The organism is Aliidiomarina celeris (assembly GCF_003316875.1).
In the GTDB taxonomy this organism is placed as follows: Bacteria; Pseudomonadota; Gammaproteobacteria; order Enterobacterales; family Alteromonadaceae; genus Aliidiomarina; species Aliidiomarina celeris.
On sequence record NZ_QMIL01000008.1, the window covers coordinates 1 to 55723 of the forward strand.

The 55723-nt window shown below is 51.1% G+C and carries 60 protein-coding genes (1 of these 60 cut by a window edge); 13 read left to right on the plus strand and 47 right to left on the minus strand.

Features of this window, described 5'->3' with window-relative positions; genetic code table 11:
* Positions 1-186 precede the first annotated feature (186 nt).
* The 16 genes from DQW12_RS12340 to rfaH form a co-directional block, all read right to left on the minus strand.
* A complete protein-coding gene (locus DQW12_RS12340) occupies positions 187-1263 on the minus strand; it encodes an acyltransferase family protein (RefSeq protein WP_113908179.1) in 1077 nt (358 codons plus the stop codon).
* A 500-nt stretch (positions 1264-1763) separates the two neighbouring features.
* Positions 1764-2102, minus strand: a complete 339-nt coding sequence (locus tag DQW12_RS12350; protein WP_157957925.1) for a hypothetical protein — start codon at positions 2100-2102, stop codon at positions 1764-1766.
* A 475-nt stretch (positions 2103-2577) separates the two neighbouring features.
* Positions 2578-3615 carry an IS110 family RNA-guided transposase gene (locus DQW12_RS12355; RefSeq protein ID WP_113908182.1) on the minus strand — a complete coding sequence of 346 codons (1038 nt, stop codon included), beginning with the start codon at positions 3613-3615 and terminating at the stop codon, positions 2578-2580.
* Positions 3616-3738: 123 nt separating this feature from the next.
* Positions 3739-4587: a hypothetical protein gene (locus DQW12_RS12360; RefSeq protein WP_113908183.1), complete on the minus strand. Its 849-nt coding sequence runs from the start codon at positions 4585-4587 to the stop codon at positions 3739-3741.
* Between the two features lie 3 nt (positions 4588-4590).
* On the minus strand, positions 4591-6000 hold the full coding sequence (locus tag DQW12_RS12365) for an oligosaccharide flippase family protein (protein WP_113908184.1): 1410 nt from the start codon (positions 5998-6000) through the stop codon (positions 4591-4593).
* Positions 5997-7127 (minus strand): dTDP-4-amino-4,6-dideoxygalactose transaminase, encoded by a 1131-nt coding sequence (gene rffA / locus DQW12_RS12370; RefSeq protein WP_113908185.1) that lies wholly within the window; start codon positions 7125-7127, stop codon positions 5997-5999. The genes DQW12_RS12365 and rffA overlap by 4 nt, the downstream gene beginning before the upstream one ends.
* Complete coding sequence (locus DQW12_RS12375; protein WP_113908186.1) at positions 7120-7818, minus strand: WbqC family protein; 699 nt, start codon at positions 7816-7818, stop codon at positions 7120-7122. Before DQW12_RS12375 ends, rffA begins: the two co-directional genes overlap by 8 nt.
* On the minus strand, positions 7815-8480 hold the full coding sequence (locus tag DQW12_RS12380) for an acetyltransferase (RefSeq protein WP_113908187.1): 666 nt from the start codon (positions 8478-8480) through the stop codon (positions 7815-7817). The genes DQW12_RS12375 and DQW12_RS12380 overlap by 4 nt, the downstream gene beginning before the upstream one ends.
* The gene (locus tag DQW12_RS12385; RefSeq protein WP_113908188.1) at positions 8477-9526 is read right to left on the minus strand and encodes a TDP-N-acetylfucosamine:lipid II N-acetylfucosaminyltransferase family protein; all 1050 of its coding nucleotides are present in this window, start codon (positions 9524-9526) and stop codon (positions 8477-8479) included. The genes DQW12_RS12380 and DQW12_RS12385 overlap by 4 nt, the downstream gene beginning before the upstream one ends.
* Positions 9527-9537: 11 nt before the next feature.
* The gene (rfbA, locus tag DQW12_RS12390; RefSeq protein WP_113908189.1) at positions 9538-10419 is read right to left on the minus strand and encodes a glucose-1-phosphate thymidylyltransferase RfbA; all 882 of its coding nucleotides are present in this window, start codon (positions 10417-10419) and stop codon (positions 9538-9540) included.
* A complete protein-coding gene (rffG, locus tag DQW12_RS12395; RefSeq protein ID WP_113908190.1) occupies positions 10416-11492 on the minus strand; it encodes a dTDP-glucose 4,6-dehydratase in 1077 nt (358 codons plus the stop codon). Before rffG ends, rfbA begins: the two co-directional genes overlap by 4 nt.
* 3 nt (positions 11493-11495) lie before the next feature.
* Positions 11496-13760, minus strand: coding sequence for a polysaccharide biosynthesis tyrosine autokinase (locus tag DQW12_RS12400; protein WP_113908191.1), 2265 nt, complete (start codon positions 13758-13760; stop codon positions 11496-11498).
* A 101-nt stretch (positions 13761-13861) separates the two neighbouring features.
* A complete protein-coding gene (locus DQW12_RS12405) occupies positions 13862-14293 on the minus strand; it encodes a low molecular weight protein-tyrosine-phosphatase (RefSeq protein ID WP_113908192.1) in 432 nt (143 codons plus the stop codon).
* Positions 14294-14328: 35 nt separating this feature from the next.
* The gene (locus DQW12_RS12410) at positions 14329-15447 is read right to left on the minus strand and encodes a polysaccharide export protein (RefSeq protein ID WP_232819989.1); all 1119 of its coding nucleotides are present in this window, start codon (positions 15445-15447) and stop codon (positions 14329-14331) included.
* Positions 15448-15469: 22 nt separating this feature from the next.
* Entirely contained in the window at positions 15470-15751 is a 282-nt protein-coding gene (locus DQW12_RS12415) for a hypothetical protein (protein WP_113908193.1), read from the minus strand.
* Between the two features lie 309 nt (positions 15752-16060).
* The gene (rfaH, locus tag DQW12_RS12425; RefSeq protein WP_157957926.1) at positions 16061-16570 is read right to left on the minus strand and encodes a transcription/translation regulatory transformer protein RfaH; all 510 of its coding nucleotides are present in this window, start codon (positions 16568-16570) and stop codon (positions 16061-16063) included.
* 373 nt (positions 16571-16943) lie between these two features.
* Here rfaH and DQW12_RS12430 point away from each other — a divergent pair, with 373 nt between their 5' ends.
* Positions 16944-18545, plus strand: coding sequence for an MBL fold metallo-hydrolase RNA specificity domain-containing protein (locus DQW12_RS12430; protein WP_113908196.1), 1602 nt, complete (start codon positions 16944-16946; stop codon positions 18543-18545).
* A 135-nt stretch (positions 18546-18680) separates the two neighbouring features.
* Here DQW12_RS12430 and DQW12_RS13730 read toward each other — a convergent pair whose 3' ends face one another.
* Together DQW12_RS13730 and DQW12_RS13510 are read right to left on the minus strand one after the other, a co-directional pair.
* A complete protein-coding gene (locus DQW12_RS13730; protein ID WP_269800936.1) occupies positions 18681-18806 on the minus strand; it encodes a hypothetical protein in 126 nt (41 codons plus the stop codon).
* Complete coding sequence (locus tag DQW12_RS13510; protein ID WP_157957928.1) at positions 18803-18955, minus strand: hypothetical protein; 153 nt, start codon at positions 18953-18955, stop codon at positions 18803-18805. The genes DQW12_RS13730 and DQW12_RS13510 overlap by 4 nt, the downstream gene beginning before the upstream one ends.
* 161 nt (positions 18956-19116) lie before the next feature.
* On the opposite strand from DQW12_RS13510, the gene DQW12_RS12435 reads away from it, so the two are divergent.
* Together DQW12_RS12435 and DQW12_RS13515 are read left to right on the plus strand one after the other, a co-directional pair.
* Positions 19117-19695, plus strand: a complete 579-nt coding sequence (locus DQW12_RS12435; RefSeq protein WP_113908197.1) for an Rpn family recombination-promoting nuclease/putative transposase — start codon at positions 19117-19119, stop codon at positions 19693-19695.
* 61 nt (positions 19696-19756) lie between these two features.
* Complete coding sequence (locus DQW12_RS13515) at positions 19757-20149, plus strand: RpnC/YadD family protein (RefSeq protein WP_157957929.1); 393 nt, start codon at positions 19757-19759, stop codon at positions 20147-20149.
* 49 nt (positions 20150-20198) lie between these two features.
* Here DQW12_RS13515 and DQW12_RS12445 read toward each other — a convergent pair whose 3' ends face one another.
* Positions 20199-21398, minus strand: a complete 1200-nt coding sequence (locus tag DQW12_RS12445) for a type II toxin-antitoxin system HipA family toxin (RefSeq protein WP_113908199.1) — start codon at positions 21396-21398, stop codon at positions 20199-20201.
* On the minus strand, positions 21388-21690 hold the full coding sequence (locus tag DQW12_RS12450) for a helix-turn-helix domain-containing protein (RefSeq protein WP_113908200.1): 303 nt from the start codon (positions 21688-21690) through the stop codon (positions 21388-21390). Before DQW12_RS12450 ends, DQW12_RS12445 begins: the two co-directional genes overlap by 11 nt.
* A gap of 434 nt (positions 21691-22124) precedes the next feature.
* Between DQW12_RS12450 and DQW12_RS13805 the strand changes: the two genes are divergently transcribed.
* Positions 22125-22652, plus strand: a complete 528-nt coding sequence (locus DQW12_RS13805; RefSeq protein WP_368732020.1) for an REP-associated tyrosine transposase — start codon at positions 22125-22127, stop codon at positions 22650-22652.
* Between the two features lie 189 nt (positions 22653-22841).
* Entirely contained in the window at positions 22842-23897 is a 1056-nt protein-coding gene (locus DQW12_RS12460; RefSeq protein ID WP_113908202.1) for an Rpn family recombination-promoting nuclease/putative transposase, read from the plus strand.
* Between the two features lie 49 nt (positions 23898-23946).
* Here the strand turns inward: DQW12_RS12460 and DQW12_RS13520 are convergent, their stop codons facing one another.
* The 9 genes from DQW12_RS13520 to cmoA all read right to left on the minus strand — a co-directional run bounded on the left by DQW12_RS13520 (position 23947) and on the right by cmoA (position 33232).
* Positions 23947-24093, minus strand: a complete 147-nt coding sequence (locus tag DQW12_RS13520) for a hypothetical protein (RefSeq protein WP_157957930.1) — start codon at positions 24091-24093, stop codon at positions 23947-23949.
* 108 nt (positions 24094-24201) lie between these two features.
* On the minus strand, positions 24202-26307 hold the full coding sequence (locus tag DQW12_RS12465) for a hypothetical protein (protein ID WP_113908203.1): 2106 nt from the start codon (positions 26305-26307) through the stop codon (positions 24202-24204).
* A gap of 25 nt (positions 26308-26332) precedes the next feature.
* Positions 26333-26818, minus strand: coding sequence for an LPP20 family lipoprotein (locus DQW12_RS12470; RefSeq protein WP_113908204.1), 486 nt, complete (start codon positions 26816-26818; stop codon positions 26333-26335).
* A gap of 251 nt (positions 26819-27069) precedes the next feature.
* The gene (gene pgi, locus DQW12_RS12475) at positions 27070-28578 is read right to left on the minus strand and encodes a glucose-6-phosphate isomerase (protein ID WP_113908205.1); all 1509 of its coding nucleotides are present in this window, start codon (positions 28576-28578) and stop codon (positions 27070-27072) included.
* The gene (gene galU, locus DQW12_RS12480; RefSeq protein WP_113908206.1) at positions 28579-29472 is read right to left on the minus strand and encodes a UTP--glucose-1-phosphate uridylyltransferase GalU; all 894 of its coding nucleotides are present in this window, start codon (positions 29470-29472) and stop codon (positions 28579-28581) included.
* 146 nt (positions 29473-29618) lie between these two features.
* Complete coding sequence (ruvB, locus tag DQW12_RS12485) at positions 29619-30617, minus strand: Holliday junction branch migration DNA helicase RuvB (protein WP_113908207.1); 999 nt, start codon at positions 30615-30617, stop codon at positions 29619-29621.
* A 196-nt stretch (positions 30618-30813) separates the two neighbouring features.
* Complete coding sequence (ruvA, locus tag DQW12_RS12490) at positions 30814-31425, minus strand: Holliday junction branch migration protein RuvA (RefSeq protein ID WP_113908208.1); 612 nt, start codon at positions 31423-31425, stop codon at positions 30814-30816.
* Between the two features lie 94 nt (positions 31426-31519).
* Positions 31520-32494, minus strand: a complete 975-nt coding sequence (gene cmoB / locus DQW12_RS12495; RefSeq protein ID WP_113908209.1) for a tRNA 5-methoxyuridine(34)/uridine 5-oxyacetic acid(34) synthase CmoB — start codon at positions 32492-32494, stop codon at positions 31520-31522.
* 6 nt (positions 32495-32500) lie between these two features.
* Positions 32501-33232 carry a carboxy-S-adenosyl-L-methionine synthase CmoA gene (gene cmoA / locus DQW12_RS12500; RefSeq protein WP_113908210.1) on the minus strand — a complete coding sequence of 244 codons (732 nt, stop codon included), beginning with the start codon at positions 33230-33232 and terminating at the stop codon, positions 32501-32503.
* 484 nt (positions 33233-33716) lie between these two features.
* Here cmoA and aspS point away from each other — a divergent pair, with 484 nt between their 5' ends.
* The 6 genes from aspS to DQW12_RS12530 all read left to right on the plus strand — a co-directional run bounded on the left by aspS (position 33717) and on the right by DQW12_RS12530 (position 38545).
* Positions 33717-35477 (plus strand): aspartate--tRNA ligase, encoded by a 1761-nt coding sequence (aspS, locus tag DQW12_RS12505; protein ID WP_113908211.1) that lies wholly within the window; start codon positions 33717-33719, stop codon positions 35475-35477.
* An 86-nt stretch (positions 35478-35563) separates the two neighbouring features.
* Positions 35564-36307, plus strand: a complete 744-nt coding sequence (locus DQW12_RS12510) for a YebC/PmpR family DNA-binding transcriptional regulator (protein WP_113908212.1) — start codon at positions 35564-35566, stop codon at positions 36305-36307.
* A 211-nt stretch (positions 36308-36518) separates the two neighbouring features.
* Positions 36519-36860: an Rpn family recombination-promoting nuclease/putative transposase gene (locus DQW12_RS12515; protein ID WP_113908213.1), complete on the plus strand. Its 342-nt coding sequence runs from the start codon at positions 36519-36521 to the stop codon at positions 36858-36860.
* A gap of 217 nt (positions 36861-37077) precedes the next feature.
* Complete coding sequence (locus DQW12_RS12520; protein ID WP_113908214.1) at positions 37078-37344, plus strand: RpnC/YadD family protein; 267 nt, start codon at positions 37078-37080, stop codon at positions 37342-37344.
* Positions 37345-37431: 87 nt separating this feature from the next.
* Positions 37432-37950: a crossover junction endodeoxyribonuclease RuvC gene (ruvC, locus tag DQW12_RS12525; RefSeq protein WP_113908215.1), complete on the plus strand. Its 519-nt coding sequence runs from the start codon at positions 37432-37434 to the stop codon at positions 37948-37950.
* Positions 37951-38182: 232 nt separating this feature from the next.
* The gene (locus tag DQW12_RS12530) at positions 38183-38545 is read left to right on the plus strand and encodes a DUF6170 family protein (RefSeq protein ID WP_113908216.1); all 363 of its coding nucleotides are present in this window, start codon (positions 38183-38185) and stop codon (positions 38543-38545) included.
* Positions 38546-38560: 15 nt separating this feature from the next.
* Here DQW12_RS12530 and DQW12_RS12535 read toward each other — a convergent pair whose 3' ends face one another.
* From DQW12_RS12535 to ccmA, 11 genes are all read right to left on the minus strand, one after another.
* Positions 38561-39544, minus strand: a complete 984-nt coding sequence (locus tag DQW12_RS12535; RefSeq protein WP_113908217.1) for a response regulator — start codon at positions 39542-39544, stop codon at positions 38561-38563.
* A gap of 63 nt (positions 39545-39607) precedes the next feature.
* Positions 39608-40537 carry an MlaA family lipoprotein gene (locus DQW12_RS12540; RefSeq protein WP_113908218.1) on the minus strand — a complete coding sequence of 310 codons (930 nt, stop codon included), beginning with the start codon at positions 40535-40537 and terminating at the stop codon, positions 39608-39610.
* A gap of 42 nt (positions 40538-40579) precedes the next feature.
* Positions 40580-41779 carry a c-type cytochrome biogenesis protein CcmI gene (gene ccmI / locus DQW12_RS12545; protein ID WP_113908219.1) on the minus strand — a complete coding sequence of 400 codons (1200 nt, stop codon included), beginning with the start codon at positions 41777-41779 and terminating at the stop codon, positions 40580-40582.
* The gene (locus DQW12_RS12550; protein ID WP_113908220.1) at positions 41779-42282 is read right to left on the minus strand and encodes a cytochrome c-type biogenesis protein; all 504 of its coding nucleotides are present in this window, start codon (positions 42280-42282) and stop codon (positions 41779-41781) included. The genes ccmI and DQW12_RS12550 overlap by 1 nt, the downstream gene beginning before the upstream one ends.
* Positions 42279-42857, minus strand: a complete 579-nt coding sequence (locus tag DQW12_RS12555) for a DsbE family thiol:disulfide interchange protein (RefSeq protein WP_113908221.1) — start codon at positions 42855-42857, stop codon at positions 42279-42281. The genes DQW12_RS12550 and DQW12_RS12555 overlap by 4 nt, the downstream gene beginning before the upstream one ends.
* Entirely contained in the window at positions 42854-44818 is a 1965-nt protein-coding gene (locus DQW12_RS12560; RefSeq protein ID WP_113908222.1) for a heme lyase CcmF/NrfE family subunit, read from the minus strand. Before DQW12_RS12560 ends, DQW12_RS12555 begins: the two co-directional genes overlap by 4 nt.
* Complete coding sequence (gene ccmE / locus DQW12_RS12565) at positions 44808-45329, minus strand: cytochrome c maturation protein CcmE (RefSeq protein ID WP_113908223.1); 522 nt, start codon at positions 45327-45329, stop codon at positions 44808-44810. The genes DQW12_RS12560 and ccmE overlap by 11 nt, the downstream gene beginning before the upstream one ends.
* Entirely contained in the window at positions 45313-45621 is a 309-nt protein-coding gene (ccmD, locus tag DQW12_RS12570) for a heme exporter protein CcmD (RefSeq protein WP_113908224.1), read from the minus strand. The genes ccmE and ccmD overlap by 17 nt, the downstream gene beginning before the upstream one ends.
* Positions 45621-46424, minus strand: a complete 804-nt coding sequence (locus DQW12_RS12575) for a heme ABC transporter permease (RefSeq protein ID WP_113908225.1) — start codon at positions 46422-46424, stop codon at positions 45621-45623. Before DQW12_RS12575 ends, ccmD begins: the two co-directional genes overlap by 1 nt.
* A 1-nt stretch (position 46425) precedes the next feature.
* Positions 46426-47094: a heme exporter protein CcmB gene (gene ccmB, locus DQW12_RS12580; RefSeq protein ID WP_502243686.1), complete on the minus strand. Its 669-nt coding sequence runs from the start codon at positions 47092-47094 to the stop codon at positions 46426-46428.
* A 5-nt stretch (positions 47095-47099) separates the two neighbouring features.
* Positions 47100-47753, minus strand: coding sequence for a cytochrome c biogenesis heme-transporting ATPase CcmA (ccmA, locus tag DQW12_RS12585; RefSeq protein WP_113908226.1), 654 nt, complete (start codon positions 47751-47753; stop codon positions 47100-47102).
* Positions 47754-47874: 121 nt separating this feature from the next.
* Here ccmA and DQW12_RS12590 point away from each other — a divergent pair, with 121 nt between their 5' ends.
* Both DQW12_RS12590 and DQW12_RS12595 read left to right on the plus strand, forming a co-directional pair.
* Positions 47875-48903 carry a flagellar hook-length control protein FliK gene (locus DQW12_RS12590; RefSeq protein ID WP_113908227.1) on the plus strand — a complete coding sequence of 343 codons (1029 nt, stop codon included), beginning with the start codon at positions 47875-47877 and terminating at the stop codon, positions 48901-48903.
* Positions 48903-49157 carry an EscU/YscU/HrcU family type III secretion system export apparatus switch protein gene (locus DQW12_RS12595; protein ID WP_113908228.1) on the plus strand — a complete coding sequence of 85 codons (255 nt, stop codon included), beginning with the start codon at positions 48903-48905 and terminating at the stop codon, positions 49155-49157. The genes DQW12_RS12590 and DQW12_RS12595 overlap by 1 nt, the downstream gene beginning before the upstream one ends.
* Before the next feature lie 63 nt (positions 49158-49220).
* On the opposite strand, the gene DQW12_RS12600 is transcribed toward DQW12_RS12595, so the two are convergent.
* From DQW12_RS12600 to DQW12_RS12630, 7 genes are all read right to left on the minus strand, one after another.
* The gene (locus tag DQW12_RS12600) at positions 49221-50441 is read right to left on the minus strand and encodes an RNA-guided endonuclease InsQ/TnpB family protein (protein WP_198683962.1); all 1221 of its coding nucleotides are present in this window, start codon (positions 50439-50441) and stop codon (positions 49221-49223) included.
* A gap of 102 nt (positions 50442-50543) precedes the next feature.
* Positions 50544-51083 (minus strand): DUF2802 domain-containing protein, encoded by a 540-nt coding sequence (locus tag DQW12_RS12605; protein ID WP_232819991.1) that lies wholly within the window; start codon positions 51081-51083, stop codon positions 50544-50546.
* Positions 51083-51586, minus strand: coding sequence for a chemotaxis protein CheW (locus tag DQW12_RS12610; RefSeq protein WP_232819992.1), 504 nt, complete (start codon positions 51584-51586; stop codon positions 51083-51085). The genes DQW12_RS12605 and DQW12_RS12610 overlap by 1 nt, the downstream gene beginning before the upstream one ends.
* Positions 51573-52388, minus strand: coding sequence for a chemotaxis protein CheW (locus DQW12_RS12615; RefSeq protein WP_113908230.1), 816 nt, complete (start codon positions 52386-52388; stop codon positions 51573-51575). Before DQW12_RS12615 ends, DQW12_RS12610 begins: the two co-directional genes overlap by 14 nt.
* Positions 52389-52407: 19 nt before the next feature.
* The gene (locus DQW12_RS12620) at positions 52408-53178 is read right to left on the minus strand and encodes a ParA family protein (protein ID WP_113908231.1); all 771 of its coding nucleotides are present in this window, start codon (positions 53176-53178) and stop codon (positions 52408-52410) included.
* 7 nt (positions 53179-53185) lie between these two features.
* A complete protein-coding gene (locus DQW12_RS12625; RefSeq protein ID WP_113908232.1) occupies positions 53186-54385 on the minus strand; it encodes a protein-glutamate methylesterase/protein-glutamine glutaminase in 1200 nt (399 codons plus the stop codon).
* Positions 54386-54394: 9 nt separating this feature from the next.
* Positions 54395-55723, minus strand: partial view of a chemotaxis protein CheA gene (locus DQW12_RS12630; RefSeq protein WP_113908233.1) — the 3' portion only. Its footprint extends 831 nt past the window's final position; the window shows 1329 of its 2160 coding nt (coding positions 832-2160); the start codon falls outside the window, past its right edge — the gene reads right to left on this strand; it ends in the stop codon at positions 54395-54397.

Consider the following 55723-nt stretch of genomic DNA (forward strand, 5'->3'; position numbering starts at 1 on the left):
CAGTTTGGCAGTGGATAACCACCACACTAAGAGAGCCTCAATAGGTGTTTGCTGTAAGCCACCAACAGCCAACGATGACAGACGAAGCAGGCTCACTGGCTCAGAGATTTGATATTGGCCGCTTACGCGGCGGCCAATAAAAAACTAATGCCTATTGACAGGACGAAGGCTCATAGGTGTTATGTGTTATCTTCCGCCTGATATTACACTCAAGAATTTAGGTGCGATTGATTTTATGGCCATATACGCAAGCATGGAGAGTGCAATCACAAAAAACGGAATAATCAAATACAAAGAAAGTACCAATAGGTCATTGTTTGGCTGAAGCATCTTATAGCTAATTTTCCGCATTACAGTTAGCAGTGGTTCATGAACGGCAAACACAAAGAAGCTGCAACCACTAGCCCACATTAAGGCCTTTTTTAAGTATGCGGTTTTTACTACTGCGTTTGTTACAAATAAGGCCGAACCAATGCCAAGGAGTATCCCAGCATGGTGTATATATTCATTAAACACATAGCCTTTCGTAGACGTGTCAATCAAAAGGGTCACCAAATACAGGAGTAAAATCAAAGGACCTAATCGATCTAGTGCAAATATGTTAGTATTTGAATGCGCAAAGTAAGCTCCAGCATAAAAAAATGCGAATGCGGCAGCAGACGGAATATAAATCGGCCACACATTTAGGAACCATAGAGTAAAAATTGTAAAAAGAACTACCTTTGATGCCTTATTAAGAAAAAGATAGATCGCTGGTGCAATTAAGATCATCACCATTAAATCTCTTATAAACCAAAATTGATATGAAATTGGACTTCTGTCAATCCCAAACAATGCATTAAAATAATCATATATTCCAAATGTAGATATTTGGGCATTTTTGCCAGAAAAGAATGACTGGGTTGCCGGCAGGTATTGCGCCAACGCAATTAGACAAAGGGTGAGTATGTTCCAGAATAAAAATGGGATAAGAAGTGTACTTAATCGAGATTTTACTTTGGTTTTGTAATTATTTACAGAAAAGGAAAATCCTAAAAAAAAGAAGTATCCAGACATTAGAAAGAATAGAGGAACTGCGACTCGAGCTATGCCTTGGGAAATGAGGTCACGACAAAAATCAACCCAATATCCTGTATTCGTCACCCCAACAACGCCATTTGAAAAGCCGACTTCTGTACCATACGCATGAATGAAAACCACTCCAATTATTAGAGGGAAGCGTAGCACGCTAAGTCTTTCTGATGAAACTTTATCGATTTGCATTCAAATATGCCCCTATTTATACACATAACGCCTAAGCACACGGGCGCGAGTTTACGAGCGTCCCGCCGACGCTTGCGGCGGCGTAGTGCTGCGTATGGTTATGTGTTTTCACTTTATTCGCCATGGCCCAGATTCGCATACTCTTTCTATGTGGCCGTCGGATTCCAGTTCGCGGAGAAGAGCGACAAGCCAGTATTGTTGGTTTGATGACGTAGCACTCTGCTTATCGCCCCAATCCAGCCCGCAACTCCGAAAAATTTCGGACTGTTTTATGCCTTTTGCGTTTGCCTGGCAATCTGGGTGATTTGTCATAAAGTCAATAACGAGACTTTTAGCTCTAGCCCTAATTGATGCGCCTTGGAATACGTATTTACTCACTAAATATCTCTCCGAAAACGACAATACACATAACATTTTTATACTGCGCAAGCCTCATATCCCCAATACACCGGCATGCGCACTTTGTCGTTTATTAACCTTGCCTGTTATCTACCCTATACTTACCCTAGAAGGCGCGTAGGTTGGAGGACAAAAGCCGAATAGCAAACACCAGTAAACCCAAGCAGCGCAGCGAAACGAGAATTCAAATAGGCGAAGAAAAACTTATGAGGAGGGCTCTTCCTTACTTGAATCATTGCGGTTGGCACACTTAAAGCATCCGGTTTATCGCGTCGCAGACGACGCTTGGGTTTGATTCGTAAGTTCAGCTCTTGCTCGCGTGAGCTGGCGAAACCTTTGAGCGAATCCGCTTTCCAGGCTTTCACCTGTTCAACGAAAAGCCCTCGCTCACGGCAATACTCACTGAGCTCAGCTTCACTCATGGAGCCGGTTTCAATCACGGTCGCAAGCTTCGCGTCAGCAGATCATTGTTCGGGTGTTGATTTATTTCCTGGCACTGGACGCCCCTGTTCTCTGGCTTTGTTACGACAATTATAAAGGGGTTGTTCGCCAATGCCTTCCGTTCGTGCAATTTCTGCGATGGTCATGTTCAACGGCGGCATCATTTTACTTAAGATCGACTGCTTACGTTCTTCTGAATAGTGTGGACTATTAAGCCTTAACGCCCCAACTGGTTAAATTTTAAAGGGTGACAACTTATGTGGACTCCCCACGTGTCAACAACAAACAACTCAATTGAAGAAATAATTGCGTACTTATGTACGAGCTCTATTGGAGAAGCTATCTCCGGCTCTATGATATTTACGCGAACTAGCTGGCAAATCTATCCTGCGAGTTTTTTCACTCTGTGTTGACGGCGGCCTTAGCTAGCTGATTTTTATCTTCGTTTGTGCAATTTATTGTTAGAACTCTTATTTAAGCTTCAACTAAGTCAGCTTTGTATTCCGTGCCCTGAGTGAGCATTGCAAATGCCGTTCTTACGGTTTTATTGGCCAAAGCAACCGCAGCACATTTTTTACCGCGACGGCCAACCAATGCTGCTATCCAAATATCTTTTTTCGTTTTAGCTTTCCTATTTACCGCATGGTTTACTGCTGACATCGCACCAGTAATAAGCTGACTTCTGAGCATCCCATTTTTGACATATTTACCGATCGAACCGAGTTTGGCTTTCCCTCCTGACGAGTGTTGCATTGGCGTTAATCCAATACACGCAGCAGCATCTTTGCCTTTACTGAAAGTCCCTAGTTCTGCACAACCTAACGCTATATATAGATTAATAGCGTTCAGTACACCCACCCCTTCGATTTTGAGTAGTTTTTTACAATCGGCATGTTTTTCAATTGCTTTTTCAAGACAGCGGTCATAAACAGAAATAGATTCTAATATCGAAAGGTATTGTTGCCAGGCTGCGCTTAGCGCTTCCCTGAACTCAAAAGACAAACCATTTTCAGCGTCTTCCAGTGTCGCTGTAATCACCTTTTTTAAACCACCATTTCGGGTTGAGGCTTTGATGTTAAACTCAGCTAAAAGAGCCGTTAACTGATTTCCAGTAGCTGTTTTCTGCTTAACACAGAGCTCACGCAGTCTAAGAATTGATTGCAGCTGTTGTTGTTCTGGCGATTTTCCCCTAACAAACGAAACATCAGGTAATAGTGCTGCCTGGACTATGGCTAAGGCGTCATTCTTATCTGTTTTCTGATTTTGCCGAACAGCTGAAACTAGTTTGGGCGATATCAATCGAGCATCGTGCCCGAATAAAATTGCTTTTTGCTTCCAATAATTAGATGTGCCGCATGCTTCAAATACTATGGTTACGGAGTTTGTGACTGCAAGCCACTCAGCGAATTCAGCAGGTGTCATATCAATGTTATATTGCACCGTTTTGTTCGAAAATAAGCAAACCTGAATTACGTGCTTAGCAAGATCAACACCTACAATAGTATTTTTCATAACTGACTCCATTAAATAACCGTTTACAGGTTAACCTATCTATTTAGGTGTGGGGAGTCCAATTATCTATCCTGCCAGAGGGGGACCTCATCAATCCCCTTTCAGCAAGCATGGCGATTAGACCTATTCCCTGCCCAAACGCAGACGTTGTTCTTCGGCCGCCATCGTCGACAATTGCACGCGCCCATTTTCATCCTTCCAAGCCACACTACGACCCATCATCTTCGGATAGTAGTTCTTGTTGCTATAAAAGCTCAGCTGCGGCCTTCCTCGGTATGCAGAGATTGAACGACGTACAAAAAGTAAGTAGCTCCCCATTCGAAAAATCTTTACGGGCGCGATAATTTGCCCTCCGACTAAGGGATGCCCCTTTGCTGACGCCAAGTAGTCTTGTGTAAACAAGAAACTGAAGAAGTGAATCGAGCTCATATAGGAATAGATGTTCACTTCGGAACTCGCCAGGTAAAAATCAGCGCGAACACTGCAAGGATTATCGGTACAAACAACGTGGCCTTTTTTAGTTACTGGGTTACCGAGGCGTCTTTCATTGTTATAGCTTGACTCCAGTGCAAACAGCGGCACAGGGATATTCGTAGTTGAAGGCAGATCCAGAGAATCATCAATTAGCGTTCTGTAACCAGACTGTGCCTTCAGATGAACTTTCGGCTTCATCTCACGAACGTGGGCGCCGTGGTAGGTCATTTCTACCTGCTCCGGCAGCTTAACTTTTTTGGGGTCTGTTGGCTTATCTGCCCAAACGTGTGCCCACTTTATCGCAGTGCTAATGATCTTTATCTGGGCATGAGACTGGTCTCTACCGCTACGAGGCTCATCCTTAATAGCGAGTTTCAGAAGCTTGTCGCCGTGAACGTTTGTGAGATACAGGCTTTTTCTGTTGTGCTCATCAGGGCCAGAGAACATATCTATGGTTCCGTCCGGCTTGCGGCTATCGGGTGTAAAGTACTCGAGCATTAATCAGGCTATCCTGCGCCGCACAAACCCCACCACCTCCACGACTTCACCCCGGAAAACCACCGCCCAGGCGGCCAACACAACCAACCAATATCCAACCATCCAGCCCTTCAAAACTTCGCCCCAAAGGGTGAACACCACAGCGCCAGCTACAGAAACCAAGGTGAAAGCGTACAGCGCAAGCCGGGGCATGGGCTTCCACAGATAAATCGCGAATTCGGTTCTAAGAAAGAAGAACACCCAGAACGATACACAGGTGCTCACGGCTGCGCCGGCTGCGCCGAAGTGAGGAATTAGCCACCAGTTTCCCACCAGATTGACCGCGAATGCCGTAATGGCCGCCAGCATGGAGAAAGAGCTGCGCCGGGAGATGCCGATGCCTACCACGGTGGTTTCAGAGAGTGTGTACAGCAAGGGGTAGCCAATGCAGGACACCACAATCCACTGCACAGCCGCGTAGTTGGCGGGCAGAAAAAAGGTAACAACCCAGGACAACAACCCGGCTAAAGCAAATCCGAGGACAACCAATGCTAGTATGTAACGACTCACTTTGTGCACGTTCTCCAGCCCAGTCCCTGCGCTGGCCCATTTGTAGACGGTGGGCGCCCAAACAGTTGAGAAAACGCTTTGCAGTATGCTGGCTGCGGCAGCGAAGCTGACAGCGACCGAATAAACACCCAGCTCTTCAAAGCTGGCGAGCATCCGCAGAAATACCTTATCTATGGCAGTGAGGCCCCAGAACGCCAGACCGCCCATAATCAGTGGCAGCCCAAAACGGAGCATGCTTTTTAGCTGATCAACATCCAGCTTAGTGCGAATCCCGGCTAGCCATTCTGCTCGGGTGCTCCAACCGTATATTACACACACGAAGGCAATGGCAGCAGTATTCGCAAGCACCAGGTTGGTCAAGTCCTTATCGGCACCAACGGCAACGTATCCCCCGATAATGGCCAGCATAAGCAGCTTCGGGAGCAGCTGACTCATCGAGAACGCCAAGCCACGCTCGTTCATGCGCAGCACGAGCGACAAAAACCGGGAAAGATAACTTGCCACCAAAGCCACCGCCACCAATACACTCAAGTGCCATGCGGGCACATCAAACAGCCAACCGGCCAGTTTCCCGCCAAGCGACAGCAGCACCAAAAGGGTAATCAACAACAACACCAGCCCCGGGAGCATTGCCCGCTTGAGCAACGCTGGCTTGTCTTCAGCTTCGTGAAACTCGCGGACATAGGACTGGTCCAGCCCCAGGCTGAACAGCAAGATGCTGAAGCCCAGTGTTACCTGCAGCATCGCCATTCGGCCTACATCTTCCTGAGAGAAGAACCAGGTGATGATTGGCAGGGAGATTAGGCCGAGCACCGCACCGCCGATGGGGCCTATGGCGAAGGCGGCTATTTGCTTAGGTGTCACCGATAGAACTCAATAATCGCATCAACCACTTGCTGTTGCGTCGCCTCATCAATCCCATACCACATTGGCAATCGAATTAGCCTTTCACTCTCTGCTGTCGTAAAACGATCATCACCAGAGAAGCGACCAAAATCACGCCCGGCTTTAGCTGTGTGTAAAGGCACATAATGGAAAACTGCGTGAATATCTTGATGCTTTAAATGTTCAATTAGCGATGTTCTCTCATCAAGGCTTGCCGCTTTAAAGTAGAACATGTGAGCATTATGTATGCAGTCCTTTGGCACTACACCTAGTTCAATGTGCCCCATATCCGCAAGTGGTTGAAGCTTCTCTGCATAGTATTTCCACGCAGCTAAACGTGCGTCGTTAATTAACTTGGCACCCTCTAATTGCGCCCACAAATATGCCGCCTGTAGTTCACTAGGAAGAAAACTACTTCCAATATCAACCCATTGATATTTATCAACCATGCCTCTAAAAAATTGGCTACGGTTCGTACCTTTCTCTCTGATTATCTCTGCGCGTTGCTTAAACTTTTCATCGTTTATGATCAGCAAGCCACCTTCACCACCACTGGTGTAATTCTTAGTTTCATGAAAACTAAATGCGCCCAAATGTCCAATTGTCCCAAGCGCCTTGCCCTTGTAATTACTCATCATGCCTTGCGCAGCATCCTCTATAACATAAAGGTTGTGACGCTCAGCAATGTCCATAATGGTATCCATTTCACAACCGACTCCCGCGTAATGCACAGGTACAATGGCTCGGGTTTTGGGAGTGATTGCTGCCTCGATCAGGCGTTCATCGATATTCATGGTATCGGGCCGGATATCCACGAAGACGACCTTTGCGCCACGGAGTACAAAGGCATTTGCCGTGCTCACGAAGGTGTAGCTCGGCATGATGATTTCGTCGCCGGGCTGTATGTCGACCAAGACGGCAGCCAGCTCGAGTGCAGCGGTGCAGGAAGGGGTCAGCAGTGTTTTCTTGGCTGGCAGATGGGCTTCAAACCAATTCTGGCATTTTTTGCCGAAAGGGCCGTCACCGGAGAGTTTTCCATTTCTTATGGCTTCCTCGACAAAGACGAGCTCGGTGCCGACGAATGGGGCGCGATTAAAATTAATCATTGTAGCCAAAGCTCTTCATGTATTGTGTCGCGTTTGGCCCTTCATTAAATATAAGGTCTAGAATAGTCACACCATGCTCGAAGGGTTCGTGTAACTGGCGATACTCAGGGTACCCGCTGTAATCCATCCATTCGATCTGAATGCCTTTTTCTTCTGCAAGCTCCATGTCGAAATAATCTTTTGCTGATGGGCCACTCAAATAAACATCCGCACCCGCCTGTTCACATATACTAATCAGCTTTTCAGTTTTCCCCCCAACAATCTCATATTCATGTGACCAGGTTAGATTTGTATTTATACCAAGAATTTCGTTTACAATCCTTATTAGACTAAAGTTGATAGTACTCAAATCCAAAAAGCCGCAGTTAAGATAAAAATTTTCAAAAATCGATTTGTACTCACCAAAAAACTTTGACTTTGAATAATTTTGAGATATCGACTGCCAGTGTTTGCGAGCCCATCTTTGGTCAGTTATTCTTGTTTCAAGAATACTTTGCTCTAGACTTTTTTGGGCACAAGGTATTGTGAGCCACTTACTACCTTGCTTAGTCTTAATTACATTTCGATTTCGCCAATCATTCTTTGTATATTGGGCTGTATCAAAGAATACAAACTCATCCACCATATTAATCAGGTCAAAGTATCCCTTCCAAGGAATATAGCTTGACTGGAGAATCGCCAACTTCTTCATGCTAACACTATTCCTTTATCTCTGTGCGATGAAATGAGCTTGGCAGGAACGCCAAGATTCTTCGAAAACGCTTCTGTATTTGATAGAACCAATGACTTTGACCCAATCATAGATTCCGTCCTGATAACAGCACCCTGAACACAGGTCGAATTAAAACCGAAAAAACAATTATCTTCAACTTTACAATTACCACCCAACAACGTTTGGCTAGCAAAAAAACAATGACTACCGATATCAACATCATGTGAAATCATTACAGAGGACCAGATAATATTGTTATCACCCAACCTTGAAAATGGCTCTAAAACGCTTCCAACAAGGACTACATTATTACTCCCAAGAATAACCGTTTCGTCCAGCATGGCGCTGCCATCGATATAATTAACAAATTGATAGCCCTTAAAACAGGCTTTTTCATACATCGACCTTCTATTTCGCATACTGGAATAGCCAACAGCAACAAACATCAGAAATCGGTCTTTGGGATAAAGGCGGTCGATACTCTCAAATGCCACCAAGGGAAGATCGTCAAAGGAGCTCATATCGCCCTTGAATGCTTCATCCACACAAAATGCTACTACCTTTTGACCTGCAACTCGATCTAAATACAAGCGCATCATCTTGGCGAAGCTTCCGGCGCCGTAGATTACAATCTCTTTCATTCCTCTAGAACTCCGTTAAGCTGACGAATCAAATTCTCGCGTGAAAAATATGAACGAATTACACGCGCATTTTCTTCTGCATCCTTAGGTGTGATCCGGCAAAGCTCTAAATTCTCAACGTCGTTCAGCTTAATTCCCAGGCCTTTCAGAAAACGCCAATGGCTCACGTCACTCCGCATAAACACCGTTTTTCCCATACCCAAAAGCGTAATGGTGTTGCCCATGGCTTGCTGTCGCTGATGATTAAAGATCGCGATATCAAGACTTTTCAAAAACTCCAAGTACTGCTCAAACGGCATGAAATCCGTCATGGGTACAAATTTATCTCCGAACCACGCTTTGCCCTGACTGATTACTTTCTTGGCGTAATTCTGGTCGCCATAAGACAAGGGCGCATATATTTTTATGGCCTGATCTTTGAACGGTAGTAGGCGTTCAAGCGCTTCGATGTGGTTATTGCTTGGGTCTGCAGAGTTGCCGAGGAGTGTGTTCAAGCCATCGTGATCAGAGGCAGGGGCTGACTCGGCGCTCACTTTGGGATCGACCACATTGCTCAGATACATGATGCATTCGTGGTAAGTCCCCTTGGCTCCGTACCATTGGCGGGCCAACTCAACGTCCCCTTCAATGTATGTAACCAAATGGCCCACTCTGCGGATGACAAATCGGCGCAACGCCTCCTTTATATGAGACTGCCACGTATTGCCGGCTTTTCTGAACTGGTAAAGGTCGCCCCCCCAGATGATCCAGTAACACTTCGGCAGCACCCATGGGCATAGCGCCAGAACCAGAACAACACGGATATTGAAGAGCCCGTGAAGCATCACTTTTCGGGCACTGTGAAGTTGCGTTACCAGCTTCGCATAGCCTGCCAGCTTGCCCCAAATGCCATCCCCACACACATAAATGGCTTCACTCTGCTCTACCGGGTATTTTTCGACCGAACCCGTCAACCAGAACTGGTGTTCATCTTCCTTAAATTCGTTCTCTACGAGTCTGACGAACGGTGGAATGAATTTATCTAAACCCGCCACATGTAATATCACAACATTACCCTTCAGGACTCATCACGGAGCAAGTCGGCGAGGTATTCACCATAGCTATTCTTCCTTAACTCCTGAGCTTGCTGCTCTAGCATTTGCCTGCTGAGCCAACCTTGGTTGTAGCCAATTTCCTCCAGGCAGGCGATCTTATAGCCTTGGCGCTTCTCAATGGTTTCAACGAACTGTGCAGCTTCAAGAAGACTTTCATGGGTACCTGTGTCTAGCCAGGCAAAACCCCGCCCCAGCAGATTCACATTCAATTGACCCTTATCCAGATATGCACGATTCACATCTGTGATCTCAAGCTCGCCTCGACTGGAGGGTTTAACCGCTTTTGCAATGCCAACGACTTTGCTGTCGTAAAAGTAGAGACCAGTGACGGCAAAATTTGATTTGGGCCTGACCGGCTTTTCCTCGATTGAAATAGCCTTTTGCGCATTATCGAATTCCACTACGCCGAAACGCTCTGGGTCTTTTACCTGGTATCCGAAAACTGTGGCACCGCCTTGGTCTTCAACCTGCCTGACAGCTTCATGAAGCTTTGGAACGAAACCCTGACCAAAAAAGATATTATCACCGAGCACAAGACACACGCTGTCATTACCAATGAAATCTTCGCCAATAATAAAAGCTTGGGCTAAGCCATCAGGGCTAGGTTGTTCCGCGTATGAAAGCTTAATACCAAATTGCGAGCCATCTTTAAGTAGCTTTTTAAAGTTCGGTAAGTCTTCTGGGGTTGAGATGATTAATATTTCATTGATGCCCGCTAGCATAAGAACTGAAAGCGGATAATAAATCATCGGTTTGTCGTAAATTGGCAGCAGCTGTTTAGACACGCCCATCGTAATTGGGTACAACCTTGTACCTGAGCCACCGGCTAATACAATCCCTTTCATGCTAATACTCCTGAGTTTTCTCCTAACCGTTCCCGCTGGTAACTACCATCTTGTACATGCTGGCACCATTCTTGGTTATCTAAGTACCACTGCACGGTTTTGCGTAAACCTGTTTCAAAGGTTTCTGCTGGTGTCCAATTAAGTTCTCTGGCTATCTTGCTGGCGTCTATGGCGTAGCGTAGATCATGGCCTGGGCGATCTTTCACATAGGTGATTAAATCTTCGTATTTGCTCACACCAGCTGGTTTACTGGGCGCCAGCTCTTCAAGTAATGCACATATGATTTTTACTACGTCGATGTTTTGTTTCTCGTTATGGCCACCAATGTTATAGGTTTCACCTACTTTGCCTTCGGTCACTACTTTGTATAGCGCTCGGGCGTGGTCTTCAACATACAACCAATCACGGATCTGGTTACCTTTGCCGTACACAGGTAATGGCTTGCCTTCTAGAGCGTTTAAAATCATTAATGGGATTAACTTTTCCGGAAAATGATAAGGCCCGTAATTATTTGAGCAATTGGTAATTAATGTAGGCAAGCCGTAGGTACGCAGCCAGGCCCGCACTAGGTGGTCTGAGCTTGCTTTACTTGCCGAATAAGGCGAGCTTGGCGCATAAGGGGTGGTTTCAGTGAATAAATCGTCTGTGCCTTCTAAATCACCAAATACCTCGTCGGTAGAAATGTGATGAAAGCGGAAGTTCTCTTTTTTCTTTCCTTCAAGCAGTTGCCAGTATTTGCGTGTGACTTCCAATAACGTATAGGTACCAACGATGTTTGTTTCAATGAAGGCCGCAGGTCCATCAATTGAGCGGTCAACATGGCTTTCTGCTGCTAAGTGCATGACTGCATCGGGTTGATGCTGGTTGAATACCCGTTCTAATTCTGCTTGATTGCAGATGTCGACGTGCTCGAAGGCATAACGCTCCCTATTGCTCACCATCGCAAGGCTTTCTAGGTTGCCGGCGTAGGTGAGCTTGTCAACGTTTACAACAGAATCGTTCGTGTTCTGAATAATATGGCGAATAACTGCCGAGCCAATAAAACCAGCACCACCTGTTACTAAAATTTTCATACGCTACTTGCTACTCTCATATCCATACGAATAGTACCCATAGCTACCATAGCCGTAGCTGCTGCGGGCTGTTTTTTCAATACCGTTCAGGATCACGCCTTTAATCTCTATACCGGCTTTCTCGAAGCGTTCTATGGTGTATTCCACTTCTTTCACTTGGTTTTTCATAAAGCGCGCCACAATTAAGTTGGTGCCGGCGTAGCGGCCTACTATGGCAGGGTCTGTTACGGCTAAAATGGGTGGTGTGTCAACGAGTACAATATCGTAGGTTTCGTTGGCCCATTCTAAAAGCTCGCTAAAGCTTTTGTGCATGAGTAGCTCGGATGGGTTTGGCGGTACGGTACCACGGGCAATAAAGTCTAAATTTGGCACACCTGTGCTTTGTAATGACTGTTCACGTGTGCTACGGCCACTGAGTAGGTCGGAAAGGCCGTTTTCGTTACTCAGGTTAAAGGTGGTATGTAAGTAACCGCGGCGTAAGTCTGCGTCTATCATCAGCACCTTCATGCCGGCTTGCGCCAATACCACGGCTAAGTTCGAACTAATAAAGGTTTTGCCTACTTCAGGGCTGGGGCCGGAAATCATTACCACCTTGTTTTTTGCTTCTAACATTGCAAAGTGCAAGCTGGTGCGTAACGCGCGCAAGGCTTCTACGGCGTTGTCTTCTGGGTTGTCGCGTGCGAGCAGCAAGGTGTTAAACTTTTGCTTTTGCGCCTTGTTTTTACTGCGGCGTACCGCTTGTTTAATACGCTCTTCAATTTTAAGCTGCTGCTCTGAAAGCGGCACCGAGGCATATACCGAAATACCTGCGTCTTCCAGCTCTTTCGGGGTTTCAATACCACGGCGAATAAAGCCGAGCACAAAGGCTATACCCACACCCACCATACCGCCGAGCATAACGGCGAGCACCAAAATAAGCGCTTTACGGGGTGCAATCGGCTCTAACCGAACCATGGCTTCGTCAATAATGCGCACATTGCCTACGGTGCCTGCACGCAAAATATTCAGCTCTTGCACTTGGTTTAACAACTGTACGTAAATTTCTTGGTTTACTTGTACGTCGCGTGTTAACCGCAGCACTTCTTGCTGGGTTTCTGGCAGGTTTTGAATTTGTCGGCGCAGTTCGTCTCGGTCGTCGCGTAATTTGTCTTGCTGCTCTATAAGCGCTTTATAGGTAGGGTGGTTACGCGTATACAAGCGGCTGAGTTCTGCTTCCCTAAAGGCCAGCTCGTTAATCTGCTTTTCCAGCTCTACTATTTGCTGCAACAAGCCTTGAGTTTCAAGCTGAATGTCTACAGATTCGCTTTCTAAGCGATACGCATTTAGCAGGTCTTCAGCACGTTGCAAGTCGCCCCGCACCTCGGGTAATTGCTCTTGCAAAAACTCGAGGCTTTTTTCAGCTTCAGCGGCATTGCGGCGGATGTTCTGCAGCAAGTATTCTTGCGTTACCGCATGCAAAATTCGTTGAATACGCTGTGGGTTCTCTCCAGAAAGCGTGGCGCTCAGTATACCACTTTGGCGCCCTCGTTCACTTACGCCAATCTCGCGTTGTAAACCATTAATAACTCGAAGCAATGGTTGCTGTTGAAGGGAGAACTCCGTGCGCGGGCGCGCTTCAAATTCTGCAACGCGAATCAGCACCTCTCCAAACGGCGTATTCTGCTCAATGGTTTGGCCCGACACCCCAGAAAGCACTTCTGTGCCTTCATGCAATAAGGTAAAGCGCTGCTGTTCACCGGTTGGCTCCAGCGCGCGAAGGGTTAATGGCTTACCCATTAACGCGCGAGGTAAACGCAATTCGCTCACTTCTAGGGTTTCGCCGCCCCATGCATAACTCGTAAATACACTTGCTGCATTCGGGCCTTCCTCTGCCGGGTGGCGGCGCGCAACCCAATTACCAATAATAGGAAAACGCTTAGGTGTTACTTGAATGTCTAAACGCAGTTGTTCGGCAACCGTACCCACCACCATGCGCGAACGCATAATTTCAATTTCGGTAACCGCTGAGCTTTCTTGCGAGAACATTTCGCCAATGTCGCCAAGGCCCGCTAACCCGGAGGTTTTTTCTTCTACCTGTAACAAGGCGTCCGCTTGGTAAACTGGGTTGGTTAAAATAGCGTAACTTGCGCCAAACACCCCGGCGGCAAAGGTACAACCGACAATCCACCATTTGAAATCAAACAAGGTTGCAATTAAACGCCCGAGATCGATTTCGTCGTTTGCACTACTTTCTTTTGCGGTACGGGTTGGTTTGTTGAGTTCAGTCATTCTTGGTTCGCTTTGGTTGTTTTAATTCGGGTTTTGCGATGTGGCGTTATACATTGGTTTTAGTAGGCGCTGCAATGCAGCGCTTACATATAGTGCCGCGCCTACGACAATTTGTCTGCCCAGCTTTGGGTGGCTGCTTCGAGCATTTTATAAATTTGCTCGAATACTTCATCGCTTTTTTTGTACGGGTCTGGAACGTCTTTGCCGCGTAACCAGTGGGTAAGCAACATGGTTTTGGCTAAACATTCCGGAAAACGGCTGGCTATTTCGTCGCGGTGCCGTTTTTCCATTACTAAAATTAAGTCGTAGTCGCGGGCTAACTCAGCGCTAAACTGCCGGGCACTGTGCTCACCACAGGGTACCCCATGGGCTTCGGCCACTGCTCGAGCTTGCGGGTCCATGTCTCGCCCTTCAAGTGCATGCAAGCCCGCCGACCCAATGTGCTTGTGCGGCAGCTTTTGCTTGAGCATAAACTCCGCCGTTGGCGACCGGCATATATTGCCCACACACACTACTAAAATTCGTTCAAACATTAATTTGCATTACCAGTTTGCATTAGTGGTTTGCATTAACGGGTTATTTCGTCGTTGGTGCGAGCAACCTGATACAAGCCAGTTACCGTTGGCATAATTAAGCTGATAACACGGTTCCAACGCGCGACCGGTGCTGCGGTTACAAATACGATGTCGCGAGGTTGTAACTCAAATTGGTCGGCAAGTACATACGAGGTAGCCTGCTTTACGTTTAATTGATACACGTCGACCACATAGTCGCTACCTTCTGGGGCTTCACGGAACACGAAAATACCGCTGGCTTCGGCGCGCTGTTCGGCTACACCGCCGGCTTCGGCTAACGCCTCAGCAAGAGTCATACGTGAACGGTTCACCGGCACTGAACTGGCGCGGTTTACTTCACCCAGCACGAACACTTTGTTTACGTCGTTACGTTCAACGTGTACCACGTCGCCGTGCTGCAGTAGGGTATTTTGCGTGGTGTCGCCACGGGTGTATAAGTCTTGCAACGAGAAACGACGCTCTTCGCCATTTCGGGTAAGCACCACATTACGCCAGTCGGCCATTTCAGTAATACCGCCGGAACGGTTTACTGCGTCGAGCAACGTCATGGGCACATTGGTCACCGGCTGAGTGCCCGGCTGTTTTACTTCACCCGTAACGTACACACGCTTGCTGCGAAACGCCGCTACGGTTACGTCAACCTGCGGGCTCTCAATATGCGTAGCAAGGCGGCGGGTGAGCAGCTCTTGAATTTCGGTAACGCGTAAGCCGTCTACTTGTACACGACCAATGTACGGATAGAAAATAGTGCCGTCGTTGTGCACCCAGTTGCCGGCCTCTTCCGCGCTACGCTGAGAGCCCGCTGGAATAGTTAGTTCTGGGTGGTTCCATACGGTAATGGTAAGCACGTCGCCACGGCCTACGCGGTAGTCGTACTGCTCTTGCTGTTGGTCTAGCTCGGCATTGTGCACTGGCGTTGATTTTGGCGTTCTGAGCTCGTTAATAAGCTGCGGGCTAATAGTGTGAAACTGCACTTGGCCTTCTAAATTTTCGCCTGCTTTGTCTGGGTCCATGTGGCTACCTGGTGCATACGCACAGCCCGACAAAATGGCTAAGCTTGCGGCGCCAAGAATGAGATTTTTCATTTGCGAGTTTAAGTTAAATTGCAACATGAACCTGTACCTGAATTTATAATTATTTAAGGCGAAACGCCTGCATTTGAATGGTCGCCCAGCTGTCGGAGGGAAAGATTTCGACAACCGTACCTTCTGCGTCACGAATTGATGCATGTGTAGCCGTAGACACGCGCTTGAGTTCCTTTCGCGCTATTTCAACCACATGAAACCGAGTGCGGGTAAGGGGAATACCGAGTTTTTGAATAACCTCGTCGCCCTTACAAATTTCTATTTTATAGCGTTGGTGCTGTTCGCTGTTCATTGCTTTGCTTCCATTTCGTTGCTGCGGCTGCTGGCTCATTCTGAGTGAACCTATTCAGCCTGTGCGGCGTATTGTTTCCGTACAACATTACCGGGAGAACACTTGCCTGCGGGAGTGGTTTGGTTTTTGCTTTGGTTTTTGTTTTGGTTTTGGTTTTGGTTTTGGTTTTGGTTTTGGTTTCGGCGAAAAATTTGGGTTTGGGGCCGCGCCTACGGTTATTCGGAATATCGAACAAAAGGTACGCTACCGCCCTTAGGTTACGGCCCCCAAATGCCATTTTTGTTTTGTGTGCGTTTTATGTACGGCGGTGCCGTACCTACGTTTTTATGTACGGCGGTGCCGTACCTACTACGCGCGTAACACGCGCTCTTCTAATTCTATGCGCTGTTGTTTGCCGAGCATGTCGAGCAATACCAAGCAGCGGTCTTCGCCTTTGGGCAACTGATAAATAGCTTTGAGGCCTGTAAAGGGGCCTTCGGTAACTTCGACCAAGCTGCCCGGCTGAAACGCACTCACTATTTGTTTAGTTCCGCTTTGTTGCTGCTCTTCATAGGCAGATTCCATGGCGAGCATTTCGCGCATAATACCTTCGGGCACCTCTGCGGGCACGCCACCAAAGCGCACAACACCATTAATGCCACGCGTGCTGCGTAGCGCATTAAAATTAACAGTATTGGGGTTCACTTGTACGAACAGGTAGTTAGGAAACAAGGCTTCATTCACTTGCGTTCTTTTTTTACGCAGTATTTTTTCGCGTGTTAACAGCGGCAGACAGGTAATATAACCCTGATTTTCAATGTTCAACCGAGCACGTTCTTCCTGACGCGCCTTGCAATGCAATAAATACCAGGTTGACATACAACGAAACGTCCTTTCTTCCATGGTTGGTGCTTCTGGTGGCACCTTCCAAAGTGTAACCATCGAAACTCTTCGTGCGCACTACTCTTGCCACACTCAAAACGAAAGAGGATTGTAAGATATCGCCTACACGAATGGAAGCCTCCCACCCCCCAAAGCAACACATTTTTTACATTAACTTTGGGGTCAGACCCCAATATTGGGGGTCTGACAACACCTTTCTTTCAGCCAGCGCTTACATTTTTTCCGCTAACCATTTGTAAAATTTGAAATTTGCGTCTTTACTTATTTTTGCTCTAACAAATGAGGGTCAGAGTAAACCTATTTGCTCTGCTCCATGTTTTACTCTGACGCCACCATTAGGAAGATAAATATGGACATTCACTTTATTCATCATGGTGCCCGCGAGGGCGTAACGGGCTCGTGTCATGAGCTTTTTTTACCCAACGGTAAGTCGCTTTTGGTCGACATAGGCCTGTTCCAAGGCGCGGAAACCTCGGGCGAAGGCGCCGACTCAAACCATCAGGAAATCGAATTTTCCCTTAACGCGGTGCAAGCGCTCATTCTTACCCATTGCCATATCGACCATGTTGGCCGCTTACCATGGCTGCTCATTGCCGGTTTTCGTAAACCTATTTATTGCACCCGAGCTACCGCTCATTTATTGCCCATGGTGATTGAAGACGCACTGAAAATTGGCCTAACGCGGAACCCGCAGCTTATTAATTCGGTTTTGCGTATTGTCGCGGAATTACTAGTTCCCGTTGACTACGACACCTGGCAGCATTTGCCGGAGGTGGGTGCGAATATTCGCTTTCGTCAAGCCGGCCATATTCTCGGCTCGTCGTTTGTTGAAGTGGATATACCGGGGTTAGAGTCTGGTTTTGATTTGGGTGGGAGCGGTAATGCCGCGCATTCGGATCCGGCAGCAGATTCAGGTTTGGATGATGCCACGGTTGGCGATAGGCCCGGCAATGCTGCGCTTGCGGATGCTGATTTGGATGATGCCGCGGTTGGCGGGAGGCCCGGCAATGCCGCGCTGTCGACGGGCTTGGATGCGGGAATGGCCGTGACCGCGGATTTAACGACCGCCCCGCGCCCGTATCGCGTCGTTTTTTCAGGCGATTTAGGCTGCAAAAACACCCCGCTGTTGCCCGACCCGGCCGCCCTCGAATACGCCGACGTACTCATCCTAGAGAGCACCTACGGCAACCGTAACCACGAAAACCGCAGCGAGCGGCAACAGCGACTAAAAACGGTAGTAGAGCATTGTATTCGTGATCGGGGCGCCGTGTTAATCCCCGCTTTTAGTATCGGCCGCACGCAGGAGTTATTGTATGAATTAGAAGACATTATTTACCAATGCCAGCAAAGCGGCATTCCCGACTGTGAATGGCAAGACATGGTGGTCATTCTCGACTCCCCCATGGCCGCGCAATTTACCAAACAATACCGACGAATGCGCGATTTATGGGACGCCGAAGCAAAAGACAAACTCGCCGACCAGCGTCACCCGCTGAACTTCGAGCGCATGCATATAGTCGACAGCCACAGCCAACACGAAAGCCTTGTGGAATACCTGCACTCGTCGGCAGACCCCTGCATTGTTATTGCCGCCAGCGGCATGTGTACCGGCGGGCGCATGGTGAACTACTTAAAAGCGTTACTGCCTGACCCGCGTACCGACGTACTCTTTGTCGGATACCAAGCCCAAGGCACTCCAGGCCGAGACATTCAACAGTATGGCCCCCGCGGCGGTTACGTCGACCTCGACCGCGAACGTATATATATTAAAGCGAAGGTGCACACGCTAGGCGGCTACTCCGCCCATGCCGACCAACAAGAGCTAACAGACTTCGTAGGCAGCGCACAATATGTAGGCGAAATCCGGCTCGTGCACGGCGACCCCCCCGCCAAAAGCACCCTCGCCCACCACCTCCGCCAACATTTCAACAGCGAGGTCGTGATCCCGTAGGTGCTGCATCACCAACCATCGCAGGTGTTGCATTGAATCGTAGGTGTTGCATTGAATCGTAGGTGCTGCATTGAATCGTAGATGCTGCATTGAATCGTAGGTGCTGCATTGCAGCACCTACCGCAACATCCACCATCACGCGTGCAACATCCAACATCGTTCGTGCTGCGGTGCAGCACCTACGGCGACACCGGCCATCATTCGTGCAACATCGGCAACACGTACCGCCACACCAAACATCGCGCGTGCAACACCGGTCATCGTGCGTGCATCATCGGCCGTCGTGCGTGCCACACCAACCATCGCGCGTGCTGCGGTGCAGCACCTACCGCAACACGTACCGCCACACCAAACATCGTGCGTGCCACACCCACCATCGCGCGTGCATCATCGGCCGTCGTGCGTGCCACATCCACCATCGTTCGTGCTGCGGTGCAGCACCTACGGCCACACCGGCCGCAACATCCACCATCGTACCGTCATTTCACTGAGCGATCGCTTAACTTAATTTCGAAACCATCATTTAGGACTACACTTTCAATTAATGACACGTTAAAGGGAGAAACACGGCATGGATGCCTCAAGATCTGAAGATAAGAAACTGAGTAGTGCCCAGCGTAAATCGATTGATGCGAGTTACAAATTGCTCTTTAGCGAGCCTAAGATGGTCATCGACTTGCTGCAAGGCTATGTGAAACAAGAGTGGATTGAGCGACTTGATTTTTCAACGCTACAAGCCGTGCCTACTGATTTTGTCAGTTCTCGGCTGCATAAACGACAAAATGATTGTATTTGGCGGGTGCAATGGCGGGATACAGATCGTTGGCTGTATGTTTATGTGGTGCTTGAATTTCAATCAACACCAGACCGATTGATGCCGTTGCGATTATTGACTTACTTGGGATTACTATATGAAAAAATAGCGAAGCAAAAGGAATTTACGCGAGCTCATAAACTTCCGCCGGTTTTACCTATGGTGCTGTATAACGGCAAAACGCCGTGGAATTTTGTCACCAAACTGTACGAACTCATTGACGTGATACCTGGTGGCATCGAGCAGTTCATTCCCCGCTTTGAGTTTCTATTATTGGAGGAGTACAAATACAAAGATCACCCGCTGCCGGCGCATGAGCAGAATCTTAAACAGTAACACCGTAGGCGCGTGCACCGCCGCGCTTTAATCCGCGTTTAAATTCAACGCAGATGATCTTTTGCATGCATTTGAAGCAGTTAAGGAGTGGTTGGAGCATGAGGAGCAAAAATCCTTAAACAAGGCCTTTCTTGCCTGGATGAAAGGGGTATTATTACCTTCAAGGTGGGAACATATCGACTTCGCTGAAGTGGATGACCTAGAAGGAGTGCATAGTATGCTCGAAGAAACCGTAAAAGAGTGGAAGCGTGACTGGAAGCGGGAAGGTCTTGCTGAAGGTAGAGCTGAAGGTAGAGTTGCGGGCCAACGGCAGTTACTTTTGATGCAGCTGAATGCAAAGTTTGGTGAGCTATCAGATGAACACAAAGCGCTTATTGAAGCCGCGGATGAAGAAAGCTTGCGAACATGGTCGGTTGCTCTTCTCACTGCAGAAAGCCTGGAAGCTGTTTTTTAAGCGCAGTTCCGCACATAAATAACCCTTCGTTCGTGCTGCGGTGCAGCACCTACGGCAACACTGCAGCCAAACGTTCGATATCTCCCTCACCGACGCCAGCGTTGGTCATAAAGTGGCGCCATTCTCTGGCAACCTCTTTTACTTCATTCACTATATGCTTCGCTTTAGCATTGCTAAGACCAAAGCGTTTGCACTGCGACATTGCATTTTCAAGTGTTCCTTCGCGACCTCGCTCGCCAATACCCAAACTGTGTTGGCGTGAATTATTAATTGGCAATACGTCATAAGCTGGCGAGAGTGTCCATTCCTGGCTCGATAAATCATAAAGCATGGCATGGTTGCGGCCATGATCGTCTGTATTGCCGATAAGTATATTGAAAACCATGCGTAGAAAGAGTTCATGGGCATCACTACCCCTTGCACTAAACCGCCGTAAGTACTCAGCAAAAGCAGGATAGGAATACCAATGACGGCCACTCATCTCGGTGACTTTACCCTCAACAAGCAACGAGTTTGCGGTAATGAAGTGGTGAGATACGCCTGACTCGCTGCCATTAAAGGTTCGATCAAACCGCTTCACCATGAGCAAGTCTTCCGCACCTTCAAGAAGTTGGGTCTTCGCGACATTCGGCGTTAACTCCCGCAACATGGTCATCGTAGCATGCTCAACGCGACTGACATTAAACAGATCGTCCGGACGATTCAGCTTTACCAAATACTCTTCGTTATGATGCTGCAAAACGGTTTTCGGACGAGCCCCGCCCATTGAAATGCCGAATTCGAATGCTCTACGAACTTCGTCGTTTACATTCTGTGCGTTTAAGATCGCATTCTTACCTGAAATGAGAAGATCGATATCGCCGATGGTATTGCGCGATTGTTTCGCTTTCGCTTTATGCCGCGACAAGCTAAAACTCAGCGCCCCAACCCCCATCGAAGCGCCTGCGATAAGAAATTCGAGTTCGTTTTTGGGTTTGGTACTGTGCAATTGGGTGATTAATTTGCGGCCCCAGGCGTCTGCTCCCGCATCTGCGAGCACTCCAAAAATACCTTTGTTCAAACTTGTAGTGAAAATGTCTTCGCCGAGCGGTAGATGAATTGGATCAAGTGGAAATGCATTTTTGCGAGCTAGATAGCTTCGGCCATAGCGAAATTTGCCAATACCCGACTCACTCTGCAGACGAAACTCACCACAAATAACCGGTTCGTCCTCAAGTCCTTCAACAAAGACGTATGCACTAGAAGTCATTTGGGAACTCCTCGTATTCACTCATACCCGTTCGGTGGCGTTTCGGATTCCCAGACACACGCTTTAACTGTTGCTCCGTGAGTAAAGTGAAGTCATCAATGAGGTTGAGCAGATCAAGTGCTTGAAATAACGTTTCGGCATTGACCGGCTGACCTTGTTCCATGCGTGAGATGGTTTTTACACTGCAACCGACACGGCGTGCGAAGTCCGCCTGATCATAATGAAGCGTTCGGTTTCTTTTAATAAGCTCCCCAATTAATAGGAGCAAATCTTTAGTTCGATTAAGAAACATATTTGACCTTTTATGCGCTTATCGGTCAATTATGACGTATTATTTCAGGCGGGGCAACACCGGACATCGTTCGTGCATCAACAACCACCGACCGCCGCATCAACAACCATCGCGCGTGCTGCGGTGCAGCACCTACGGCGACATCGGCCACAACATCCACCATCGTGCGTGCCACATCGGCCATCGTTCGTGCTGCGGTGCAGCACCTACGGCGACATCGGCCACAACATCCACCATCGCGCGTGCCACACCCACCATCGTAGGTGCTGCATTGCAGCACCTACCGCATCACCCACCATCCCGCGTGCCACATCCACCATCGTTCGTGCTGCATTGCAGCACCTACGGCAACACGTACCACGGCACCTACCAACCTACCAAAATTGTTCTATAATTTAGATATTCACGATGACAAGGAGGTCAACATGGGCAATATGTATCGTTGCTATGAGAGCGGGGGCGGCTATTACTTTATCACTATCAATGCTTTTCAGCGTCAGCCTATCCTCACCACGCCTAATATTAGGCAAAGCTTCAAGCACGCAGTCGCCGCTACTAAACTAAAGTTTCCATTCGATATTCATGCTTTGGTCTTACTTCCAGACCATCTGCATATGGTTCTCAGTACTGAAGACGATCTCCTGTCGAAGCGCTTAGGTTACTTGAAAATGTTAACTACGAAGTATGCGGGGATAAAACAAAGTGAGATGATGACTGAGAACTACAAGCGAGATCGAAGATGCGTGCTTTGGCAACCGCGATTTTGGGAGAGGACGATTCGCACTGAGTCACAACTCCATTCTCAGATTATGTATTGTTATATAAATCCAGTTCACCATGGCTACGTAGACAAAGTTGGGGATTGGCCTTACTCGACGTTTCATAGGGATGTAAAACGCGGTCTCCTACCACCGGAGTGGTCGGGAATAAGTGTCGATTTAAAACCCAAGAAATATCGTTGAGATCGGTAGGTAGGTGCTGCATTGCAGCACGTACAACACCTGCCACAACACCAACCTTCGTACGTGCTGCATTGCAGCACCTACCAAACCTGTACCGTCATTTCACTGAGCGATCGCTTAACTTAATTTCGAAACCATCATTTAGGACTACACTTTCAATTAATGACACGTTAAAGGGAGAAACACGGCATGGATGCCTCAAGATCTGAAGATAAGAAACTGAGTAGCGCGCAGCGTAAATCAATTGATGCGAGTTACAAATTGCTCTTTAGCGAGCCTAAAATGGTCATCGACTTGCTGCAAGGCTATGTGAAACAAGAGTGGATTGAGCGACTTGATTTTTCAACGCTACAAGCGGTGCCTACTGATTTTGTCAGTTCCCGGCTGCATAAACGACAAAATGATTGTATTTGGCGGGTGAAATGGCGCGATACAGAGCGTTGGCTTTACGTTTATGTTGTTCTTGAGTTTCAATCAAAGCCTGACCGTTTGATGCCGCTGCGGTTACTGACCTATTTAGGCTTATTGTACGAGCACATAGCGAAACAAAAGGAGTTCTCACGCACGCATAAACTTCCCCCTGTGTTACCTATGGTGCTTTATAACGGCAAGACGCCGTGGAACTTTGTCACCAAACTGCACGAACTCATTGACGTTATACCGGGTGGCATCGAGCAGTTCATTCCCCGCTTTGAGTTTCTATTATTGGAGGAGTATAAATACAAAGATCACCCGCTGCCGGCGACGCGGAACTTGGTGGCAGCGCTGTTTAAGCTGGAAACGAGTCAGCGCGAAGATGATCTTTTGCATGCATTTGAAGCAGTTAAGGAGTGGTTGGAGCATGAGGAGCAAAAATCCTTAAACAAGGCCTTTCTTGCGTGGATGAAAGGGGTATTATTACCTTCGAGGTGGGAACATATCGACTTCGCTGAAGTGGATGACCTAGAAGGAGTGCATAGTATGCTCGAAGAAACCGTAAAAGAGTGGAAGCGTGACTGGAAGCGGGAAGGTCTTGCTGAAGGTAGAGCTGAAGGTAGAGCTGAAGGTAGAGCTGAAGGTAGAGCTGAAGGTAGAGCTGAAGGGAGAGTTGCCGGCCAACGGCAGTTACTTTTGATGCAGCTGAATGCAAAGTTTGGTGAGCTATCAGATGAACACAGAGCGCTTATTGAAGCCGCGGATGAAGAAAGCTTGCGAACATGGTCGGTTGCTCTTCTCACTGCAGAAAGCCTAGAAGCTCTTTTTTAACCGCAGCTCAGCACATAAACAACCGTTCGTAAGTGCTGCATTGCAGCACCTACGGCAACATCGGCGGCAACATCGGCCATCGTAAGTGCATCAACAACCATCGCGCGTGCTGCGGTGCAGCACCTACGGCCACACCGGCCGCAACATCCACCATCACACGTGCAACATCCACCATCGTTCGTGCATCATCGGCCATCGCGCGTGCTGCGGTGCAGCACCTACGGCCACACCGGCCGCAACATCGGCCGCAACACCGGCCATCGTGCGTGGATCACCAACCATCGCGCGTGCTGCGGTGCAGCACCTACGGTTGATATGGGATCATGGCTGGTTTGCGGTAGCCGCTTTCGAAAAAGCTGTAGGCAAAGCCGAGCTGTATGCTTGGTTCGAGCATTTCGATGGGGAACACCACACTGGCGGTAATGCCAAGCCCGCCGCCGAAGCTGAAATGCGCGTTGGCCTCAACAAAGGCGTAGCTATTGGTGGCGCTACCACTGCTCGGTAGCATAGCCGTAGCGCCATCGGCCGTTTGGAAACTAATGGTTTCGTCTTCGTCCCAAGTGGTGTAGTCGTAGCCCTGATTCACCGTAACCGAAGCCAGCACCATGTCGGAATAAAAGCTCTTCCAAAACCCAACGCCAATACTGGCATGGTAAGCGTCGAGTGTAACTTTTCGGTCGCCGTACGCCGCAAAACCATTAATACGCAGGCTATTGGGCAAATTAAACTGATGCGTGCGCACCCCCACATTGCCTTGCAGGGTGAAGTTCAAAGTGTCGAAGTAACGCTGCACATTCAACACAAAGTCGTTGGCCGAGCCCAAATAAAACTGCGAACTTTGCCCCGTGTCGCGATAAAACTGGCCGTAGTGGCCGTCGGTGCCTTGCATGTCGCTGCGCGCATACGGAATACGGTACGTTGCAGACGGGTCGCCACTGCCCCGAAGTGAGTACACACCCACGCGCCAGCCATAATTATAAGGCTCGCGGTAGGCTGGCTCCGGGTACTCCACGCTATAACGCTGCTCACTTTGCAGCTCCACCAGGTCTTGCACAATTTGGTACTCGGGGTCGAACCCCAACTCGCCCGGCACGCTCGACGCGCGCCCAACCCGAATCGCATATGAGCCTGCTTCGGCTAGTTCCCGCTCAAACTGATTATTCTCAGAGCGCTCCCACAAATCGCTGTCGCGGCGTACTTCAATACGCGCCGCGCGGTCGCCCACCGACAATGCCAAGCTACCAAACTGGCGCGCTTCAAGTTCGGCCCGCACAAAAGCAAATGCCGCTCCGCGAGGAATCTCAAGCTCGCTTAATTGTTCACGATACCGCTCCGATCGCACCGCCACTTGGTAGGTTTTCCCCGGCACTAACACATGCCGCACCGGCGAGCCTAAACTCTCGTTATTTACCCGCACGTTGGCGTCGCTCGGGTTTACATAAAAATACACCGTGGTTTCTACCGCATTGGTTAGGCTACGCGTAGAAAACCGCCCCACTTCACGAAACCGCTCAATGCGCGCGCCTTCCGCACCAATGTCGCCCACCCGCATAACCACCGAAAACGAGTCGCCGAGCTCGCGTAAGTTCAACGCCGCCGACATACCACCAGAGTCGGTGAGCAACTCGCGCTCGCCGCGTTCGGTTCTAAGATAAAAAGTTGCGCCACGCTGCGGGGTAGCCGTGCCGCTGTGCACCAAAGCAACAGAGATTTGCCGGCGGTTTTCATGCAATACCGGCAAGGCGCGCAAAGTACGCACACTGGCTTCCGTTATTTCGGCAAAATAGGTTTCAAAGCTCGCTTGGCTGCCCAGTGCCGTAATGAACTGCTCTTTTAAAACGTTGTCGCGCACGGCAATGTTGTAACCCAGAATAGCGCGCTCTAAGCGCTGCGCCGGCTCCGTGCGAGGGGCTTGCTCGAGCCGATACACGGCGTTCAACGCAGGTGCCTTTTGTCGCGCCAGCTGGGTGAGGCGAAACACTGTGTCGCGATCAATACGCAAGCGCACAAACCAAGTGCCGTCGTTGCGGTTTTGTTGCTCGTAATCCACTTGCACGTTTTCCAGCTCTACGTTCGACCAAGAAAACGACGACGAAATAAATTCGCGGGTAATTTCTTGCTGTTCGGTGTCGCGTAAATCCTGCCGCGTTTCCGTACGCACGTTCACCAGAATCATTTCCGCCAGCTCGTCGCGCGCCGCCTGCAATGCCCGCTCCCGGCTTTCGCCAAAACCAGAACCGTAGGCAAAACGGTCGGGTTGCGTGCCTAAAGTTGGAATTTGATCGCGCGTAGTGGGCTGCTCTGATGGCGCAAGCGAACAACCGCTCAGCACCAACAGGCAAGCGATGGTGAAGGCATGAAACAGGCAGGGTAGTGCCTGAGCTTTTGCGTAACGAAAGCGTTTCAACATCGACTCGCCTTAACCTGTTCTTGTGTTAACCGCGCGTTTCACGCATGCGCGCGTCGAATTCGTCGAGAATTTCACGGCCCGTGCGCGCCCCTTGGTTACGCGGCATACGCATACGCACATATACGCGGGTTGAGCCGTCGGGTAAGCGCACGCGTTCAACGCGATCGGTTTCAACCGCTTGCACCGTTTCTTGTACCCGCGCTTGTACCGCGTCGATAAAGGTACCCGAAGTTTCTGGGTCACCCAAGTTAATTTGCCCTGCCTGGCGCGCTTCGCTTTCTACATAAATAGCGAACGACTCCGCTAACTGCGCCTGTGCATTCAAACGCGCTTGTCGCGCCGCCAAGTTCGAGTCGCGGCTAACGCCTTCACCAAAACCATAAAAATAAGCTTCAGGCTCGGCTTGTACGTCGAACCAGGAAGGCCACTCGTTGTCAGGCTTCGACGAACACCCAGCCAAACCGACCACAGCAGCAAATAAAATTGCAGATAATAATTTTAGTTTCGTCATAGTAAAGCCCTCTTATCAATCATTAGATCTCGCATTCGGCATTTCCGCATGTACGGCGGTGCGGTGCCGTAGGCGCGTGCATTGCCGCGCATGAACCCATATTTGAATTCAACATCCCGGCATGTACGGCGTTGCCGTACCTACACGTTATATGCATTGATTGTACGTGATGTTTGCAAAATATAAACGTCACAATTTGTAGAAAAGTGTGAATGAAATAAACCGCCGCGGCATGTACGGCGGTGCCGTACCTACGACTTTGCGAGCGTAATAAAGCGGTCGGTGCTTGGGTCGAAGCTTTCGCTACTGTTGCCTTGAATGGCGGCTAGCGTATTTTCAGCAATTTTTTTCCCGAGCTCAACACCGGGTTGGTCGAAACTATTGAGCCCCCAAATCAGCCCTTGGGTGAACACTTTATGCTCGTAGGCCGCAATAATTGCGCCGAAGCTTTCTGGTGTAAGCTCCTCGACCGCGAGCAAGTTATTCGGGTGGTTGCCCGGGTAAAAATTGCGCGCGCTGCCGTCTTCCGAACCATACGCCATTAGCTTTCTGTGCGCCAAGCAGTTGGCCACCGACAGCTCTTGTTGGTCGGCTAAACTTTCCTGCACCATGGGTGAAAAACCCGGCGCCTTGCGTTTTAGCACCATAATAAAGTCGGCGGCAAAGCTGTCGTAACCTTGGTGTAAATGCTGGAAAAACGCGTGCTGCCCGTTCGGCCCAAAACCGCCCCAAATCAAAGGCCCGGTCGGGTACTTAATGGCTTCGCCTGTAGCTGTGCACTGCTTGCCGTTGCTCTCCATATCGAGCTGCTGCAAATATGACGGCAAATGGCGAAAGCGCCCGTCGTACGGCAAAATAGCCACGTTGTTAATACCGCGCTCTTCGCGGTTATATACCCCGCAAAGCGCCATTAGCATTGGAATATTTTCGGTTAATGGCGCACTGGCGAAATGCTTGTCCATAGCCTGCGCACCTTCGAGCAGCCGTTCAAAAACCCGCACGCCGCAGGTTGTGGCTATCGCTAAACCAATTGCCGACCACATCGAAAAACGCCCGCCGACACTTTGGTCAAAAGTAAGCTGATGTGCGGGCGGAATGCCCATTTCGGTCATGCGTTTGGGGTTCGCTGAAATACCCAGTACATGGTGCTCGAACCAGTCCACCTCGGTTTTATTGATCGGCGCAAAATGCTCATTCACCCATACTTTTACCGTGTTTACGTTGGCAAAGGTGTCGAGCGTTCCGAACGACTTCGACGCCACCACAAACACCGTGGTTTCCGGGTTCACAATAGGCAATACAGCGTAAAGCTGGCCGCCGTCCATCGACGACACAAAGTGCGTGTTCACACTATGTTTTTGAATATCCGAGGCAAATTCTTTCAGCGCAAAGCTAGTCATTAGCGGGCCAAGATCTGAACCACCCACACCAATATTTACAATATCGGTAATTGGCTTACCCGTTGCACCGAGCCAGTTGCCGCTGCGCAGCTTGCGTACCAGCTGCGCAAAACGCGAGTCGCTGCCTTGGCGTAAAACCGAGCGCTCGCCACGACTCAGCACATGGCTCACTTCGCGGTTTTCGCTCACGTTCTGAAATTTCCCGCACATAAGCGCGTCGCGCTGCGCGTTAAAGCTAGCCGGCAAACGCTTCGCGGCAAAAGCTTCAAGCTCTGCGGGGGTTAAAAATTGATAACTCCAGTCGAAAATCAGCTCGTTGAGCTTGGTTTGTAGCAGTGCTACCGGCTCTTTCCGTGGCATTTAAAACAAGTCCTTGGTTTCTGGGTGGCGTTTGGCAAAGGCAATAAAGGCTTTCACGTAACCGGCTTTGTTGCCGCAGTCGTGGCTCGCACCTTTCATGTAATAAGCGTTCATTTGCGCTTCTTCCAGCAACATGTCCATGGCGTCGGTAAGCTGAATTTCGTCGCCCGCACCCGGAGGCGTTTTTTCTAACAACGTCCATAATGCGCTGGTGAATACATAACGCCCCACTACCGCTAGGTCAGACGGCGCGTCTTTCACCTCGGGCTTTTCCACCAGAGCTTTAATCGGCGCTTGCTCGCCGGCTTTTAACTTCGTACCGTTAATGTCGGCGATACCGTATTTATTCACGTCTTTTTCCGGCACCTTTTCAACCATCACTTGGCTAATGCCGTCTTTATTAAAGTTCGCCACCATTTCCGCGAGGTTGTCTTTGCTCAAGTCGGCCGTGGCGTCGTCCATAAGTACGTCGGGCAACACGACCGCGAAGGGCTCGTTACCCACCATGGGGCGCGCGCACAAAATAGCATGGCCCAAGCCTTTCGCGACGCCTTGGCGCACATGCATAATGGTGGTGCCTTTCGGGCAAATGGCTTGCACTTCTTCAAGTAGCTGACGTTTCACCCGCTTTTCTAAAGTCGACTCCAGTTCAAAGCTCGTGTCGAAGTGGTTTTCAATCGCGTTTTTCGACGAGTGCGTCACCAAAATAATTTCCGTTAACCCCGCCGCCGCACATTCATCGACAATAAACTGAATGAGGGGTCGGTCGACCAGCGGTAGCATTTCTTTTGGAATGGCTTTGGTGGCCGGCAGCATGCGCGTACCGAGGCCCGCTACTGGAATGATAACTTTGCGCACGCCAGTCGGCGCGCTTCCTTGTTGTTTAGGCGACATGAAAACTTCCTACAATGACTGATAATGGAAACAAAAAAATTAACAAACGGATGTTACAGGCATATTGAGCTATGGGCAATATTGTCGTCTATACGCACGCGCAGGTTCCCTGTTGGCAAGAGTGCCGCGCTTATTGGGCTTGGAGCTTAGCGTGTTAGGCCGAAGTGGGTGTATGCGCGGGGCGTGGCCATGCGGCCGCGGGGGGTGCGCTGAATAAAGCCCTGTTGAATTAAGAAGGGTTCTATTACATCTTCGATGGTGTCTTTTTCTTCGCCAATAGCGGCGGCGAGGTTTTCGAGGCCCACTGGGCCGCCGTCGAATTTTTCCATAATGGCTTCGAGTAATTTACGATCCATATAATCGAAACCGGCTTTGTCGACGTCGACCATATCAAGCGCAAGCGCTGCCACTTCGGCGGTTATATTGCCGTCGGCGCGTACTTCGGCGTAGTCGCGTACTCGGCGCAATAACCGATTAGCAATACGCGGCGTACCGCGTGACCGTGCCGCGATTTCTCGCGCGCCTTCTTCGCCCATTTGTAACTCAAGATAGTGCGCGCTGCGGCGTACAATAGTGGTGAGATCTTCCACGTTATAGAATTCCAGCCGCTGCACAATACCAAAGCGGTCTCTTAATGGGCTGGTAAGCGCGCCAGCGCGGGTGGTTGCGCCTACTAAGGTAAAGGGCGGGAGATCGAGCTTGATAGAGCGGGCGGCGGGGCCTTCGCCGATCATAATGTCGAGTTGATAGTCTTCCATGGCAGGATACAGCACTTCTTCCACCACCGGGCTTAGGCGGTGAATCTCGTCGATGAAGAGCACGTCGTTCGGTTCCAGGTTCGTGAGCATGGCGGCGAGATCGCCCGCTTTTTCCAGCACTGGACCAGACGTAGTTTTAATACTCACGCCCATTTCGTTGGCAATGATATTGGCCAATGTGGTTTTACCCAAGCCTGGAGGCCCGAAGATCAAGACGTGATCTAACGCGTCTTGCCGCGCCCGCGCCGCCTCAATGTAAATGCTCAGCTGCTCAACAACATGCGCTTGGCCCGTGTAGTCCGCCAGCATTTTCGGCCGAATCGCACGGTCAATCACCTCGTCTTCCCGCGTCGCGTGCCCCTGCACCATCCGATCCGCTTCAATCATGTCACACTCCTCAACTTCACCCCAACTACGGGGTCAGACCCTCCAACTATGGGGTCAGACCCCATAGCTAAACCTATGAACTATCATCGTTTTTCCGCCCATTTTTGCGCTTTTAGTCGCTTTGGGGTCTGACCCCCTCCGCTGCAGGCCGCATTCTACCGTTGGAATGGCGGAAAAGTTGTATCTGACCCCAAGGTTAGGCCATGGCTTTTAGGGCTTGGCGGATGATGTCTTCGGCGGCCATGTTGTCGCTGGCGACTTTCCGAAGTACGGTTTCCGCTTGGTTTGCCTTGTAGCCAAGGGCGAGTAAGGCGCTTAATGCTTCGTCTTTGGCATTCGAGGCCGTTGTTTGAATTAACTCCGGCTTTACTCCAGGCACGCCCGTGTCGAAATCTGCTCCGGTAAAGTTCTTCAGCCGGTCGCGCATTTCCACTACCAACCGCTCGGCGGTCTTTTTCCCCACCCCAGGAATTTTCACCAAGGTTGACACGTCGCTTTGCTGCACCGACAAAATAAACTGATTCGCACTCATGCTCGACAATATAGTGAGTGCCAACTTCGGGCCTATCCCCTGGGCTTTAATAAGCAACCTGAACAATGCACGTTCATCTGCGGTATTAAAACCAAACAACAATTGCGCGTCTTCACGCACCACAAAATGCGTCCACAGGGTGACCTGTTTGCCCACGTCCGGCAACTCATAATAACAGGTCATAGGCACCTGTACTTCGTACCCCACGCCGTTCACGTCAATCAGTAATTCTGGGGGTTGCTTGGCCACCAACTGCCCTTGCAAACGTCCTATCATGCGCTGCGCTCTCTTGTGGTTATCACTCTAATTTTTGTTCTTGTATGGAGGTAATCTTACACAAATTGTAAGTGATTGCGTAGAACAGCGCCCCCTATTTGTTGCACAGCACAACCGCGCGTTTGGGGGCAGGAAAGCCTTCGCGCGTTCGGTTGCTGTTTTGCGGGTCGAGAAAATCAGCCAGCGACTGACCTTGCATCCATTCGGTTGCACGCTGCTCTTGCAAGCTGGTTACATTTTCATCGACCACACGAATATTTTTCATGCCTAGCCGCTCAAGCCAGTGGCACAAGGCTTTTGAACTGGGAATAAACCACACGTTAGGCATTTGTGCATAGCGGTCGCCCGGTACCAGAACCTGCTGCTCATCGCCGTCGATCACCAATGTTTCCAACACCAACTCGCCGCCGGGCGCTAGTTGGTCTATACATTGCTGCAAAAAATCGATAGGCGAACGTCGATGATACAACACCCCCATGGTAAACACGGTGTCGAAGGCCTCTACTTTTTGGAGGTGCTCAACGCCGAGCGGCAGTAACTCCACGTCGCGGGCAATCGATTCAGGTAAATAACGCTGAATGGCGCGAAACTGCATCATAAACAGCTGGCTAGGGTCAACACCCACCACCAGCGACGCACCCGCGCCTTTCATGCGCCACAGGTGATAACCGCTGCCACAACCAATGTCGAGTACCCGCCGCCCTTCAAGATTCGCAATGTGCGGCTGCACGCGGTCCCATTTCCAGTCGGAGCGCCATTCGGTGTCAATGTGCACGCCAAAAAGCTCGAACGGCCCTTTCCGCCATGGCGTTAACTGTTTCAGCAAGCCTTGAATACGCGCCCGCTCGCCAGGTTTGGCGTCGTTTGCTTCACCGATACGCACTTGGCGGGTTAAATCAAAGCTGGAAGGCGTGAGATCAGGCAACTGGTCAACAATGCGCTGCCATTTATGCAACTCGCCGTGGCGTTGTTCGCTATGCCAACGTTGCACCGCAGCGGGAAGCGTTTCGAGCCAATGGCCAAGGCCGCTTTCTGTCAGCCGCGCGTAAAAAGAGTGAAATTCGGTCATGAGCCTTTACTTGATTGCAAAATAAGAGGTGAAATTAAAGCAACGATACCAGTTTTGCACCGTGGTGAAACCCGCAGCCTGCAAGCGTGCGTAGTGCTCGGCTTCGGAGTCAATCAACATGACATTCTCAATAGCCGCGCGCTTTTGCGCAATTTCGAGCTCGCTGTAGCCATTCTGACGTTTAAATTCATGGTGTAAGTCGATTAATACGTCGTCTGCGCGTGAGTCTTCATGGCGCACCTTTTCCGACAGCACCAGCATGCCACCTGGGGTAAGCGTGTTGTAAATTTTGGCGACCAAAGCTTCGCGCCGCCCCGGCTCAATAAACTGCATGGTGAAATTCATAGCCACGAACGAACAAGGCTCGAGCTCGGCTTCGAGAATGTCGGCACATTCAATGTGCACCGGCGTAGCCCCACGCCAAGCGTTTACGTGAGCTTGGCAACGCTGCACCATAGCCGCCGAATTGTCGAGCCCAATAATAGTAACGCCCTCAGCCTGAATATGCTGTTTCATAGCAATACTTGCGGCCCCAAGCGAGCAGCCAAGATCGTACACACGCGTATTCGGCTGCGCATACCGGCCCGCCAGCAAGCCAATGGTTTGCACCATGGTCGCGTAACCCGGCACCGAACGCCCGATCATGTCGGGAAACACTTCGGCAACACGGTCGTCGAAAGCGAAGTTCGCAACTTCATTTAAAGGCTGCGCGTAAATAGAGTCGCGAGGAGAGCTCATAACCTGTTTGTCCTCTGTCTTTCTGTTTTATTGACCACCGTTGGCGCGTGCACCTGTATTCAATATCACGCAACGTACGGCGTTGCCGGGATTTATACGAATTCAAAATCCTGCCATGTACGGCTTTGCCGTACCTACGCGGCATCGTAAGCGCGGCACCGCCGCGCATTCACCCGAATTCAAAATCCTGCCATGTACGGCATTGCCGTACCTACGCGGCATCGTAAGCGCGGCACCGCCGCGCATTCACCCGAATTCAAAATCCTGCCATGTACGGCATTGCCGTACCTACGCGCCATCGTAAGCGCGGCACCGCCGCGCATTCACCCGAATTCAAAATCCTGCCATGTACGGCGGTGCCATACCTACGCGGCATCGTAACACCGCGCTGCGAACATCGGCACGCGCGAATTGTACCTGAACCACCCTGTATCGTATACTACACGCCATTTTTCATATCGCCAGAACAGGAATGTAGAACACCATGCGCAGTCATTATTGTGGACAGGTCACGGAAAACGCCCTTGGGCAACACGTCACACTCGCCGGATGGGTGCATAAGCGCCGCGATTTAGGCGGTTTGATTTTCGTCGATATGCGTGACCGTAGCGGTATTGTGCAGGTGGTATTCGATCCCGATCACGCGGCCATGTTCGAAACGGCGAACACCTTACGGCAAGAATTTTGTATTCAGCTACGTGGCGAAGTACGCGCCCGCCCAGAAGGGCAAGTGAATGAGCGCATGAGCACCGGCCGCATTGAAATTCTCGCCACCGAGCTCACAATTTTAAATAAGTCGGCGCCGCTTCCTATCGACTTTAACCAACACGTGAGTGAAGAGCAGCGTTTGCGCTTTCGTTACTTAGACCTGCGACGCCCAGAAATGAACGAAAAATTGGTGTTCCGCGCGAAAGTAAGTTCAGCCGTGCGCCGTTTTATGGACGCCGAAGGCTTCCTCGACATCGAAACCCCCATGCTTACCCGCGCTACGCCTGAAGGTGCCCGCGATTACTTAGTGCCTTCGCGCACCCACGACGGCAAGTTTTTTGCTCTGCCGCAGTCGCCGCAGTTGTTCAAACAATTACTCATGATGTCGGGCTTCGACCGCTACTACCAAATTGTAAAATGTTTCCGCGACGAAGACTTACGCGCAGATCGCCAGCCTGAGTTTACCCAAATTGATATTGAAACCACCTTTATGAGTGCGCAAGAAGTGCGTGACATCACCGAACGGCTGGTGCGCTCACTCTTCAACGAACTAATGAACGTCGACCTAGGGGCGTTCCCAGTGATGAGCTACGCCGAAGCCATGCGCCGCTACGGCAGCGACAAGCCCGACTTACGTAACCCGCTAGAAATCGTCGACATTGCTGACTTGGTAAAAGACATCGACTTTAAAGTGTTCTCTGGTCCTGCGAATGACGCAAAAGGCCGCGTAGCGGTTATTCGTGTTCCCGGCGGAGCAAGCTTAAGCCGTAAGCAAATCGACGAATACACACAGTTTGTCGGTATTTACGGTGCCAAAGGCCTAGCGTGGATGAAAGTGAACGAGCTGGCGAAAGGTACCGAAGGCTTGCAGTCGCCTGTACTGAAGTTCTTCCCTGAAGACGTGGTTCAGCAATTACTGGAACGCACTCAGGCCGCAGACGGCGACATTCTTTTGTTCGGCGCCGACAACGCCACCGTAGTGAGCGAAGCACTCGGCGCGCTGCGTTTAAAAGTAGGCCAAGATTTTGACTTAGTGGAAGACAGTTGGAAGCCACTGTGGGTGGTCGACTTCCCCATGTTTGAAGAATACGAAGGTGGCTACGCTGCGCTACACCACCCCTTCACCTCGCCTATTGGCGTTACCGCCGAAGAACTGAAAGCCAACCCAGCGGCCGCAATTTCCGACGCCTACGACATGGTACTGAATGGTTGTGAAGTCGGCGGTGGTTCTGTGCGTATTTTTAACGCCGAAATGCAGTCTGCTGTGTTCGAAATTTTGGGCATTGGCGCCGACGAAGCGAAAGAAAAATTCGGTTTCTTGTTGGAAGCGCTGAAATATGGCACACCGCCGCACGCCGGCTTGGCCTTCGGCCTCGACCGATTGGTGATGCTGATGGTGGGTGCGAGCAGTATTCGCGACGTAATCGCGTTCCCGAAAACCACCACCGCAGCCTGTGTGCTCACCGACGCCCCCGGCTACGCCAACCCAGAAGCCTTAAACGAGCTCGGCATTCAGGTTGTAAAAAAGGACGCGTAGGAGTTGCACGTAGGTGCTGCACCGCAGCACGTACAATATCGCATGCGTACAACACGCATGCGTACAAACAAACCTCAGGAGGAATAATGGCTGGACATTCCAAATGGGCCAACATAAAACATAGAAAAGCGGCGCAAGATGCCAAGCGCGGTAAAATTTTCACCAAACTGATTCGTGAGCTTGTGGTTTCCGCGCGCGCCGGAGGATCCGATCCGAGCACTAACCCACGCCTGCGCGCGGCGATGGACAAAGCGCTTTCCAACAATATGAAGCGCGACACCATCGACACCGCCATTGCCCGCGGCGCCGGTGAGCTCGACGCCGACAATATGGAAGAAATTCGCTATGAAGGCTACGGCGCGGGCGGCGTCGCTATTATGGTGGAATGCATGAGCGACAACCGCAACCGTACCGTGTCTGAAGTGCGCCACGCATTTACCAAAACCAATGGTAACCTTGGCACCGACGGCTCTGTTTCCTACCTCTTTACTAAGCGTGGAGTGCTTAGTTTTGCGCCGGGCGTTAACGAAGACTCGGTTATGGAGGCGGCTTTGGAAGGGGGCGCTGAAGACGTTGTGAGTTATGACGACGGTTCAATTGACGTATTCACCACTCCCGAAGACTTCGGTGCCGTGATAGACGCGCTCGCTGCAGCCAACCTTACCCCCGACAACGCCGAAGTTACCCAAGTGCCAGCTACAAAAGTAGAGCTCGATTTAGAAACCGCACAGCAGGTCGTTAAATTGATCGACATGCTTGATGATCTCGATGATGTACAAGAGGTTTATCACAACGCAGAAATTCCCACCGAGGCCTACGCCGAAACCTAATCCAACACCCCGTAGGCGCGTGCCATTCCTTATTAAAAGCCGCGTTTGAATTTAAGGCTCTCCTCTCACGCGCCCGCTGGCCGGTGGCTGGGATTCGTTTTTCGCACATGCCCGCGCCTCTTCGATTCACGGGGTTATGGCTGAATTGAATTGCGCTTGAGTGCTCCTTTTCTAAACTTCTTTGTGTTAATTAAACACGGAGAACGGTGGCATGGATGCTTCAAAACCAACGGGAAGAAAACTTAGTACAAAGCGCACGCGGGAGCAGCAGCGCAAGTCGATTGACGCAAGTTATAAATTGTTGTTTAGCCAACCCACCATGGTGATTGATTTGCTGAAGGGCTATGTAAAACAGGAACTGCCGCCGGTGCTGCCGATGGTGCTGTACAACGGTAAATCACCGTGGAAGTTCACCACCCAGCTGTACGATTTGATTGATGTAATTCCGGGGGGTATTGAGCAGTTCATTCCGCGCTTTGATTTTCTGTTGCTCGAGGAACATAAATACAAAGATCACCCGCTGCCAGCGCATGAGCAGAATCTTAAACAGTAACACCGTAGGCGCGTGCACCGCCGCGCTTTAATCCGCGTTTAAATTCAACGAGGATGATCTTTTACATGCATTTGAAGCGGTTAAGCATTGGCTGGAGCAAGAAGAGCAAAAATCGCTGAACAAGGCCTTTCTTGCGTGGATGAAAGGGGTATTATTACCTTCGAGGTGGGAGCATATCGACTTTGAGCAGGTTGATGACCTAGAAGGAGTGCACAGCATGTTAGAAGAAACGGTTGTTGAGTGGAAACAGAACTGGAAAAAGGAAGGGCTTGCTGAAGGGATGCAGAAAGGACTGCAGAAGGGTAAAGCAGAAGCTCAGCGCGAAATGTTGTTAGAGCTACTTCAAGCTAAGTTTGTTCATTTGCCGGATGTGTATGTTACACAAATTGAAGGTGCTTCTCCGGCAGAGCTGAAGCGTTGGCTCATGAACACGTTGCAGGCGTCTACTGTTGAGGATGTTTTCAAAACTAAGGGCCTCGCGTGAAACCGCGTTAGAATTCAACACCCCGCAGCCGCGATGATTTTGTGGTAGGCTTCTGCTTTATTTGTTGGTGTTCAGTTAGGGGCCTCTGTGGCGATAATTCTTGGTATTGACCCCGGCTCGCGTATTACAGGTTTTGGGGTAATTCAGCAGCAAGGCAGTCGGCTGATTTATGTCGGCAGCGGCTGTATTCGCGCAGCGTCTACCCGTGTTTCTACCAAGGCATTGGGCGAGCCGACTATGGCGGAGCGTTTAAAGATTATATTCGACGGTGTAACCGAGCTGATTACCCAATACTGCCCGACAGAATTTGCCATTGAGCAGGTGTTTATGGCGCGTAACCCAGACTCGGCGCTAAAACTTGGGCAAGCGCGGGGCGTTGCTATGGTTGCGGCGGCGAACCAAGCGCTGGAAGTTGCGGAATATTCCGCGCGCCATATTAAGCAAGCGGTGGTAGGCACCGGTGCAGCGAATAAAGAGCAAGTGCAACACATGGTTATGCAAGTGCTGAAATTACCTAGCCGGCCCCAGGCCGACGCCGCCGACGCTCTTGCCGTTGCGATTACCCACGCCCATACACGAACGACCCTGATAAAACGGGCGCGCTAATAGCTTCCCACTCGGCCCAACGCCTTCAACTGCTACCAACGCGTGGCCGGATTTACCCCTGTGAACACGTGCAGGTGAAAATTTTTATGGTGTAGGCTACTATTGCGCATGCAAATAGCGATGAGCCCAACATGAGGGCTTAACAGTAAGCAACGCCGGTTACTGCGAAAATGGCTACCAACGGCAGGCCAAATTCGGCAAACGCCAACCCAAAAAATAGCGGAGATGTGTGATGGTTCATTTTTCAACGAAGCATATTGAAGAGTTGCAAGGGTTCAGCCCAACCGAGCGCGTTGCTATTATTCAGCGCGCAGCAAAAGCCATGCCCTTTGGCCGTAAAGCCATAGCGAACATACTGAAAGTGCTAATTATTGTGGCGCTGTTTTGGAGCTTAATTGAAGTGCCGGGCGTGCTTTGGAAGGTTGTGAGTTTACTGGCCGCTGGTATTTTGTACCCTGTTTTGTTATTCCCGGTTACGCTTACCTTGGCGCGGCCCTATATTCAAGAAGAAATAACCCGCCAACAGCGCAGTAACAGTTACCAAGAGCATGAGCCTAGCGCTGAAACAGCCAGCCAAGACAGCGAGCATTCGTAGCCCTTGCTGCCCGAATTAATCCCGTCGCTGAATTTGAACCTTAGAACGCTGCGCTGAAATGACCAAGGGCTCACTGCCTAACGTGCCTGAATGCGCGCTAAAACGCGCCTGCGCCCAAATACCGAGCGCGAGATCTGATCGGCTGTCGCGGTTCACAGCCACCGCTTCACCGCACTGTGCCCAATTCATCTCGCCCGTTCGGCCATTTAACCACAGTGCAACCATGTCGTAAGCACTGCGAATACGGGAATGGCATATCTCGGCATTAAGCATTTCCAGAAGCCGCTCTGGCTTACGCAGCACGCCGTCGTAGCCGGCCATACCTTTACGCACCGCACTATTGAGCAGGCTTTTTAGCACCAGTAGTGCAATTACATTTTGCCCCGGAGTGGCTTGCGAATGCGCCATAACCACCAACGCGCAGTCGTTCGGAAACCGATGATAGTCAATCAGCAGGTCTGCGCCGTCGCTGTCGCCACGTTGGTGGGTAATCTGGCAACAAGGGAGCAACATAGACTCATGAGGCAGTAGGTCTTCACTTAATTTGGCGATCATACTGTCGTTTTGAAACAGTACGTCAATATGGTCGTCGAGCTCCCAGCGCTCACGCTCCCATGCGTCTTCTAAATCGGAACGGGCAAGGCAGTTTTGAATGGCATGTTCGAGCACGTCGAGCTGCACCAGCGGCTTTACCAAATAGTCCCAAGCACCCAGCCGCACTGCCTCGCGAATATCGGCCAAGCGCTCCGACGCCGAAATAACAATAACCGGCGTAGTTGCCATGGAAAAAATGAGTTTTTCTAGCACTTCCAGACCGGAAATGCGCGGTAATTTGAGGTCACACAATACCACGTCGGGGCGTTCTGAAGCACAAAGCGCGAGGCCTGTTTCGCCGTCGCCTGCCGACACTACCTGATAGCCGCGTTGGCTCAAGTAACGTTCAAGGATACCGCTGAACACCTGATCGTCTTCAATTACTAACACCTTGTTCGCCGACATCTGCGTTCTCCCACTCCTGTGCGCTATCGCTTACTTAGAGCATTGACCAGAGAACCGCATTCGTCAACGTGCGGCGTGATATTCCCGTTGCGCTTGCCGAGCGATCAATCGCCATTCACGAGCATTGTAAGACAGAGCCGGCTCGGTTGAATTGCCTTCAGATTCCCATTCCGAATCCCACTCCGACTCCCACTCTGAGTCCCAGTCGTCTTCCCACATGTTGTCACTGACCGGCGGGTTACCGTCGTAAACCTTGTCGTTCCAATAGGAAAAATAAGCTTCGCGCACAAACGCATATTCATCGAGCGAGTTTTCCAGCATAGGCTCAAGTTGCTTGAGCTCAAGCCGCTGCGACAACCCGCGTATGGCAAGTTGCACGGCAGACCACTGCCAACCAATAAGCTGCGCTGGCCAAACGTAGTCGTCGACCAAGTCGCCGCCACGATCGATCACCACCGTGGGCCCAACCCCTGGCAACATAAAGTACGGCCCTTCCGTAACCCCATAAACTGCCAGGGTTTCGCCAAAACTTTCGTGGTTTTCCTCGAGCCCTAACTTAGTGGCCACGTCGAAAAAACCAAACACACCCACAGTGGTGTTCAGGGTAAAGCGCCCCAAAGTGGTAAAGGCGTCGGCCATTTTTAACTGCAACAGATTGTTTACGAAGCTTGGCGGCTCTTTTAGGTTGTCGGTCATATTGTACAAACCGGTACGAATACGCGACGGTACTTTCTCGTAGGTATTCGCCACCGGCATTAGCACATAAGGGTCGAGCGTGTCGCGGTTGAAGTCCCACATTACCCGGTTAAAGTTTTCGAACGGGTCGCGCGGATCGGAGAAGTCGAAGTCGGGCTCAGCGGCTTCTTCTGCCGCCGCCTGCATACTTTCACTTTCCGGCTCCGCACTTTGTGTCGTTGCCTCCGCGCCCTGTTCGGGAGCGCTGGCACAAGCAACTAACAATAGGAGCGTAAACATCCAGCCCAAGGTTTTCATAGTTTCACTATTATCCTTTCGCCGCTGCGCAGCGCTTTCAATCTAGGGTAAAAACTCAGTTATACGTAAATTCACTTGCGTGCCCGGTGCGGCTTCCACCAGGACCGGCCGCGCTTCCATGTCGCCACTACGAATGTCGATACTGCCACTGGCGCTTAACCGCGCCCCCACCAGCCAATTGTCCACGTCTGACAGCTTGCGATCGGGGGTCATGGCGCTGTCGTTGGTGAGTGTTACCGTAATCGGGAAGTCGCTAATCGCCACACGCTCTACAGCAATGGGCGCACGGCCGCCGTCTGGGTCGCGCACAAACACAAATAAAGTGGCACCAAAAGGCATTTCATTACGCAAGGTTTCGCTAATATCAACGTTCACTGTTAGGGTAAGTATAGACCCGTCGGCACGCGCTTGCGCGTCGGCGAGCGACCGTTCAAGTGACGCTGCTCGTGGGTCGTTGTCGTCTAACAGTTGCAAGGTTATGCGCCACGCTTCGGCGGCACGAGAAAAGTCGCCACGCTCATAGGCAATAATACCCAGCAAACCCAATGCTTCTACGTTGGTGGGCGTGGCTTCCAGCACTTGCCGCACATAACGCGCCGCGCGGGCTAAATCGGGGTCGCTGCCCGACATAATTAACGCCTGTGCAAACAACACCAAGTTTGAGGCGTTATTGGGCGCCAACTGGCGTGACTGCTCAAAAGCTTCAATGGCTTGTTCAAGCTGGCTGAGTTGGATCATAATGCGCCCATACAGGCTCCACGCCGCAGCGTCGGGCTGCTCTTGCAAACGCTGGCGTAAGCCCAGCGCAAACAACCACATTTCTTCCTGATCAACCATGCCTGAACTGTCCGACAACAACACCCGGCTGCGCTCTTCTAATTCCGCCCGAGCTTGGTCGGCTTCGTGTTGTTGCTGCCACGAACCATCTTGCCAATACAGCGCCGTTGCCAACAGCAGCACCACCGCCATAACCCAAATGATTGGCGCGGGCTTCATCACTACTTGCTCGTCGGGGTCGTGTACGTCGGTAACAAAAGTTTTTTCCAGTTCACGGCGAGCATTCGCAAGGTCTTTGTTTGACAGCAACCCCTGCTTGGCGTCTTCTTCAATTTCCGCTTGGCGCGACTCAAACACAGCTTTGTTCGCTTGCAACGTGGATAAGGTCGACAGCTGCTGCTTGCGCGCAAACAACAAGAACACCACCGCCAGTAGCGCTAATACAACTAACATTAGGATCCACATTAGGGTTTCTGCTCCTTGTTGCTGGGCGTGCTTTCGTCGTCAGACCTTGCTGCCAAAAGCTCCGCTATGCGTGCTTGCTCGGCCTCGCTCAATTTCACTTCGCCGCCGGCTTGGTTGCGCAGGTTGTACACCACGGTGGCAACACCGAGCAGCAACACAATAAACGGTGCAAACCAAAGCACAATTGTACTGGGCTTTAGAGGCGGCTTGTAGTGCACAAAGTCGCCGTAACGTACTTTCATAAAGTCAATAATGGCTTGGTTACTTTCGCCGTCCATCACCATTCGGTACACCCGTGCGCGCATGTCCATGGCCAATGGCGCGTCGGAGTCGGCAATCGACTGGTTCTGGCATTTTGGGCAGCGCAACTCGCGCGTAAGGGTATTAAAGCGCATTTCTTGTTCGGCAGTTTCAAACGCGTAAAACTCGTTTGCGGCTTGCGCTGGCTGCAACATAAGCGTTGTTGACAGCGCCAAGAGTACGGCTAACAGAAGGTTTTTCATTGCGCCGACCCTCCGCTTGCGTTACCCGACTGCTCAAACAAGCTGTAGTAAATGGGCCCCACTTCTTCTTGCCACACACGGTCGTTCATGTCGCCCACATGGCGGTGCACAATAACCCCATTGCTGTCGATCACAAAGGTTTCGGGCGCGCCATACACGCCAAGATCGAGGGCGAGCAAGCCGCTGAAGTCGAAAAGGTTAATTTGATAGGGGTCGCCCAACTCTTGCAACCAACGCACCGCAGCAGCGCGCGAGTCGTCTTTGTAGTTCAAGCCGATAATGTACACGTTTTCTTCGTCGTGAAGCTTATTCAAAAAGGTGTGCTCGGCGTAACAGGTTGGGCACCAGGTTGCCCACACGTTCAACAACATGGGCTGGCCACCCACAATACTTTCATTGTGGGTGCGATCAGGCTGATACAGGTCCGGCAATTCGAAAGCGGGCACAGGCCTGCCCACGAGCGCCGATTCCAACTTAGTGGGGTCGGAAAACAAGCCACTAAACAAAAATACCGCCAACCCCAAAAACAAAATTAACGGGGTAAGAAAGTAAATAAAGCGTGCACGTGCGGTCATAGCGCCACTCCTTTTACCGGTGTTGCTTTACGCCGCAAACGGTAGCGTTTGTCGGTCATCGACAACAAGCCGCCAACCGCCATAATAACCCCGCCAAACCAAATCCAGCGTACGAAAGGCTTAATATGAATACGCACTGCCCAACTGCCGTCGCCGAGCTCCTCGCCCATGGCAACGTACAGATCACGCCACGGGTTCACTTGCAAACCGGTTTGCGTCATCATTTGCCGCTGAATAGTGTAAAAACGCTTCTCGCTCACCACCGAGCCGACGCGACGTTCGCCACGGGTGATTTCAAATAATGCAGCGTCGCTTACCCAGTTCGGGCCAATGCGCTCATTCATGCTTTTAAATTCGAAGGTGTAATTACGCTCAGTAAAGGTGTCGCCCGGCGCCATGCGCACGGTACGCTCCACTTCGTAGTTTTGCACCAAGGCAATACCGATAATGGTCACCGCAAAACCAACGTGGCCCAGCACCATACCCCAATGGCTACGCCCCAGTTTAATCAGCGCTTGAGGCTTATTCTCGCGCTGCGCCACGCGTAGCTTGAGCTCGTGGGCGGTACCGACAAAAATCCAAATGGCTAAAATAAGCCCCAACACCGCCATGCCCGACACCGAGTCGGCGAACACCATGGGCAACACCACGGCCAATGCAACGGTTACCAGCAAGCCTATGAACAGCGGCTTCAGTAACGGCTGTATGTTGTCGCGCCGCCAGCGCACCAAAGGCCCAATACCCAGCAAGAAAGCAAAAGGAATCACCAGCCAGAAGAACATCATGTCGAAGAAAGGCTCGCCGATGGAAATAGAGCCTAAACCCAGCTGTTGGTGGAACAGCGGCAACAAAGTACCAATAAGCACCACCACAGTGGCGGTTACCAAAAAGATATTGTTACCCAGCAGCAGCACTTCGCGGCTAAACAGTTCGTAGCGCGTATGGCTGACCACCTTCGAGGCGCGAATAGCGAACAGTAGCAGCGAGCTGACAATTACCACACCCAAGAAGGCCAACAAGAACATGCCACGGGTGGGGTCGGCGGCAAAACTATGCACCGACACCAACACGCCCGAGCGCACTAAAAAGGTACCGAGCAAGCTTAAACTGAACCCCGAAATAGCCAAGAGCACAGTCCACGCTTTAAAGGTGCCACGCTTTTCCGTTACCGCGAGCGAATGGATAAGCGCGGTGGCAATTAACCAGGGCATAAAGCTTGCGTTTTCGACTGGATCCCAGAACCACCAGCCGCCCCAACCGAGCTCGTAATAGGCCCACCAACTGCCCACCATAATGCCCAAGGTGAGGAAAATCCATGCGGCAATGGTCCACGGCCGTGACCAACGCGCCCAAGCCGAGTCTAAACGCCCGCCCATCAGGGCTGCAACGGCAAAGGCAAACGCCACCGACAACCCTACATAACCGAAGTAAAGCAACGGCGGGTGAATGATCATGCCGGGATCTTGCAGCAAGGGGTTCATGTCGCGGCCGTCTACCGGAATAAGCGGAATGGTGCGGTCGAACGGGTTCGAGGTGAGCAGCATAAATAAATAGAAACCCACGCCGATCATACCCATAACGGCCAGTACACGGGCCGCAAAAGTGAGCGGTAAGCGTTTGGAATAAAGTGCGAGTGCCGCAGCCCAAGCGGCTTGCACCAGCATCCACATAAGGAATGAGCCTTCGTGGGAACTCCACACCGCGGTGATGCGGTAATACCATGGCAACGCGAGGCTTGAGTTATTCGCTACATAAACGGTTGAAAAGTCGGACTTTAAAAATAGAACCGTAAGGGCGATATAGCTTATTAAGGTGAAAAAGAACATGCCGTAAGTAAGCGGACGCGCCAACGACATGTAGCCGCCATGGCCCTTGGCTGTACCCACAATAGGCACCACGGCAAGCAGTAGTGAAAAGGCAAAGGCCAGCGCCAGTGCGTAGTGACCGAATTCAGCGATCATAACCACCACCTTCTTCTGTGTCGTTGCTTGCGTTCGGCTGTGTTTGCCACTGCGACGGCGGCACGTGCTCTATGCCTTTTAACTGCCGTGCTAATTCCGGCGGCATGTATTCTTCGTCGTGGCGGGCTAATACTTCGCTGGCCACAATGCGATTCGGTTCAACCAAAATACCTTGCGCGACAATACCCTGCCCTTCGCGGAACAAGTCGGGCAGTATGCCTTGGTATTCCACGGTCACTTCCGCAGGCCCGTTGTCGATTAAGCGAAACGACACCCGTAGGTTGTCGTCGAGCCGGCGTACCGTACCCGGCACAACCAATCCCCCCACGCGCAGCCGCTGGCCAACTTGCGGCATGGCCTTTTCGTTGCCCTTGCCTTCCACTATTTCGGTAGGGGTGTAAAACAAGTCAATATTCTGCGACAGCGCATACAGCACCAAGCCCGTGGCAACTGCAAACGCCACAATAATGGAACTGGTAATTGCGAGTCTTTTTTTACGTCTTGGGTTCATGATGGTCACTTTCTTCCGTAGCTTTGAATTCTGTTGCAGCGCTGGTTTCCGCCGAGCCGGTCTTCTGCTGGGCGCTGCTTTTTTGCTCGGGGCTGCGTTGGCGTGCGGCCAAAACCCGCTCTGCACGGGCACGATAGGCAGTTACTTCTTTGCTCAACTTCGCGCGGCGCAGAAACACCTCGAGCGCTACCGCGCCGAGCGCCGCAAAGGTAACAAATAACGCCGACCACACATAAAATCCGTAGCCGCCCATGGCAATAAAGGCACTAAAGCTGTCGAACTGAAATTGCATTAGCCTCGCTCCTCTGTGTTCGCTGCCCCGGTGTTCGCTGCCTGGCTCGCAGGTATAGCCCCAGACAAAATAGCTTGTGCCCAGGGCCGGCGCACTTCGCGCTGCAAAATTTGATTATTCAGCCGCAGAATAACCAAGGTGCCGGCAATCAGGGCAAAACCGAGAATGTTCAGCAGCAAGGGCCACAGCATTTCTGGTGCCATGCTAGGTTTTTCAAAGCGGGTGATCACTTTGGTAATGGTGGACTGCTGGTGCAGCGTGTTCCACCAATACACCGAGTAGTGAATAATGGGAATGTTCACCACACCGATAAGCGCGAGAATACCCGCAGCCTTGGCGCCGGTGCGCTCATCTTCAAAGGCGGCGTAAAGGGCCATAACGCCCAAATAGAGGAATAACAGAATAAGCTGTGAGGTGAGCCGTGCGTCCCACACCCACCAAGTGCCCCACATGGGCTGGCCCCAAACGGCACCGGTAAACAAGGAAATAAAGGTAAACACAGCACCAACCGGCGCTATGGCTAAAATTGCCCACTCTGCAGTGCGAATTTGCCACACTAACGCAATGAGCGCGGCGGTGGCCATGGTCATGTACAAACCCATAGACAAAATAGCCGCCGGCACATGGGTAAATATAATACGGTAACTGTCGCCCTGTTGGTAATCGGCCGGCGCAAAGGCCAGCCCCCAAATGGTTGCCACAGCCAAAACCACAATACCCGGCACCGCGAACCACGGCAGCATTTTTTGATTCAACCGGTAGGTCGCTTCCGGTTTTGCATAAGGGTGTAACCAACGCCACATATTAATTCACACTCACTCGTAAGGCTGCATGGACAGCATAAGGAGACAATACCACTGTTAACACCATAATAGCGGCCATTAACGCCAGGGGCCCCGCGGGCGAAAGCCCTGTAGCAGAGGCTTCTACCGCTGCCGTTGCAAAAATAAGCAATGGTATTAACAAGGGTAACAACAGCAAACTTAACAGCGCACCGCCCTTGTTGAGGCTTACGGTTAGCGCCACACCAATGGCGCCAACACAACTAATTACGGGCGTACCGAGCAAAAGGGTCACCCATAATGTGCCCCAAGCGCTTGGCGTTAAGTTCAACAGCAAAGCAAACAAAGGTGCCAACACCAGCAGCGGCAGCGCCGTAAGCAGCCAATGCACCGTAATTTTTGCCAACACCGACCATTCTACCGCCACCGGCAACAACAGCATTTGCTCAAGCGCACCGTCGCGAAAGTCGTCGCGAAAAATACGTTCCAACCCCAACAGTGCCGACAAAATGGCACTCACCCAAATTACCCCAGGCGCTATGCGGCTGAGTACATCGGGCCCGGGGCCGACACCGAGCGGAAACAGCGTAATCACCACCAGCAAAAATAAAATAGGGTTGAGCAAGTCGCTACGTTGCCGCATTGCAACCCGTAAATCGCGCCGCATTATTGCTATGAATATCGCTAACAAGCCTGTCAATGCTGATACTCCAACACTAAGGTTTGCAAGGCGATAGGCAGGTGGTTCAAGGCTTGGTGCGAGGTCATCACAATGGCCCCACCGCGGGCGACCTGCCACTGGAAACGCTCGTGCAAAAGCTCGATACCATGGACATCGAGGGAGGTGAAAGGTTCGTCGAGAATCCATAGTTTGGCGTTACTGAGCCACAGCCGTGCCAATGCAATGCGCCGCTGCTGACCGGCCGACAGGCGTTGGGCTGGAATGTCTTCTAAGCCCACGAGCCCTACATTGGCCAACAATTCATAAGGCGGCTCTTGCAAACCACGCCCCTGCACATGCCCTTGAACGCTGGCAAAAAAGTCGAGGTTTTCAATGGCGGTGAGTTCAGGTTTTACCCCAGCCTTATGGCCAAGAAAAAGCAACTCTTGATGATAGGCACTACGGTTATGCTCGATAGCTTCGCCCTGAAAACAAACAGAGCCCGATTGCGGCGGCAGTAAACCTGCGAGAATACGCAGCAAGCTGGACTTACCCGCGCCGTTTGGCCCTTGAATTTGCCAAATCTCGCCGCTATTCACCTGCAAATTGAGGGCGCTAAACAAGGTGCGCTCACCGCGAACGGAAGCAACATTTTGTGCGCTGAGTAAGCCCTTTGGAGTCTGTGCCATACGCCCTCTGCAGGAAAACTAAAACGGCCGTTATGCTAACATATTTTCACCCCTTGCTGCGACCAAAACCGCTCCCTTTTGAACGCTTTACAAGCTGCATAACCCTAGGCATAGTGCGGGTATGGATAAGTTAACCCCAAGCCAAATGCAGAGCCTGCTGCGCAGCTTACAAAGCGCCACGCTTGCGCAAACCAAAGGGCTGCATGAAAGCAAAGCCAGCGACGCGGCGCACGCAACGGGAACCGCAAACGCAACTGCGGCACGCGCACTCGGCGCCGTGCAGCTCAACACGCCCGCAGCTCTGCGGCAAATTGTCGCACAGGCACAGTCGCCCTTGCCATTATTGCAAAGTATGGCCGCGCTGCGCGGCAGCGGCGCGGAATTACCGCCACAAGTGCGCAGCGTGGTCGAAAGCATGTTTGCCAGTGCCCAGTCGCCGCGGGTAACACCCGCTTTAATCAGTCAGTGGTTTGGCTTGAACCCAGTGCTTGGGCTCACGCAACCGAGCCTTGCCGGTGCGGGGGGTGCAGCAAATGCGCAAGCGAGCTCGGCGCTTTGGTTACAACAGGCGTTACCCCTTTTACTTTTATTGTTGCGGCCACAAGGCGACCGCCCCGCACCGAGCCAACCTTTGCAACAGGCACTCTCGCAACTGTTTGGCGGCTTGTTTACCAGCGGCGCTAATAGCGCTATGCAGCAATTTTTACGGGACCTGCAAGGCAACTTGCAGCAAGCCCGCTTAAGCCAAATGCACTACGCCGAGTCCGCCAGCCGGCAAGAGCCCGACTACTACCTAACCTTGCCGTGGCTGGTGGACAAAAACCCTTCTGCCATAGAACTGCTGATTCAGCGCCGCAAGCAACAACGCGAACGCGAACAGCAAAGCGACGGTTGGGTACTCTCTATGCGCCTGAATATCACCAAAATTGGACCAATATTGGCGCGAGTACGCTGGACCGGCAGCGACGCGGGCATTCAAATTTATACCGACAACGACGCCGCTAGCCGTTGGCTCACGCCCAAAGTGACGCACCTCGAACAGCAACTGAGCGCACAGGGTATTGTGGTAAAAGAGCTTGCCGTACAAACTGGCCGCATTCCAGCCACGCTTGCGCCCGATCCTAATCAACTGATTCGGGTGCGGGTGTAATGAACAAAAACAAAAAAGCAGTAGGTTTACGTTACGACGGCGTAGGTGCACCCACAGTGGTTTCTCGTGGTTTCGACAAACTCGCCGAAGAGATCATTCGCCAAGCGAAAGACGCCGGAGTGCTGGTGCATGAGGATCCAGAGCTGGCTAATTTTCTTGCCAAATTAGAAGTGGGTGAGCAAATTCCAAAAGAAGTGTACGTGATTATTGCCGAGCTGATTGCCTTCGCCACTTGGCTGAATTTAAAGGCGTAAGTTCAAGCGGTGACTGCTCCCCGCCCTAAGCGCTAAAGCGCCACGGGCGAGGCTTCCAACTTCTCAGGCAGCAACTGGTACGTGACCAGATTGACGCTTGCCTCCATTGGCAGAGACCGACAGTCCTGCGGCCTTTAATTTTAAAATACCTTGCGCCTTGATATTTAAGGCTGCATTGATGTCCCGATCACGCTGTGTTGAGCAGGATGGACACTGCCAGTCGCGCACCTTCAGCGATAACGCTTCCAGCTTGTGTCCACAGCAAGAGCAAGTTTTAGAGCTGGCAAACCATTGATCAATTTTAACCAGATGCTTGCCTTGCTCTTTAGCCTTGTATTCCAGCTTTTGGATCAAGCCTGACCAACTCGCATCGGCAATGTGCTTGGACAATTTCCTGTTCTTCAGCATGTTTTTGACTTTCAGTGTCTCGACAATGACCGCTTGGTTTTCGTCAATCACTTGTCGAGACAGCTTGTGCTGAAAATCAGCACGCGCATTCGCCAGACGCTGATGCGCCTTAGCGAGTTTAAGTCGGGCTTTGGCGCGACCTTTACTGCCTTTCTTGCAGCGTGATAAGGCTTTTTGTTTACGGCGCAGATTGGCACTGGCTTTCTTCAAAAAGCGTGGATTCGGTTTTTTCGTGCCGTTTGAATCAATGGCAAGATGCGTTAAACCCATATCCAATCCGAGCACCTGAACAGCATTCAGGCTTTGAATGGTCGCAGGAGCCTCTTGCCCATCTTCGTGCAGCAGTGAGGCATAGTATTCACCCGTCACTGTGCGGGACAAGGTGATGCTTTTCAGTTTCCCTTCAACCTTGCGGTGAATACGTGCCTTGATGGGCTGCTTTAACTTCGGCACTTTAATCCAGTCATCTCCACATTCAACGCTCATGCAATGATAGCTGGACTGCCTGCCATGCTTGCGCTTGAACTTGGGATAACGAGAAGGCAGTTTGGGATCAAAGAAACGTTGAAAGGCTTTATCCAGATTGATACATGCCTGCTGGAGTGCAATCGAATCAAAATCTTTGAGCCAGTGATACTTGCGAGATTTCTTCGCAACAGCCAACAGCGGCTTGAGGTCTTTTTTGGCCTTCAATTTCAGGTCGTGACGCTTGTACTGGCTGCTGATGATATGCAAAGCCTTGTTGTACGCAAAGCGCACAGCGCCGAACTGGCGGTTTAAAAATTCCGCCTGCTCAGGTGTAGGATATATGCGTACTTTTGTGGCCTTTAACATCGTTACTTTAATACTGGTTTTATATACAGCATGCTTACACATGCGTGCGTCTTAATCAAGACCGTTCACGACATTAAAACCAACGCCTTATATCCCCGCCCGACTGGGCGAGGGTTTACGGCGTGATTGCTAAGGGCGTGATTGCTAAGGGCGAGATTGGGGCTTGGCGTAGAGGGAATACACAAGCTCCGCTTCAGCCCGCGGCAACTCGCAGCTTTCTATGATGTCTTCGAGGCTTGCGCCTTGCTGCACCAGCTTTGCCGCACGTTGGTAAAACTTGCTGGCCGGATCTTGCTCCGCTACTTCTTGAATGGCGTTTTGTTGCTCGGCCAAACGGCTGGCAAGGCTTTCGTGCTGTTCGGTGAGCTTTAACAACGCCTTGGCCATACGCTCGCGCTCCTGCCCTTCGTTTTCCGTGCGCTGTGCTAATTCTACTTGCTTGCTGTGCAAGGCTTTTACATGCTTTTGCAGCGCCACTACCTCTTCTACCACAGCAGCGAGCCGATCCTGCTCGGCACTCATGCGTTGCGTGCGAATACTCTCGAGCAACGCCACTAGGTTTTGCTGCTCTTTGTGGTTACGAAGCTGCGCAATAATAACCACCACCACACCCGCAAGTGCCGCAAACGCGACACTCAAAGGTAGCCAAAAGCTCAACATTGCAGGCGTAAGAACAGACATCATTAAATTTGCGACAACTCGTCCCACTCTTCGTCGGTGAGCAGTTTATTCAAGTCGACTAAAATCAGCAACTCGCCTTCGCGGTTACTTACGCCCTGAATAAAGCGCGCACTTTCTTCGGTACCCACATTCGGCGCACTGTCAATTTCAGAACTGCGCAAATACACCACCTCGGCCACACTGTCCACCAGAATGCCGATAACCTGTTGTTCCGCTTCAATAATCACCACACGAGTATTGTCGGTTACTTCCGTTGTTGGCAAGCCAAAACGGGTTCGCGTGTCGATAACGGTAACCACATTGCCGCGCAGGTTGATAATTCCTAACACATAGTCGGGCGCACCCGGAACCGGCGCAATTTCGCTATGGCGTAACACTTCTTGCACCTGCATTACGTTAATACCGTAGGTTTCTTCAGCGAGCTGAAAGGTCACCCACTGTAGTACCGGATCGTCGGAATCGCTTACCGTCGCTTTTTGCTTTAGGCTGCGGTTATCGCTGCTCATGATCTGCTTCTCCACCATTAGTTTCGCTGTTGTCCATGCCCTGATTTAGCATTTCTATCATTGCTTCCACATTGAGCAAGGCACACATTTTTTCTTTCACTATACCTGCGAGCCAAGGCCGTTTGCCAGCATGGTTTGCATGCGGCTGCCGCCATTGTATTTCGCTGGGTTGTAAGGTTTGGGTATTCACCAACGACTCGCATGCCAGCCCCCAATGGCTGTCACTTAACATAACAAGGTACTGATATTTTAAGCTTTCTGCTAGCTCCGCTGTATATTTTTCTGGCATAACCCAGCGTGCCGAGTCCACCACGTTTAACTGCTCTTCGCGGCTGGGCATAATGCCCAAATACCACTTGGGCTTACCAAATAACGGTTTTGGGCGCTCCCACTTATGAATACCGCCCAAGCTTTTTAACGGCACCGCTAAATTGAGCCCAGCCACCTTAAAGAACAGCGCTTGAAAGGCTTCTTCGCGGTACTCCGCCATGGTGTCTGGCAGTTGCGGCGGGGGCGGTGGTGTTTCTACCTTCTGCGGCGCAGGTGCCTGCTGCGGTGCCGACGCCTGCTGCGGTGTTTGCGCTACCGGTGCCGGTGCTGTCGCAATCGGTGTGGGCACCGACGCCTGAGACTTTTCCGTCACCAGCGGCTTTTCTGGCGCTGGTTTTTCTGGAGCCACATTCGCCAACAACTGTTCTACCGGTGCGCGAGCCATACGATCAAGCGCACTCGGCTGCTCTTCTTCAAGCAGGGCCGTGAGGTATTCTTGCATTGCGCGGTCGCTTGTCGACTTCTGACTCATGCTGTTCAAAACCTTCGTTTTAAATCTGTTTTAATAAATGCTCAAGCAGTTGGCTGTAAGCCAAAACACCGCGCGCCTTGGGCGCGAACATCGACGGCGGTGTATGGGCGGCGCTCGCGTCTCTGAACTTGGTGTCGACCGGAATCATGCCGGTCCACACTTTCTCGCCGTGCTTTTTCACCAATGCTTGGTAGGCTTCTAGCGACGCGCGCGTACGCCGATCGTACATAGTCGGCACTACGGTTACGTCGTGATATTGCTTTAAACTATTTTTCACCAGCTCCAGCGTTTGCAACATGCGCTCTAAGCCTTTTAACGCCAGTGTTTCGGTTTGTACCGGCACAATAACCCGCGTGCATGCCGCTAAGGCATTGACCATCAGCACGCCAAGCACTGGTGGCACGTCGATCAGCACATAATCGTAGTCCATGCGCAGTTTGCGCAACCCTTTGCGCAGCACCAAACCCATACCACTACGGGTGCCGAGTTTGCGATCAAGCGTTGCCAAACCCATAGCAGCGGGCATTACATCGATATTCTCAAACTCGGTTGTGTGTATGGCTTTTACTATGCTGTCGCGGTCTACGTCGCTGCCGGCTAGGAGTACGTCGTAAGCACTGTGCTCAAGTTCTTCCGAATCAATACCAAAATAATAGGTTAACGACGCATGCGGGTCGAGGTCGATTAACAACACACGAAAACCGCGCTCCGCTAATAAACCACCGAGCGAAACGGTAGACGTGGTTTTTCCCACCCCACCCTTTTGATTCGCTACGGTCCAAATAATCATGGCGTACCTACGAACGCTCGAATGCGCGTAAAATGTGCCGCGCCACCTCAGGCAGCGGAATATCGCGCTCGGAAATGCCCGCTACGGCCACCGCTTGCGGCATGCCATACACCACGCAAGTGTCTTTGTCTTGCGCCCAAATAGTCGAGCCGCGCTCTTTCATCATCCGTGCGCCTTCGCGGCCGTCGGCGCCCATACCGGTTAAAATAACGCCTAAGCTGTCGCCGCCATACACGCGGGCAATCGAGGCAAAGGTAAGGTCGACACTAGGTTTGTAAGTGAGCTTGTCGTTGGAGTCTTCACGAATGCGCAAGCGCGCCGCACCGGCCCGCCCGTCCACGATCATTTGCTTACCACCTGGTGCCAAATAGGCGTGCCCCGGTTGTAGGGCGTCGTTGTCTTCGGCTTCTTTTACCGAGATTTTGCAGAGCCCGTCGAGGCGCGCAGCAAAGGCTTTGGTAAAGGCCGCTGGCATGTGTTGCACTAACACAATCGGTACGGGAAAGTCGGCAGGTAGCGCGGTAAGCACGGTTTGTAATGCTACCGGACCACCGGTTGAAGTGCCGATTGCCAACAGTTTATATGGGGTGCTGCGCTCAACCTTGGGAATTGTCGTACTTGCTTCCCGTGTGGGCTCGCGTGCTGACTCACTCGCAGGTTCGGTGCGCTCACTCGCCTGCCCTGAAAATCTGCCAGAGCGCGCAGTAACATCCGAGGAAGAAAAGCGGTTGCCTAAACCGGGGCGCGACGAAAACCGTGGCTGCGTGCCGCTTGTGCTCGGTGCGGGTCGGCTTGGCATAGGGCTCGAGCGCCGGCGGCCAATCTCGTACACCCGCTGTTGTAAAATTTGCACGGCTTCGCCACGATTGCGCGCGATGTCTTCAAATTTTTTCGGCAGAAAATCCACCGCACCCGCGTCGAGTGCGTCGAGGGTGGCTTGTGCGCCGTCGTGGGTTAACGAACTGAACATTAAAATAGGCGTGCTACGTTCGGCCATAATCTGGCGCACGGCACTAATGCCGTCGAGCACCGGCATTTCAATGTCCATGGTGATTACGTCGGGCTTAAGTTCACGCGCCTTGCGCACCGCTTCGGCACCGTCAGCGGCGGTGTCGATTACCTCAAGGTTCGGTGCCTCATTAAGAATTTCCGTAACCCGGCGGCGAAAGAAATTCGAGTCATCAACTACTAATACCCGGACAGTCATGTCACCCTTTTAGCGTTTTGTGTAACGTTTTGCGTATTTTTTAAGAAGGCTCGGTACGTCAAGAATCAACGCAATACCACCGTCGCTGGTAATGGTTGCACCCGCCATGCCTGGTGTACCTTGCAGCATACGGTCGAGCGGCTTAATCACAACTTCTTCCTGACCAATCAGCGCGTCGACCACAAAGCCAACTTGCTGTGTGCCCAATGTAACCACAACCACGTGGCCACGATCACGCTTAAAGTTTGGATCTGGCTTTTTATTCAACCATTGATTGAGGTAAAACAACGGAATTGCTTTTTCCCGCACAATCATGGTGAGCTGACCGTCTACTGTGTTGGTCAGTTTAATGTCCATGTTAATAATTTCGTTCACTGTGGCGAGCGGCAACGCGAAGGTTTGTTCGCCTACTTTCACCATGAGCGTGGGCAAAATAGCAAGCGTGAGCGGCACCTTAATTTCTAGCCGAGTGCCACGACCAAGCTCAGAGTCGATGCGAACCGAACCATTGAGCTGGTTAATTTTGGTTTTCACCACGTCCATGCCAACGCCACGGCCCGACACATCGGAAATTTGTTCTTTGGTTGAGAACCCAGCAGCAAAAATAAGGTTGTAGGCCTCTTCGTCGCTCATTCGTGCGGCCGCATCCGCGTCGAGTACGCCCTTACGAATGGCAATACTTTTCAGCTTCTCGGCGTCCATACCGGCACCGTCGTCTTCAATGGCCAGTAAAATATGATCGCCTTCTTGCGACGCACTGAGTTTTACCGTACCTAATCGCGGCTTGCCGTTCGCTTCGCGCACGTCGGGCATTTCTACGCCATGGTCGACCGCATTGCGGACCAAATGCACCAATGGGTCGGCTAACGCCTCCACCAGGTTCTTATCCAGATCCGTGTCTTCACCGGACAGTTCTAAGTTAATTTCTTTTTTCAGGCTGCGCGCCAAGTCACGCACCACACGCGGGAAGCGACCAAACACTTTCTTGATCGGCTGCATGCGCGTTTGCATTACCGCACCTTGCAAGTCACCGGTCACCACGTCGAGGTTGGCTATGGCTTTGCCTAAATCTTCGTCTTCTGAATTGCTATTGAGCAGCAAGAGTCGGTTCCGAACCAGCACCAACTCGCCCACCATATTCATAATTTCGTCGAGTCGGCGGGTGTCTACCCGCACCGTGGTTTCGGCTGCCGGTGCCGCTGGCTTCGGCGCTTCTTTTTTCGCGGCTACTGGGGCAGCCGCTTTTGCTGGCTCAGGCTTACTTGCCGCAGGCTGCGCAGCAGCCGGCTTAGCAGGCTCAGGCTTGGCTTTAGCCGGCTCTGGTTTCGCAGGTTCTAC

What these genes read in the sequence shown, in the direction of transcription:
- DQW12_RS12355 (WP_113908182.1), bottom strand. Translation starts at nt 3,615, where the DNA reads ATGAAAAATACTATTGTAGGTGTTGATCTTGCTAAGCACGTAATTCAG.
- DQW12_RS12625 (WP_113908232.1), bottom strand. Translation starts at nt 54,385, where the DNA reads ATGACTGTCCGGGTATTAGTAGTTGATGACTCGAATTTCTTTCGCCGC.
- rffA (WP_113908185.1), bottom strand. Translation starts at nt 7,127, where the DNA reads ATGATTAATTTTAATCGCGCCCCATTCGTCGGCACCGAGCTCGTCTTT.
- rffG (WP_113908190.1), bottom strand. Translation starts at nt 11,492, where the DNA reads ATGAAAATTTTAGTAACAGGTGGTGCTGGTTTTATTGGCTCGGCAGTT.
- DQW12_RS12605 (WP_232819991.1), bottom strand. Translation starts at nt 51,083, where the DNA reads ATGATGTCTGTTCTTACGCCTGCAATGTTGAGCTTTTGGCTACCTTTG.
- pgi (WP_113908205.1), bottom strand. Translation starts at nt 28,578, where the DNA reads ATGCCACGGAAAGAGCCGGTAGCACTGCTACAAACCAAGCTCAACGAG.
- DQW12_RS12510 (WP_113908212.1), top strand. Translation starts at nt 35,564, where the DNA reads ATGGCTGGACATTCCAAATGGGCCAACATAAAACATAGAAAAGCGGCG.
- rfbA (WP_113908189.1), bottom strand. Translation starts at nt 10,419, where the DNA reads ATGAAAGGGATTGTATTAGCCGGTGGCTCAGGTACAAGGTTGTACCCA.
- DQW12_RS12530 (WP_113908216.1), top strand. Translation starts at nt 38,183, where the DNA reads ATGGTTCATTTTTCAACGAAGCATATTGAAGAGTTGCAAGGGTTCAGC.
- DQW12_RS12375 (WP_113908186.1), bottom strand. Translation starts at nt 7,818, where the DNA reads ATGAAGAAGTTGGCGATTCTCCAGTCAAGCTATATTCCTTGGAAGGGA.
- DQW12_RS12410 (WP_232819989.1), bottom strand. Translation starts at nt 15,447, where the DNA reads ATGTTGCAATTTAACTTAAACTCGCAAATGAAAAATCTCATTCTTGGC.
- DQW12_RS12430 (WP_113908196.1), top strand. Translation starts at nt 16,944, where the DNA reads ATGGACATTCACTTTATTCATCATGGTGCCCGCGAGGGCGTAACGGGC.
- DQW12_RS12450 (WP_113908200.1), bottom strand. Translation starts at nt 21,690, where the DNA reads ATGTTTCTTAATCGAACTAAAGATTTGCTCCTATTAATTGGGGAGCTT.
- DQW12_RS13520 (WP_157957930.1), bottom strand. Translation starts at nt 24,093, where the DNA reads ATGGCCGATGATGCACGAACGATGGTGGATGTTGCACGTGTGATGGTG.
- DQW12_RS12620 (WP_113908231.1), bottom strand. Translation starts at nt 53,178, where the DNA reads ATGATTATTTGGACCGTAGCGAATCAAAAGGGTGGGGTGGGAAAAACC.
- cmoA (WP_113908210.1), bottom strand. Translation starts at nt 33,232, where the DNA reads ATGAGCTCTCCTCGCGACTCTATTTACGCGCAGCCTTTAAATGAAGTT.
- rfaH (WP_157957926.1), bottom strand. Translation starts at nt 16,570, where the DNA reads ATGTCAACCTGGTATTTATTGCATTGCAAGGCGCGTCAGGAAGAACGT.
- DQW12_RS13730 (WP_269800936.1), bottom strand. Translation starts at nt 18,806, where the DNA reads ATGACCGGTGTTGCACGCGCGATGTTTGGTGTGGCGGTACGTGTTGCC.
- DQW12_RS12600 (WP_198683962.1), bottom strand. Translation starts at nt 50,441, where the DNA reads ATGTGTAAGCATGCTGTATATAAAACCAGTATTAAAGTAACGATGTTA.
- cmoB (WP_113908209.1), bottom strand. Translation starts at nt 32,494, where the DNA reads ATGACCGAATTTCACTCTTTTTACGCGCGGCTGACAGAAAGCGGCCTT.
- galU (WP_113908206.1), bottom strand. Translation starts at nt 29,472, where the DNA reads ATGTCGCCTAAACAACAAGGAAGCGCGCCGACTGGCGTGCGCAAAGTT.
- aspS (WP_113908211.1), top strand. Translation starts at nt 33,717, where the DNA reads ATGCGCAGTCATTATTGTGGACAGGTCACGGAAAACGCCCTTGGGCAA.
- DQW12_RS12520 (WP_113908214.1), top strand. Translation starts at nt 37,078, where the DNA reads ATGTTAGAAGAAACGGTTGTTGAGTGGAAACAGAACTGGAAAAAGGAA.
- DQW12_RS12515 (WP_113908213.1), top strand. Translation starts at nt 36,519, where the DNA reads ATGGATGCTTCAAAACCAACGGGAAGAAAACTTAGTACAAAGCGCACG.
- DQW12_RS12415 (WP_113908193.1), bottom strand. Translation starts at nt 15,751, where the DNA reads ATGAGCCAGCAGCCGCAGCAACGAAATGGAAGCAAAGCAATGAACAGC.
- ccmD (WP_113908224.1), bottom strand. Translation starts at nt 45,621, where the DNA reads ATGCAATTTCAGTTCGACAGCTTTAGTGCCTTTATTGCCATGGGCGGC.
- DQW12_RS12400 (WP_113908191.1), bottom strand. Translation starts at nt 13,760, where the DNA reads ATGACTGAACTCAACAAACCAACCCGTACCGCAAAAGAAAGTAGTGCA.
- DQW12_RS12460 (WP_113908202.1), top strand. Translation starts at nt 22,842, where the DNA reads ATGGATGCCTCAAGATCTGAAGATAAGAAACTGAGTAGCGCGCAGCGT.
- ccmA (WP_113908226.1), bottom strand. Translation starts at nt 47,753, where the DNA reads ATGGCACAGACTCCAAAGGGCTTACTCAGCGCACAAAATGTTGCTTCC.
- DQW12_RS12435 (WP_113908197.1), top strand. Translation starts at nt 19,117, where the DNA reads ATGGATGCCTCAAGATCTGAAGATAAGAAACTGAGTAGTGCCCAGCGT.
- DQW12_RS12405 (WP_113908192.1), bottom strand. Translation starts at nt 14,293, where the DNA reads ATGTTTGAACGAATTTTAGTAGTGTGTGTGGGCAATATATGCCGGTCG.
- ruvA (WP_113908208.1), bottom strand. Translation starts at nt 31,425, where the DNA reads ATGATAGGACGTTTGCAAGGGCAGTTGGTGGCCAAGCAACCCCCAGAA.
- DQW12_RS12465 (WP_113908203.1), bottom strand. Translation starts at nt 26,307, where the DNA reads ATGTTGAAACGCTTTCGTTACGCAAAAGCTCAGGCACTACCCTGCCTG.
- ruvB (WP_113908207.1), bottom strand. Translation starts at nt 30,617, where the DNA reads ATGATTGAAGCGGATCGGATGGTGCAGGGGCACGCGACGCGGGAAGAC.
- DQW12_RS12445 (WP_113908199.1), bottom strand. Translation starts at nt 21,398, where the DNA reads ATGACTTCTAGTGCATACGTCTTTGTTGAAGGACTTGAGGACGAACCG.
- DQW12_RS12555 (WP_113908221.1), bottom strand. Translation starts at nt 42,857, where the DNA reads ATGACCGCACGTGCACGCTTTATTTACTTTCTTACCCCGTTAATTTTG.
- DQW12_RS12575 (WP_113908225.1), bottom strand. Translation starts at nt 46,424, where the DNA reads ATGTGGCGTTGGTTACACCCTTATGCAAAACCGGAAGCGACCTACCGG.
- DQW12_RS12595 (WP_113908228.1), top strand. Translation starts at nt 48,903, where the DNA reads ATGAACAAAAACAAAAAAGCAGTAGGTTTACGTTACGACGGCGTAGGT.
- DQW12_RS12615 (WP_113908230.1), bottom strand. Translation starts at nt 52,388, where the DNA reads ATGAGTCAGAAGTCGACAAGCGACCGCGCAATGCAAGAATACCTCACG.
- DQW12_RS12540 (WP_113908218.1), bottom strand. Translation starts at nt 40,537, where the DNA reads ATGAAAACCTTGGGCTGGATGTTTACGCTCCTATTGTTAGTTGCTTGT.
- DQW12_RS12590 (WP_113908227.1), top strand. Translation starts at nt 47,875, where the DNA reads ATGGATAAGTTAACCCCAAGCCAAATGCAGAGCCTGCTGCGCAGCTTA.
- DQW12_RS12360 (WP_113908183.1), bottom strand. Translation starts at nt 4,587, where the DNA reads ATGCTCGAGTACTTTACACCCGATAGCCGCAAGCCGGACGGAACCATA.
- DQW12_RS12560 (WP_113908222.1), bottom strand. Translation starts at nt 44,818, where the DNA reads ATGATCGCTGAATTCGGTCACTACGCACTGGCGCTGGCCTTTGCCTTT.
- DQW12_RS13805 (WP_368732020.1), top strand. Translation starts at nt 22,125, where the DNA reads ATGTATCGTTGCTATGAGAGCGGGGGCGGCTATTACTTTATCACTATC.
- ccmE (WP_113908223.1), bottom strand. Translation starts at nt 45,329, where the DNA reads ATGAACCCAAGACGTAAAAAAAGACTCGCAATTACCAGTTCCATTATT.
- DQW12_RS12340 (WP_113908179.1), bottom strand. Translation starts at nt 1,263, where the DNA reads ATGCAAATCGATAAAGTTTCATCAGAAAGACTTAGCGTGCTACGCTTC.
- DQW12_RS12535 (WP_113908217.1), bottom strand. Translation starts at nt 39,544, where the DNA reads ATGTCGGCGAACAAGGTGTTAGTAATTGAAGACGATCAGGTGTTCAGC.
- DQW12_RS12470 (WP_113908204.1), bottom strand. Translation starts at nt 26,818, where the DNA reads ATGACGAAACTAAAATTATTATCTGCAATTTTATTTGCTGCTGTGGTC.
- DQW12_RS12550 (WP_113908220.1), bottom strand. Translation starts at nt 42,282, where the DNA reads ATGAAAAACCTTCTGTTAGCCGTACTCTTGGCGCTGTCAACAACGCTT.
- DQW12_RS12610 (WP_232819992.1), bottom strand. Translation starts at nt 51,586, where the DNA reads ATGAGCAGCGATAACCGCAGCCTAAAGCAAAAAGCGACGGTAAGCGAT.
- DQW12_RS12380 (WP_113908187.1), bottom strand. Translation starts at nt 8,480, where the DNA reads ATGAAAGAGATTGTAATCTACGGCGCCGGAAGCTTCGCCAAGATGATG.
- ccmI (WP_113908219.1), bottom strand. Translation starts at nt 41,779, where the DNA reads ATGTGGATCCTAATGTTAGTTGTATTAGCGCTACTGGCGGTGGTGTTC.